The organism is Erysipelatoclostridium sp. DFI.2.3 (assembly GCF_019132535.1).
Classification (GTDB): Bacteria; Bacillota_I; Bacilli_A; order Erysipelotrichales; family Erysipelotrichaceae; genus Clostridium_AQ; species Clostridium_AQ innocuum.
The window spans coordinates 1-57,671 of record NZ_JAHOOJ010000006.1 but is presented as its reverse complement, the minus strand read 5'-3'; the positions used below and the strand labels follow the sequence as shown (position 1 = coordinate 57,671).

Annotated in this window: 54 protein-coding genes, 1 tRNA gene and 1 riboswitch (1 of these 56 running past the window's edge); of the genes, 20 read left to right on the top strand and 35 right to left on the bottom strand. The window is 45.5% G+C overall.

Annotation, left to right across the window (positions count from 1 at the left end; translation table 11 throughout):
• Positions 1-282: the end of a zinc metalloprotease HtpX gene (locus tag KSZ58_RS07775; RefSeq protein WP_254884708.1), read on the top strand. Its footprint begins 462 nt before the window's first position; only the last 282 of its 744 coding nucleotides appear in the window; the start codon falls outside the window, past its left edge; its stop codon occupies positions 280-282.
• 278 nt (positions 283-560) lie between these two features.
• On the opposite strand, the gene KSZ58_RS07770 is transcribed toward KSZ58_RS07775, so the two are convergent.
• The 5 genes from KSZ58_RS07770 to KSZ58_RS22640 all read right to left on the bottom strand — a co-directional run bounded on the left by KSZ58_RS07770 (position 561) and on the right by KSZ58_RS22640 (position 10,312).
• Entirely contained in the window at positions 561-1,973 is a 1,413-nt protein-coding gene (locus KSZ58_RS07770; protein WP_002578945.1) for a relaxase/mobilization nuclease domain-containing protein, read from the bottom strand.
• Positions 1,974-2,035: 62 nt separating this feature from the next.
• Positions 2,036-2,320 (bottom strand): hypothetical protein, encoded by a 285-nt coding sequence (locus KSZ58_RS07765; protein WP_002578946.1) that lies wholly within the window; start codon positions 2,318-2,320, stop codon positions 2,036-2,038.
• A 116-nt stretch (positions 2,321-2,436) separates the two neighbouring features.
• Entirely contained in the window at positions 2,437-2,769 is a 333-nt protein-coding gene (gene mobC / locus KSZ58_RS07760) for a plasmid mobilization relaxosome protein MobC (protein WP_002578947.1), read from the bottom strand.
• A complete protein-coding gene (locus KSZ58_RS07755; protein ID WP_223385287.1) occupies positions 2,769-8,471 on the bottom strand; it encodes an LPD11 domain-containing protein in 5,703 nt (1,900 codons plus the stop codon). The genes mobC and KSZ58_RS07755 overlap by 1 nt, the downstream gene beginning before the upstream one ends.
• A 1,502-nt stretch (positions 8,472-9,973) precedes the next feature.
• Complete coding sequence (locus KSZ58_RS22640) at positions 9,974-10,312, bottom strand: TnpV protein (RefSeq protein ID WP_118199520.1); 339 nt, start codon at positions 10,310-10,312, stop codon at positions 9,974-9,976.
• 43 nt (positions 10,313-10,355) lie between these two features.
• Here KSZ58_RS22640 and KSZ58_RS22635 point away from each other — a divergent pair, with 43 nt between their 5' ends.
• Positions 10,356-11,069, top strand: coding sequence for a hypothetical protein (locus KSZ58_RS22635; RefSeq protein WP_021632746.1), 714 nt, complete (start codon positions 10,356-10,358; stop codon positions 11,067-11,069).
• Positions 11,070-11,117: 48 nt separating this feature from the next.
• On the opposite strand, the gene KSZ58_RS07750 is transcribed toward KSZ58_RS22635, so the two are convergent.
• On the bottom strand, positions 11,118-11,324 hold the full coding sequence (locus tag KSZ58_RS07750; RefSeq protein ID WP_002578948.1) for a transposon-transfer assisting family protein: 207 nt from the start codon (positions 11,322-11,324) through the stop codon (positions 11,118-11,120).
• Between the two features lie 369 nt (positions 11,325-11,693).
• On the opposite strand from KSZ58_RS07750, the gene KSZ58_RS07745 reads away from it, so the two are divergent.
• Positions 11,694-12,920, top strand: a complete 1,227-nt coding sequence (locus KSZ58_RS07745; protein ID WP_027642637.1) for an IS110 family transposase — start codon at positions 11,694-11,696, stop codon at positions 12,918-12,920.
• 144 nt (positions 12,921-13,064) lie between these two features.
• On the opposite strand, the gene KSZ58_RS07740 is transcribed toward KSZ58_RS07745, so the two are convergent.
• The 24 genes from KSZ58_RS07740 to KSZ58_RS07625 form a co-directional block, all read right to left on the bottom strand.
• Positions 13,065-13,661 (bottom strand): YodL domain-containing protein, encoded by a 597-nt coding sequence (locus KSZ58_RS07740; RefSeq protein WP_217752648.1) that lies wholly within the window; start codon positions 13,659-13,661, stop codon positions 13,065-13,067.
• A 13-nt stretch (positions 13,662-13,674) separates the two neighbouring features.
• The gene (locus KSZ58_RS07735; RefSeq protein ID WP_002304387.1) at positions 13,675-14,520 is read right to left on the bottom strand and encodes an LPD16 domain-containing protein; all 846 of its coding nucleotides are present in this window, start codon (positions 14,518-14,520) and stop codon (positions 13,675-13,677) included.
• Positions 14,517-16,592, bottom strand: coding sequence for a DNA topoisomerase 3 (locus KSZ58_RS07730; protein ID WP_002578949.1), 2,076 nt, complete (start codon positions 16,590-16,592; stop codon positions 14,517-14,519). Before KSZ58_RS07730 ends, KSZ58_RS07735 begins: the two co-directional genes overlap by 4 nt.
• A 177-nt stretch (positions 16,593-16,769) precedes the next feature.
• Complete coding sequence (locus tag KSZ58_RS07725) at positions 16,770-18,002, bottom strand: ATP-binding protein (RefSeq protein ID WP_002304383.1); 1,233 nt, start codon at positions 18,000-18,002, stop codon at positions 16,770-16,772.
• A gap of 151 nt (positions 18,003-18,153) precedes the next feature.
• A complete protein-coding gene (locus KSZ58_RS07720) occupies positions 18,154-18,837 on the bottom strand; it encodes a DUF4366 domain-containing protein (protein ID WP_002578950.1) in 684 nt (227 codons plus the stop codon).
• Positions 18,827-19,084, bottom strand: coding sequence for a DUF4315 family protein (locus KSZ58_RS07715; RefSeq protein ID WP_002304378.1), 258 nt, complete (start codon positions 19,082-19,084; stop codon positions 18,827-18,829). The genes KSZ58_RS07720 and KSZ58_RS07715 overlap by 11 nt, the downstream gene beginning before the upstream one ends.
• Positions 19,085-19,098: 14 nt before the next feature.
• The gene (locus KSZ58_RS07710) at positions 19,099-20,835 is read right to left on the bottom strand and encodes a C40 family peptidase (protein ID WP_002304377.1); all 1,737 of its coding nucleotides are present in this window, start codon (positions 20,833-20,835) and stop codon (positions 19,099-19,101) included.
• A gap of 3 nt (positions 20,836-20,838) precedes the next feature.
• The gene (locus KSZ58_RS07705) at positions 20,839-23,226 is read right to left on the bottom strand and encodes a VirB4-like conjugal transfer ATPase, CD1110 family (protein WP_217752658.1); all 2,388 of its coding nucleotides are present in this window, start codon (positions 23,224-23,226) and stop codon (positions 20,839-20,841) included.
• On the bottom strand, positions 23,186-23,620 hold the full coding sequence (locus KSZ58_RS07700) for a PrgI family protein (protein ID WP_002304375.1): 435 nt from the start codon (positions 23,618-23,620) through the stop codon (positions 23,186-23,188). The genes KSZ58_RS07705 and KSZ58_RS07700 overlap by 41 nt, the downstream gene beginning before the upstream one ends.
• Before the next feature lie 17 nt (positions 23,621-23,637).
• Positions 23,638-24,504, bottom strand: a complete 867-nt coding sequence (locus tag KSZ58_RS07695) for a VirB6/TrbL-like conjugal transfer protein, CD1112 family (protein ID WP_002304374.1) — start codon at positions 24,502-24,504, stop codon at positions 23,638-23,640.
• Positions 24,505-24,529: 25 nt separating this feature from the next.
• A complete protein-coding gene (locus tag KSZ58_RS07690) occupies positions 24,530-24,745 on the bottom strand; it encodes a Maff2 family mobile element protein (protein WP_002576404.1) in 216 nt (71 codons plus the stop codon).
• A gap of 83 nt (positions 24,746-24,828) precedes the next feature.
• Entirely contained in the window at positions 24,829-25,221 is a 393-nt protein-coding gene (locus tag KSZ58_RS07685; RefSeq protein ID WP_002304334.1) for a helix-turn-helix domain-containing protein, read from the bottom strand.
• A 5-nt stretch (positions 25,222-25,226) separates the two neighbouring features.
• Entirely contained in the window at positions 25,227-25,547 is a 321-nt protein-coding gene (locus tag KSZ58_RS07680) for a hypothetical protein (RefSeq protein ID WP_002304332.1), read from the bottom strand.
• 12 nt (positions 25,548-25,559) lie between these two features.
• Positions 25,560-27,311 carry a VirD4-like conjugal transfer protein, CD1115 family gene (locus KSZ58_RS07675; protein ID WP_002588968.1) on the bottom strand — a complete coding sequence of 584 codons (1,752 nt, stop codon included), beginning with the start codon at positions 27,309-27,311 and terminating at the stop codon, positions 25,560-25,562.
• Positions 27,311-27,793 carry a PcfB family protein gene (locus KSZ58_RS07670; protein WP_002304320.1) on the bottom strand — a complete coding sequence of 161 codons (483 nt, stop codon included), beginning with the start codon at positions 27,791-27,793 and terminating at the stop codon, positions 27,311-27,313. The genes KSZ58_RS07675 and KSZ58_RS07670 overlap by 1 nt, the downstream gene beginning before the upstream one ends.
• A 36-nt stretch (positions 27,794-27,829) precedes the next feature.
• The gene (locus KSZ58_RS07665) at positions 27,830-28,141 is read right to left on the bottom strand and encodes a DUF5720 family protein (RefSeq protein ID WP_002304317.1); all 312 of its coding nucleotides are present in this window, start codon (positions 28,139-28,141) and stop codon (positions 27,830-27,832) included.
• Positions 28,142-28,151: 10 nt separating this feature from the next.
• Positions 28,152-28,778 carry a DUF3846 domain-containing protein gene (locus KSZ58_RS07660; protein WP_233104383.1) on the bottom strand — a complete coding sequence of 209 codons (627 nt, stop codon included), beginning with the start codon at positions 28,776-28,778 and terminating at the stop codon, positions 28,152-28,154.
• A gap of 69 nt (positions 28,779-28,847) precedes the next feature.
• Positions 28,848-29,375 carry a hypothetical protein gene (locus KSZ58_RS07655; protein ID WP_002304315.1) on the bottom strand — a complete coding sequence of 176 codons (528 nt, stop codon included), beginning with the start codon at positions 29,373-29,375 and terminating at the stop codon, positions 28,848-28,850.
• Positions 29,376-29,383: 8 nt separating this feature from the next.
• Positions 29,384-30,310: a ParB/RepB/Spo0J family partition protein gene (locus tag KSZ58_RS07650; protein WP_002304314.1), complete on the bottom strand. Its 927-nt coding sequence runs from the start codon at positions 30,308-30,310 to the stop codon at positions 29,384-29,386.
• Positions 30,267-31,094, bottom strand: coding sequence for a ParA family protein (locus KSZ58_RS07645; protein WP_002304313.1), 828 nt, complete (start codon positions 31,092-31,094; stop codon positions 30,267-30,269). Before KSZ58_RS07645 ends, KSZ58_RS07650 begins: the two co-directional genes overlap by 44 nt.
• Positions 31,095-31,100: 6 nt before the next feature.
• Positions 31,101-32,030, bottom strand: coding sequence for a DUF6017 domain-containing protein (locus tag KSZ58_RS23370; protein WP_002304312.1), 930 nt, complete (start codon positions 32,028-32,030; stop codon positions 31,101-31,103).
• Positions 32,027-32,230: a hypothetical protein gene (locus KSZ58_RS07635; protein WP_223385014.1), complete on the bottom strand. Its 204-nt coding sequence runs from the start codon at positions 32,228-32,230 to the stop codon at positions 32,027-32,029. The genes KSZ58_RS23370 and KSZ58_RS07635 overlap by 4 nt, the downstream gene beginning before the upstream one ends.
• A 569-nt stretch (positions 32,231-32,799) precedes the next feature.
• Positions 32,800-32,876, bottom strand: a tRNA-Arg gene (locus KSZ58_RS07630).
• A gap of 459 nt (positions 32,877-33,335) precedes the next feature.
• Entirely contained in the window at positions 33,336-35,690 is a 2,355-nt protein-coding gene (locus KSZ58_RS07625; RefSeq protein ID WP_008819566.1) for an HAD-IC family P-type ATPase, read from the bottom strand.
• Positions 35,691-35,891: 201 nt separating this feature from the next.
• Here KSZ58_RS07625 and KSZ58_RS07620 point away from each other — a divergent pair, with 201 nt between their 5' ends.
• Positions 35,892-36,677: a DeoR/GlpR family DNA-binding transcription regulator gene (locus KSZ58_RS07620; RefSeq protein WP_008819567.1), complete on the top strand. Its 786-nt coding sequence runs from the start codon at positions 35,892-35,894 to the stop codon at positions 36,675-36,677.
• Between the two features lie 146 nt (positions 36,678-36,823).
• Here KSZ58_RS07620 and KSZ58_RS07615 read toward each other — a convergent pair whose 3' ends face one another.
• Positions 36,824-37,114, bottom strand: coding sequence for a Dabb family protein (locus KSZ58_RS07615; protein ID WP_002607895.1), 291 nt, complete (start codon positions 37,112-37,114; stop codon positions 36,824-36,826).
• 16 nt (positions 37,115-37,130) lie between these two features.
• Positions 37,131-37,751, bottom strand: coding sequence for a DUF4230 domain-containing protein (locus tag KSZ58_RS07610; protein WP_002607896.1), 621 nt, complete (start codon positions 37,749-37,751; stop codon positions 37,131-37,133).
• Positions 37,752-37,960: 209 nt separating this feature from the next.
• Here KSZ58_RS07610 and KSZ58_RS07605 point away from each other — a divergent pair, with 209 nt between their 5' ends.
• The 11 genes from KSZ58_RS07605 to KSZ58_RS07555 all read left to right on the top strand — a co-directional run bounded on the left by KSZ58_RS07605 (position 37,961) and on the right by KSZ58_RS07555 (position 48,393).
• The gene (locus KSZ58_RS07605) at positions 37,961-38,524 is read left to right on the top strand and encodes a hypothetical protein (RefSeq protein WP_008819568.1); all 564 of its coding nucleotides are present in this window, start codon (positions 37,961-37,963) and stop codon (positions 38,522-38,524) included.
• 229 nt (positions 38,525-38,753) lie between these two features.
• Positions 38,754-38,981: a hypothetical protein gene (locus tag KSZ58_RS07600; protein WP_008819569.1), complete on the top strand. Its 228-nt coding sequence runs from the start codon at positions 38,754-38,756 to the stop codon at positions 38,979-38,981.
• 102 nt (positions 38,982-39,083) lie between these two features.
• Positions 39,084-39,198, top strand: a riboswitch (FMN riboswitch).
• Between the two features lie 136 nt (positions 39,199-39,334).
• Positions 39,335-40,435, top strand: coding sequence for a bifunctional diaminohydroxyphosphoribosylaminopyrimidine deaminase/5-amino-6-(5-phosphoribosylamino)uracil reductase RibD (ribD, locus tag KSZ58_RS07595; protein WP_008690020.1), 1,101 nt, complete (start codon positions 39,335-39,337; stop codon positions 40,433-40,435).
• A complete protein-coding gene (gene ribE / locus KSZ58_RS07590; protein WP_008394622.1) occupies positions 40,420-41,055 on the top strand; it encodes a riboflavin synthase in 636 nt (211 codons plus the stop codon). Before ribD ends, ribE (KSZ58_RS07590) begins: the two co-directional genes overlap by 16 nt.
• A 19-nt stretch (positions 41,056-41,074) precedes the next feature.
• The gene (locus KSZ58_RS07585) at positions 41,075-42,280 is read left to right on the top strand and encodes a bifunctional 3,4-dihydroxy-2-butanone-4-phosphate synthase/GTP cyclohydrolase II (protein WP_217752647.1); all 1,206 of its coding nucleotides are present in this window, start codon (positions 41,075-41,077) and stop codon (positions 42,278-42,280) included.
• Positions 42,281-42,748 carry a 6,7-dimethyl-8-ribityllumazine synthase gene (ribE, locus tag KSZ58_RS07580; protein ID WP_008394619.1) on the top strand — a complete coding sequence of 156 codons (468 nt, stop codon included), beginning with the start codon at positions 42,281-42,283 and terminating at the stop codon, positions 42,746-42,748.
• Between the two features lie 408 nt (positions 42,749-43,156).
• Positions 43,157-44,371, top strand: coding sequence for a replication initiation factor domain-containing protein (locus KSZ58_RS07575; protein WP_008394618.1), 1,215 nt, complete (start codon positions 43,157-43,159; stop codon positions 44,369-44,371).
• Between the two features lie 784 nt (positions 44,372-45,155).
• Positions 45,156-45,365: a hypothetical protein gene (locus tag KSZ58_RS07570; protein ID WP_008394616.1), complete on the top strand. Its 210-nt coding sequence runs from the start codon at positions 45,156-45,158 to the stop codon at positions 45,363-45,365.
• A gap of 111 nt (positions 45,366-45,476) precedes the next feature.
• Positions 45,477-47,090, top strand: coding sequence for a recombinase family protein (locus KSZ58_RS07565; protein WP_008394611.1), 1,614 nt, complete (start codon positions 45,477-45,479; stop codon positions 47,088-47,090).
• 50 nt (positions 47,091-47,140) lie between these two features.
• Positions 47,141-47,407, top strand: coding sequence for a hypothetical protein (locus KSZ58_RS07560; protein WP_008819571.1), 267 nt, complete (start codon positions 47,141-47,143; stop codon positions 47,405-47,407).
• 386 nt (positions 47,408-47,793) lie between these two features.
• Positions 47,794-48,393, top strand: coding sequence for a polymer-forming cytoskeletal protein (locus KSZ58_RS07555; protein WP_009269667.1), 600 nt, complete (start codon positions 47,794-47,796; stop codon positions 48,391-48,393).
• Positions 48,394-48,873: 480 nt separating this feature from the next.
• Here KSZ58_RS07555 and KSZ58_RS07550 read toward each other — a convergent pair whose 3' ends face one another.
• The gene (locus KSZ58_RS07550) at positions 48,874-50,058 is read right to left on the bottom strand and encodes a collagen-like protein (RefSeq protein ID WP_009269666.1); all 1,185 of its coding nucleotides are present in this window, start codon (positions 50,056-50,058) and stop codon (positions 48,874-48,876) included.
• A 422-nt stretch (positions 50,059-50,480) separates the two neighbouring features.
• Positions 50,481-50,846, bottom strand: coding sequence for a MerR family transcriptional regulator (locus KSZ58_RS07545; RefSeq protein ID WP_009269665.1), 366 nt, complete (start codon positions 50,844-50,846; stop codon positions 50,481-50,483).
• Between the two features lie 312 nt (positions 50,847-51,158).
• Here KSZ58_RS07545 and KSZ58_RS07540 point away from each other — a divergent pair, with 312 nt between their 5' ends.
• From KSZ58_RS07540 to KSZ58_RS07520, 5 genes are all read left to right on the top strand, one after another.
• Positions 51,159-51,908: an N-acetylmannosamine-6-phosphate 2-epimerase gene (locus KSZ58_RS07540; protein WP_002607903.1), complete on the top strand. Its 750-nt coding sequence runs from the start codon at positions 51,159-51,161 to the stop codon at positions 51,906-51,908.
• Between the two features lie 32 nt (positions 51,909-51,940).
• Positions 51,941-54,211 (top strand): pyruvate formate lyase family protein, encoded by a 2,271-nt coding sequence (locus KSZ58_RS07535; RefSeq protein ID WP_217752646.1) that lies wholly within the window; start codon positions 51,941-51,943, stop codon positions 54,209-54,211.
• Entirely contained in the window at positions 54,204-55,100 is an 897-nt protein-coding gene (locus tag KSZ58_RS07530; RefSeq protein WP_009588061.1) for a glycyl-radical enzyme activating protein, read from the top strand. The genes KSZ58_RS07535 and KSZ58_RS07530 overlap by 8 nt, the downstream gene beginning before the upstream one ends.
• 165 nt (positions 55,101-55,265) lie before the next feature.
• Entirely contained in the window at positions 55,266-55,685 is a 420-nt protein-coding gene (locus KSZ58_RS07525; protein WP_008819577.1) for a C-GCAxxG-C-C family (seleno)protein, read from the top strand.
• Positions 55,686-55,896: 211 nt separating this feature from the next.
• Complete coding sequence (locus KSZ58_RS07520) at positions 55,897-56,100, top strand: hypothetical protein (RefSeq protein WP_008819578.1); 204 nt, start codon at positions 55,897-55,899, stop codon at positions 56,098-56,100.
• A 335-nt stretch (positions 56,101-56,435) separates the two neighbouring features.
• Here the strand turns inward: KSZ58_RS07520 and KSZ58_RS07515 are convergent, their stop codons facing one another.
• Positions 56,436-56,846: an HTH domain-containing protein gene (locus KSZ58_RS07515; protein WP_008819579.1), complete on the bottom strand. Its 411-nt coding sequence runs from the start codon at positions 56,844-56,846 to the stop codon at positions 56,436-56,438.
• Positions 56,847-57,671: the final 825 nt, after the last annotated feature.

Genomic DNA, 57,671 nt, shown 5'->3' with positions numbered 1-57,671 from the left:
ATAATTACCGCAGTTTTCGCAGGAATATCAACAGCACTTTCTTGGTTATGGGTAAAGTTCTGTATGCTTTTTCTGATGTGGTCTATGAGACAAAATGAGTATCTGGCTGATGAATTTGCTTATAAAATTGGTTTTGGTCTTGAATTAGCGACGGTATTAGACCAACATATCTCAGATGTTCCGCATGATGGTTTTCTCAGTGCAATATACTCAACTCATCCATGCAACGATGATAGGGTTGCAGCATTGCAAAATTTAGGTGTACCCTATTCTCGATACTAAATTCATAATCTCACAAATTGGCAAGCAGTGTAAACCTGTACAGGTTCACTCATTTTCTCGATTTTCCCTTCGGTGCAATCTTCGCAAATTTGCTTGTTGGGGAAGCATCCCCAATCCCCTTTGAACATCATCTGCCGATGATGGCTACACGATTTTCAATCGTTTCTCAAAGAACAGTAGAATAAAAATTTGCCCATGGTTGAAAGCACCGAAATCGAAAAGCAAAAAAGCAGCCACGATCCGCACCCTTTGGGGAGTGCAGACCGTGGCTTTTTGCTTTAACGGAAGTTCTTCTTTTCCTCTTTCTCTTTCTCTTTTTCCTGCTCTTTCTGCCTGTCGATATTCAAAATCGTTTCAACCGTCCGTTTGGCAATCAGCAGTTCTTCTTTCTCTTTTCTGATCTGACGGTACTCAGCGTAGTCCTGCTTTTTCTGGACTGCCAGCTGATGAAACTCCTCATACAATGATTGCATGGACGGGAGCTTTGTAATCTGCAATTCATCAAAGGCTTGCTTCGCCGCTTTATGAATTGTGATTTCCTGACGGTGTTCTTCAAAGAATTTTTTGCTATATCCAGACTTGCGGTACTCGATATAAATTTGCCTTGTGTTGCGATAATTTTTGATGTGCTGCTGCAACGCCTGAACCTCAACCATACGTTTCTCTGCGACCTTGATAGAATCAGAAAGCGCATCGAACCGGGCAGACAGATTTTCAATATGAGCAGTCAGATCGTCGTAGTTGCCCAAGCCTTTTTCTTTCAGTAGGATTACCGTTCGGGCAGCTTCTTTTCGGTTGAACTTCTTCGCCCACTTTTCATAACCGACCGTCTTGCCCTCGGCCATCTTTGCCTGAATATCAATCAGCATCTGGAACTGCTTCGGGGCAGGAGCCTTGGCAGAGCCGCCTTTTGATTTGTGCAGGTTCTTGCCGGAGATAACCGCTTGAATTTCCTCTTTGCTATATCCTTCGCCCAGGGAACGCAGCCGAATGAAACGCTTCTGATTCTCGCCCTTGAACGCAGGCTGCTTTCCATCCTTGAACTCAAATCCCATGTCAGCCAGAGCCTGAACAAAGCCATCAAAGCTCTTTGGTTTCTGCTTCAGCACCGCATCAATCGCATCACATAATTCGTCACGCTGGGTACGCTTCTTGGGATAAACAGTTCTTTTCTGGCGCTCCCGATACGGCTTCGGTGTAATAATGGACAGCCCGTGTTCCAGGCAAACCATATCACTAAGTCTTTGCACCGCCAGACCGGAAAGAAAGAAGTTTTTGAATTTCCGTGTGGCATCCAGCGAGGTCGAATTATAAATGATATGATTGTGAATGTGGGATTTGTCGATGTGGGTCGCAACGATGAAAGCGTGTTTTCCCTTTGTCCATCGCATCGCTGTTTCATAGCCGACTTGGTTCGCTTCTTCCGGGGTGATTTCTCCCGGCTTAAAGGACTGGCGTATCTGGTATGCGATGATATTGTTCTTCTGCTGTCTGCCGGTAATATGCTGATACTGCCGTTTGGAAAGCAGAAATTCCTCATCTGCTGTCTTTGGATCACACTCATAGGAACTGATAAATTCGCCATCATTGGTTTTTGCGGCATTTTGTGAGTAGTCGGTTCTGTCTGCCAAACATTGAGCGACCGTCTTTCCCTTATTCACATGGAGTGCAATCAATCTTGTCGCTGCCATTCCCATCACTTCCTTCCCAAAAAGAAAAAGCCACCGGTCGGTGACTTTTCTCTGATATTATCTTATGACCTGATAAATGCTCCCAGACTTTCTCCAATATTCTCGACTTTCATAACAGCCCAGACGAGCAAGAACACCGCTGCTATTGTCGCAATTCCAAGAACCACAAGAATAAGCAGGGACTGCCACAAAGCCTTTACAATGCAGTAAATCGCAGATCCGCCAATGACCAAGAGCAATAAACCAATTACATAGGACACAACATTTGTAAGCAGATTTCCAAGAATGCAAATCACTTTTACAACGAACAGCACCGGCAGTGCCAATATCTTCAATACCAGCTTCATAGGCTCAACCCCTTTCTTTTAATTATATTGTACAAGGGTATCTGCCATAACGCAATGATGTCAACCCTTATGTAAAAGCCGCAGCCGAAACTGCGACTTCCCAACAAGTTGTCGGATTACTGGATTGAGGACAGGCGAACAAGAACTTCTCTCATGTCCGTCCAGATCTCCTCCAGCCGTTTTTGCAAATCCTCAATGTCAGCACGATAGATGCTGCCTGTTTCGTTCGCTCGCTTTGCGTACTGGTTCAGGTTGTTGGAGCAGATTCGCAGGAGCGAAACCAGGGCTTTCACATCCTGCAAATCCAGTCTGATACAGTAACCATCCAGAGCCATTTTCCGCAGATAGGCTCCCATGCTGCGGATGCCAAGCTCGTCCATCTTCTCATGGATTCGCTCGACCTCCTCCTTGGATGCAAGGAAATGAACATCCTGATCTCGCTTTGCCATTACAACACCTCCTCACGGGTTTCAGAGTATTTTGCAGGCGGGATATGCTCCGCTTTGGATTTCAGATCAGCCAACACAGAAGGACGCTCTGACTCGCTTCTTTCGTCACGATTTTCCACAGAGTCCTCCATATTCAGGGCTGCATCCAGTTCTGCCAGTCGCTGACTTTTGGCTGTCAGCTCTGCTTCCTGCGGGAACGGTTTTCCAACCTCCGCCTTGGCTGCTTCCTGCTGATTGTAGAGATTATTCAACTGCTCATTGGCTCGTTCTAAGCGCTCAAGGATGCCTGCAAGGGCATTGTCCAGTCGGGTGATATTTCCTCGTGCGTCCGTTCCAAGGGCTACTCTGTGGCTCACAGCGCCCTTCAGGGTCACATCGAACTCGTTCCGGAAACTGTCAAACGAAAGCTCCATCTGAAAGCCACGGTAACTGCCAAGAGGAACCGGATCGGCACTTTTCGTGTCCTTACAAGCCGCAAGGAGGATTTCACCGGCATCTGCCTTTTCGGTGTAGGCTTTGCCCATGATTTCCATGCCGCAAAAGCCATCGGCAATCTGCGGGTGTGCTTCCACGGTTTTAATATCAGCTTCAAAGCCATGAATATAGCCTGTCTGCTTTTCAATCTCAGCCGGGAAGTATTTCAGAAGCTTATCTTCCATACGGTACTGCTGGCTCTGGTGGTCAGCTTTCAGCACCTTCAGCCTTGCCACATCAATGTCCAAGTCCATCTTTTCCTTGATAAGCGGATTGCCGGCACACAGCGCCTTGATCTCCGCATAGGACAGCGCCTGCTCATCCACATCGTCACAGGAGCGAACCGGTGATTTGGAGGTCATAATCTGAGAAATAAACTTCTGCTTGTTTTCCAAGGTCTGATACAGGTAGGCATCGAAGGTTCCCTCGGTCACATACTGATACACCTGAACCTCTTTGTTCCGGTTGCCCTGACGGATGATACGACCGTTTCTCTGGGTCATATCAGACGGACGCCAACCCACATCCAAGTGGTGAACTGCCACCAATTTGTCCTGGACGTTGGTTCCTGCACCCATCTTTTGCGTACTGCCAAGAAGCACTCGCACCTGCCCGGTACGAACCTTGGCAAAGAGGTCTTTTTTCTTTGCCTCGGTATCTGCATCATGGATAAAGGCAACTTCTTCCGCAGGCACACCGTTTGCAATCAGCTTGGTTTTGACATCATCATAGACATTGAAGGTTCCATCATTTTTCGGTGTGCTAAGGTCGCAGAACACCAACTGGGTCAATTTGTCAGCCTGACCGTCCTGCCAGATACGCAGGATATTTCCCACGCAGGCATTGAGCTTGCTGTCAGGGTCATCGGGTAACAGGGTGTTCATTAGCCGCTGATCCAGTCCCAATTTTCGTCCGTCGCTGGTAATCTTGAGCATATTATCGACGGACGGGTCTACAATACCGGCATGAACATCTGCTGCTCTCTCTGAAAGGGAAGCCACCATATCCTTCTGGTACTCAGAGGGCTGAACCACAACCGTTTCAAACTTTGCTTCGGGAACAGGGAGATGCAACTGGTCAGAGGTCTTGATGTCGGCAACCTCCTTGAACATATTCATCAGTTCAGGCAGGTTGAAGAACTTCGCAAATCGGGTTCTGGCACGATAGCCGGTTCCCTCCGGTGCAAGCTCAATCGCAGTTGTTGTTTCTCCGAAGGTCGATGCCCAGGAATCAAAATGGGTCAGGTTCTTTTGCTGGAGCGTACTGTACTGGAGATAGCGCATGACCGTATAAAGCTCGGTCATCGAGTTACTTACTGGAGTACCGGTTGCAAAGATCACACCACGCCCGCCGGTCAGCTCATCCATATAGCGGCACTTCATAAACATATCCGAAGATTTCTGGGCTTCGGAGGTGGACAGACCTGCCACATTTCGCATTTTTGTGTAGAGGAACAAATTCTTGAACGCATGGCTTTCGTCCACAAACAGCCGGTCTACACCCAACTGCTCAAAGGTAATGACATCATCTTTCTTGTCAGCGGCAAGGAGCTTGTCCAGTCTGGCTTCCAATGATTTTCGTGTTTTCTCCATCTGCTTGATCGTGAAGTTTTCGCCACGCTGCCATTTCAGCTCCGCAATCGCACCCTCGATCTCATCAATCTGCTCCCGCAGCTGCCGTTCCTGTCGTTCGGCAGAAAGCGGGATTTTTTCAAACTGGCTGTGACCGATGATGACTGCATCATAGTCACCCGTTGCGATACGAGCGCAGAACTTCTTACGGTTTGCTGTTTCAAAATCCTTCTTGGTGGCAACAAGGAGCTTGGCACTCGGATAGAGGTGCAGGAACTCGTTTGCCCACTGTAAGGTCAAGTGATTCGGCACAACGAACAGGGATTTCTGGCTCAATCCAAGCCGTTTACTCTCCATAGCCGATGCAGCCATCTCGAAGGTCTTGCCCGCACCAACTTCGTGTGCAAGCAGCGTATTTCCACCATATAGCACATGAGCGATAGCATTTCTCTGGTGTTCACGGAGGGTAATATCCGGGTTCATGCCGCCGAAACGGATATGAGAGCCATCATACTCACGAGGTCTGGTGGAGTTAAAAAGTTCGTTGTACTTGGTGGAAAGGGTTTCTCGTCTGTGCGGATCTCTCCAAATCCAATCTCGGAACGCATCCTTGATTGCCTGCTGTTTCTGCTGTGCCAGGGTAGTTTCTTTTTTATTGAGGACACGCTTCTGCTTACCATCTGCATCTTCAATCGTATCATAGATACGAATATCCTTCAGATTCAGCGTTTCCTCCAGAATCCGATATGCGTTGGCTCGCTCTGTACCGTAGGTGACATACGCCGCCACATCGTTGTAGTTGGGAGAACTCTTACCGTTGATGCGCCACTCTGCGGTCAGCTCGGAGAACTTGACCTCAATGGAACGGCGCAAGTAATACGGCGTTTCAAAGGTTTCCTCCATGAACTGCTGAATATAATCGGCATCAATCCATGTTGCACCCAAACGCACATCAATCTCGGACGCATCCAAGTCCTTCGGCTGTGCTTTCTGCAAGGCTTCCACATTGATGTGGAAGGAAGAATCCCTGTCTGCCGCCATCTGTGCGACACGCAGCTTGCTTCTTACATCACCGGAAAGGTAATCATCGGCAGTCTGCCATCCAACTTCCACAGCATCGGGAGCCATCGGGTCTTTGAAGATCACCCCTCGAAGCTCTGCCTGAATCGCATCGTATTCTCCAGGTGTTCCAAGCAGCTGTGCCATAAACGGCAAATCCACCTTGCCACGCTCACCGATAGAGATTGCCAGAGCTTCGGACGGCGTATCCACGCTCGTCACTCTGCGTTCCGGCTTGATGGTTCGCTTGGTGAACATATCCGCCTTGCTTTTCAGATTGCCGTCCTCATCCACATTTTCCAGAGAACACAGGAGATAGTAGGAGGAATCGTCAGCAAATGCCTGACCATTGGCTCGATTATTGATAAGCCCGTTCTTTGCGGCAAACGCATCGTAGGCATCATTCAGTTCTGCCTGTTTCTGAGTAATCATTTCATCCGGGTAATCCTCAAGCTGATATTCGATCAGCTCGTTGACGATACCACGAAGTTCCACCATGCCCATCACACGGTCTTTTGCTTTCTCATTCAGGTCTACACGGCGCATCAGGGAGTTTTCACGGAAGTACACATTGCCATCCACCACGGTATAAGAGAAATTCTTTACATCCGGGGTTGCAGGAATGGTTTCGATTTCCTTACCCTTGTCAGCTTCGGGAAGCTCCACAGCCTGATAGGTTCCTTGGATGTGGGAAACTGCTTCTTTCAGAAGTTCGGACAGTTCCATGCCCTCAATGGGACGCACTGTAATGTCCATGCCGTAGGCGGTACTTTCTTCCACCGTATCGCCCAGAACCATTTCAGGATGAGCGACAAAGTAGCTGTTCATGGTGTGTCCTTCTTCGGTGCGGTCAAGGTTTACCCATTCCGGTACAATGTCAATCGGATGGTCACGCTTTTGCAGGAACAGGATGTCGGACACGACTTCCGTGCCTGCGTTTTTCTTAAAGGCATCGTTTGGCAGACGGATTGCACCAAGCAGTTCCGCCCTCTGCGCCATATATCGCCTTGCGTCAGAGTTCTTGGAATCCATGGTGTAACGGCTTGTCACAAAAGCGACCACACCACCGGGACGAACCTGATCCAAAGCCTTGGCAAAGAAATAGTTGTGAATGGAGAATCCCAGCTTGTCATACGGCTTGTCGGACACTTTGTAGTTGCCGAAAGGGACATTACCCACAGCCAGATCGTAAAAGTCTCGGCGGTCTGTCGTTTCAAAACCGGCTACTTTGATTTCTGCGTTGGGATAGAGCTTCTGAGCAATTCTGCCGGTGATGGAATCCAGTTCCACACCATACAAACGGCTGCTCTGCATTTCAGGAGGGAGCATACCAAAGAAGTTGCCGATACCCATAGCAGGCTCCAGAATATTTCCTGTTTCAAAGCCCATCTGTCCGACCGCATCGTAGATGGAGCGAATGACCGTAGGGCTGGTGTAATGTGCGTTCAGGGTGGAAGCTCTTGCCGCAGCATATTCATCTTCGGAAAGCAGGTTTTTCAGTGTCTGATACTCCTTCGCCCAATTTCCCTTGTCCGGGTCAAAGGCATCTGCCAGACCGCCCCAACCGACATAATTCGACAAAATCTCCTGTTCTTCGGTAGTGGCGTTCCTGTTCTCGCTTTCCAGTTTGAACAGAGTTTCAATGGCTGCGATGTTTCTTGCGAATTTCTGCTTCGGTCCACCTTCACCGATGTTGTCATCCGTGATGTGGAAGTTCACCGCAGGAACAGGTGGGATTTCTCTGGTGGTGATGGACTGCTCAAGCTGAGCGATAATGTCCATGACTTCGGCATTCTGCCATCCGTCCACCTGGGCATAATCCTGAATGATGGTGTCCTTTCCATCTACGCACTGTACGAAGTCCAGACTACCCGGCAGATCTCTGGTATTCATTGCACCCAGGGCTTTTCTCTGCGTGTCAGGAAGTGCATAGTAGGCTCGCAGGGCATCATCAAAGGAACTGTATTCCTTGATGTCCAGCGCACCCCGCTTCTGAATGTCCTCGGCAACATAAAAATGATCGATGAAGTGTTCCGGTTCCTGCTGTTCGGGTTCCGCACTGGCTCTGACCTGTGCGTGTGCCTTTTCGTCAGGGTAGTCCCCATAGATACGGATGCACTTATGCTCCTGCTGATCGTAAACGGCAGCACCATCGTACTTGAATCCGTCATCCTCCATGGTTCCGTCCACATAGCCCTGGGCAGCTTTTTCCGCTTCTTCCAGAGTGTAGTAGTCCAGTTTATCATCGAAGCCGTTTTCAAAGTGATGGTAGGCGGCAACCAGATAGCGGGGAGCCATGCGCTCCTCGTAGCTGTTAATCATCTCAGGTGTCAGCCATTCTGGTTTGTCGGGAATCATTTCATACAGCTCACGCATCTTGGCAATCTGTGCATGGCGGTTGCCTGCCCACAGATGCTTTTCGCTGTGCTGTCCTGCACCAAGGAAGTATTCGCAGTCCATACGCAGACGGTCTAACAGCTGATACTCAGGGGTGTAGTCCCTCGGTTCGGTTTTGCCCAGAAAATCCTCTGTAACGGGCTTTTCTTCGGTTTGGGCATCAACCCTTACCGCATGGTTTCTTTCGTCCTGAGAGAGCATACGCTCGAAATTCTCACGATTCTCGGCACGGAAGATGGGATAAGCAAGCGTAGGGTCACGCAGCTGAACTTCTCTGTCCGTGATCTGCTCCACACGGAAAGCTGTATCGTCCAGATATACCGTGTCACCGACCTGATAATTCCATTTCGGTTCCTCGGAAGCAGATGCTTCCACAACTTCGGCAGGCTCTGCCACAGGCGCTTCTGGCTGAACCGACTCCATCGCAGCTACGGACTGACGAACTTCCTCCAAATAGTCATTGGCAAGCCATTCGTCCGTGAAGTATTCCGTAACGCCTTCCGGGTCTACATAGTAGTCATCGGTCTGATTATCCCAGATCGCATACTCGCCATCCTCGGTATCAATCACTGCGAAACGGTCATAAACATCTTCCAACGGATCAGTTTTAGCTTCTTCGATAGCCTGTCGTTCCGCTTCTTCCTCCGGGCTGAGGTAGCGTCCCTTTCGTATCAGACCGTCGATTCTCTGCACCACCTGCGCCCAGGACATCTGCAATTTATCGCAACCGCTCTTGGTGTAAGCAACACCCTTGGCATCGTGATCCTGACCGCTGTGCGTTGCACCAGAGCAGGCATGGGAATGACCACCGGTTCCGTATTCATGCTTCAGGAAGTCCATCTTTTCCTTGGCAGAATGATTCTCCTGCCAGTAGTTATAAATACGGGCTTTACCACCGGAAAAGCCGCTTCCACGGGTCAAGTCTGCATTGACTTCATCATCCGTAATGAACTGGCGGACAAGGGGCATCTGCATCATATCGGTCTGATACTCACGCAAAGGCATATTCAACTCATACAGCTGTTTCTGAATGAGATTCAGCTTGTGATAGTGAAAACGAAGCAGATCGGGATTTTCCGCAAGGGTTTTTCTAAATTCCGAATACTGCTGTACCAAGGTTGCGTGGAAACGAGGGTCATCCAACTTTTCAGCCAAGTCTGCGGTTTCGTCAGGGAAACCACGAAACGGTTCCTGATGAAGAATTGCCAGATAGTTGCTGGAACGGGCTTCTTCACTCAAATCGTGATAAAGATGCCACAGGGATTCTGCCAACTTCTGACGCTCATATCCGGATGCTTCTACCAGTTCCACATTAGTTGCGAACCGACCATTTTCAAGCAGTTCTCCAATGCGCTCGGCAACCGTTTCCCAAGAAACGATCTGCGCTCTGGGGCTGTCAATGGCAGAGGAACCTTTGGCAAGGTGGATACCGTCCTCGGCATACCACGCACAGATATTCCCGCTATCTTCTTTCAGACCATAGCCGCCGTGATAGACCTGCTTTAAGGTCTGAACGATTTCTTCCAACGGCTTCTGCTTCATATATTCCAGCGCTACGACTTTTCGGGCTTCATCGGTATTGCTACCAAGCAGAAGGAAGTGGTCGATTTCTTCCTGGGCAAAAGAAAAAGCAGAGGGCGTAAAGCTCTCTGCTCGGTCGATAAAACTGATTTGTTCATTTTCGGAGAGGAAAAGGTTCAGACTCAGCTGTTGATAAGCTCCGTCATCACGACTTCCTCCGCCTGTGCTTTCAGGCTGTTCATGTGCTGCACCCACGCCATCTGCTGCGTTTCCTTGTCCGGTGCGGGGCTGTCCTTCAGGTACTGCTCCATCAGAAACTCCACTCTGGCTTTCGCTGTTTCCTCGATCTCCCACAGGTGCGGGAACAGGCTCTCCGTCAGAATCATGTCGTTCAGGAGCATCGGATTGTTCTGTTCCAAAAATGCTCGACGCATCCTGCCGTACTTGCCCAGAGGTTTCTCTCCCTCGTTCTCCAACTGAAGGTTCGGAATCTGATAATCTCCGGCCTGTCTGTAAGTCATCTCGCTCATAATCTGTACTCCTTTCGGTAGCTTTAATCTGCTCATGTTCTCCAATCGCTTTTTCGATTTCCTGAAACATCCTTGTGCTGATGGCATTCACCGCAGTACCAAGGGCATTTACCGTCTGTCTGGTGTTAAAATCAAACACCTTCTGGAAATCCTCATGCTCGAAGTAGTTGTCGGGACTTTCCACGAACCGGCAATACATCGTATAGGATACGCTGTTTGCCACCGCATTTTTGAAAGCTACTTCGATGTTGAGTTCATCATACTCCTCAAGGAAGCTGTTGGCAACGATGTCGAGGAACTGCTTTTTGTAATCGTCCCAATACTCAGCCGCCAGTGCGGATGCAATATCTTCAAGCTGTGCTTCCAGTACCCCGTCAGCGGCAACACCGAAGGTACGCTCCATCGCTTCCATGACATAGGAGCGGTTTTCAGGCGTCACCTCCCACGGTTTCAGTTCCGGGGAAGAACGGCGAACGCCGGTATCCGCCACATCAAACACATAGCGCAGATACGGTTTATCCCTGTTCATCACAAACAGAGCAATGCCGGTAGAGCCACGCTTTACATATCTGCGGTAATTTTCAGCGTTCCAGTCCTCATAGGGCTTGCAAAAGGTCGCATTGGGGCGCTGAGCATAAATCATCACCTGTTCCGGATAGGTGAACTCATAGTTGCGGGACATCGTTCTCAAAAACGAAGTCCAGTTATCTGTGTTCGAGGTGATTTTCCCAATCGTTTCTTTTGCTAATCCGGAATAAAATCGCTCTTTTGCGTTCATTGTATCCCTCCAATCCTATCAATCCGGATAAAGGTTCAGCTTCTCAAAGGCGGCATCGTCCATGGCTGAAACTTTACGGAGAACCGAGTCTGCCAAAGCAAAAAGCTCTGACTCGTCCTCCGAAAGCTGTTCCTTCATCAGTGTCAGTGCTTCACACAGCCCTGACCTTGTGCCAGGGCTGTAAAGCATCATCATGTTCCGCTCATCCTGTGTGAAATCCATCATTCAATCTCCCTCGTATAATATGATTTGCAGACCGTTTTGTAAGTGTGTCTGCTTAGTCCACTTGTTAGATTAGATATCAGCAGGCTTAGAGATGCCCATGATACAATAGCTGTAGGACAGCAGGGTCAAGTTCTGAAATCTCCCGTTGAACCGAAAGGTTGCTTCACGGAAAGTCCGTTCCCCTGAGCCGGAAGTTAGCTGCAAACTCATTGGCTGTTTGCCCGAGTGTAGGCCGCCCTTTCAGCAGTGAGGGATATCGCATCGGCCTGCTCTGGAATGATTCTGATAGGCGAGGTTGCGGATGCTCCGGTTATCATGGGTATCTCAAAGCCTGCTGGCCTGAAATCTCCATGCGGGGAGGTGAAAATTATGAACCCATTATTCGTTGGTATTGATGTGAGCAGCAGGAACAATGTGGCCTACCTGATGAAACCAGACGGCAGCAAGTACTCCAGTTTTTCTGTGCAGAACAACCTTGGCGGGGCTAAACTGTTGTCAGAAAGAATCGTATCGGCACTCGGCTCCATGCAGCTCAGTGATGTTGTGATCGGTCTGGAGGCCACCTCTATCTACGGGGACAGCCTTGTCTACGCTCTCCGAGAAGATGGCAGACTGGGGCAGTTCCAGCGAAAGATTCATGTTCTTAACCCCAAGCAGGTGCGGAAATTCAAGGAAGCCTATCCTGACCTGCCTAAGAACGACTGGGTGGACGCCTTTGTGATTGCCGACCATCTGCGTTTTGGCAGAATCGCCAGGGAGGTCTACATGGATGATTACCGTTACAAAGCACTCCAAACCCTGACGCGGGCCAGATTTGAGGTCATTCAAAATCTGACTCGTGAAAAACAGCGGTTTGCCAACTACCTGTTTCTCAAATGCTCCGGCATGGCCCAAGATAAGGATATTGCTAATTCCAGCTCCACCACGATTGCTCTCATGGAGCGCTTTGAAACAGTGGATGATCTGGCAAACTCTGATCTGGAAGAACTGACCGCCTTCGTTACAGAAACAGGACGTGGAAGATTTGCAGATCCAGCTGCCACAGCCAAAGCGGTGCGAGCTGCTGCCAAGGGCTCCTATCGTCTGCCCAAAACGGTAAATGACACCGTGAATCAGGCCATGTCTGTCTCCATTGCCTCTATGCGGGCCTTGAAAGAGCAAGTCAAGGTTTTGGACAAGGCCATTGAGCAGCAGTTTGAAATCATCCCCAATACCCTGACTTCCATTCCTGGCATTGGCAAGGTTTACTCCGCCGGCATCATCGCTGAAATCGGCGACATTCACCGGTTTGATTCTCAAGCCTCCGTTGCCAAGTTTGCCGGCCTTGTCTGGCACAAAAATCAGTCCGGTGAATTTGAAGCGGAGCATTCCCGAATGATTAAATCCGGCAACCGCTATCTCCGCTACTATCTGCTGGAAGCCGCGAACTCTGTGAGAAGATGCGACTCCGAGTTCCGGCGCTACTACGACCTCAAATTCAAAGAGGTCAACAAGTACCAGCATAAACGCGCACTCGCTTTAACTGCCAGAAAACTGGTTCGGTTGGTCTTTCGGCTGCTGAAGGACAACCGCCTGTATATCCCGCCGGAGAGCTGAGTACACCACTCGCAGCTCTGGCGCTCCCGCCCTGTTTCAAAAAACCTTAGGGGGCAGGGCTTAGGTTGGTGTTGCCTTTTTTCTGCTTACGCAACTGTTTTCCTGCATTTATTCTCGATTTTTCCTGCCATCACCCTCTTGACTTCATACCATTAGACTTTCCGGGTGGCTCTTGGGCGGCTTATGGGAAACATCCGGCACGGGCTTTTCCTTTAACTGCTCCAACACCGAAGGACGTTCCTCTAATCCGGACGCTTTTCCGTTATTGATGATACCGTCAATCATCCCATAATCATCTTCCATTGCCATCTCTGCGTTTTTCAGGTAGTTTTCGGACTTCATAAAGTTTTCCAGCTTCTGAAACCCAACAGAATCTACATAGTGAAAGGATACCTCACCGACTACCTTTAAGGCTACGATGTCGCTGACCGACATACTGTGACCACGGAAATCATCCGGGTGGTCAATATTGAACTTTACATACAAATCTTCCAGCTGCCGATTCACATCCTCGGACATAGAAATGGAGCCATGATAGACCACCTCGTAACGGTCAATCTCAGGCTCCATTTCTTTCTTCTGAAGGTAGCTGTAATTTGCAAACATGAGCGGGATATTATCGTCTACATCTTCCCGCAGCTGAAGAATCGCATAGGAATCCGTGGGGCTTTCCAGAAAAGCAACCATTCTGTCATCCGGGGTGGTATTTCCGTGAACATCATCCCATTTTTCGTTTTTCATATCCGTGTCCTCCTTATCGTTCAGGCTCTTTGCGTTTGGGAGAGGGACTGGCAGGCGCAGCTTTTTCTGCGGCCTGTGCCAGTTTTTCCATGACCGACTCACGCTTCGGAGAGTCGAGCTTATCCAGCTGACTTTTCAGCACTTTGGCAACCTCAACCGCAGTTTCCTCACGGGCTTCTTCAATGGCTGTATTCAGGAACTCACGATACGGAGCCGTATTACCAGCGGCAAGATCTGCCTTGATTTCTTGGATATGCGCCTGCACATCATCGACCTGATCCATATATTCATAGGGGTCGAAGTTCTCTGCAAAACGGTCGAGCTTAAAAGCAAGCTCAGCGATAGGGTCATTGACCACCACCGCCTGTCTGCCGACTTCAAAAGCCTGCTCCATGACATCCTCATAGAACATTGCCCGCAGTTCCCGGCGCTCCAGCCCGAAGGATTCCAGAATATCCCGGCGGACTTCGAGCATGGACAGTTCAGGGTTATCAACCTGACCGCCATCAATCTCGTTGTAGTTTTCATCCAACAGGGTGTAGTCGTAACCATCTTCGCAGGTCTGCACCGCAAGGATTCTATCCTTTCCGACCTTCCATGCGGCTTCATCGCCCATAATCTCAGGCTCCGGCATATAGCTTGCGCCGTTGCGCTCCATAATTTCTGCAAACTGGCAGATATGAAACACATTGTATCCGATCTGCGTATGATACTCGTCAATGAAGGTGCAGGGCTTCACAACCATTTCATCCGGGTAGTGAATCTGCACACAGCTGCCATCGGGGATATGAAACAAATCCTTATAATGGCTGTCGATAAATCGGATTTCCTTACCATCCGGGTTGTACTCATTTGTCATTTGCGCTTTCCTCCATTTTCAAATTCCATACTGAACTTCGTTTTGCCATCATCTGATACCTCCATAAAGACGGTGGCATCAAAGGTGTTGCCCGTTCTTTCGGACTTGCAATTCTTGAGCTTTACCTTGCCGGAACCAAGCAATTTCTGCGCCGTGGCAGAAGTCATGCTCTTGCCGATGCTCGCAAAGTAGCGATTGTTTTTCCAGAGGGCAAATTTGCAAGCTCTGTTGGAACAGAAAAATGCCTTGGCTTTGTCCTCTACAGCACTGCCGCAGAGCGGGCATTTGCCGATAGAATTGGCTTCTTTCGACATCATAACCTCGGAATCACGGATTACTTCATAGTTCTGAATCAGACCGGCAATCACATCTTTGATCTCGTCCATAAAGTCCTCGCTGGCATATTCGCCTTTCTCAATGAGCAACAATTTTTCTTCCCAATCCGCCGTCATGGATGGGGACTGAATCTGTTCCGGCATGACTGTTACCAGAGCCGTACCCTTGTGGGTCGGAATCAGGTGTTTGGTTTTCTTATCACCCTTACGCTCCAGAAAACCGATGCGAACCAGCTTCTCAATGATACCGGCACGGGTCGCAGGCGTTCCCAAACCTTTGCGCTCCACCTCATCAGGCATTTCGTCCGCACCGGCAGTTTCCATAGCAGAAAGCAGAGTATCCTCGGTAAAGTGTTTAGGGGGAGATGTTTTCCCTTCCTTGATTTCCGTGCCGCTGACGGTCATTTCGTCACCAACGGAAACAGAAGGGAGTGTCTGCACGTTTTCGTCGGATTTTGTCGAATCATTTTTCTGAACCAGAGCTTTCCATCCATCCTGCACAACAGTTTTGCCTTTGGTGGAAAACACGGTACCGCCACAGTCCAGCTCAATAACTGTCTCTGCGTATCGGTGCGGATCGCCAACAGCTACGCACAACCGATTCGAGATCAGTTGCAAAATTGCAAGTTCACCCTTGGGAAGTTCGCTCAGATTGCATTTCTGCAATTCTCTGGTCGGAATGATGGCATGGTGATCTGTGACCTTTTTGTTATTCACAACCTGCTCTGCATGAACTGGTATGTTATCCACATCCTCCACGGGGAATGTGTGGAAAGCCAGCTTTACGAGGTCGGTCAGGCTATGTGCCATATCTTCCGTCAGAAACCTGCTGTCGGTACGGGGATAAGTGACCAGTTTCTTTTCATAGAGGTTCTGCGTGTAGTCCAAGGTCTGCTGTGCCGTGTAGCCAAGCACACGGTTGGCTTCTCTCTGTAAACTGGTCAGGTCATAGAGCGCAGGCGGCTTTTCTGTTTTCTCCTTACATTCAGCTTTCTGAACGATTGCCACCGAACAGCTTTGTTTGACAGCTTCGGCTGCTGCCTTGGTTTTGAAGCGTTCGCTTGCAGCCGTAAAACCATCCAATCCAATCTGAACTGTGTAGAACAGTTCAGGCTTGAATGCGGAAATGGCAGCTTCTCGCATAACAGCCATAGCAAGGGTAGGGGTCATAACACGACCAACATTCAGGGTCTGCCCGTAAAGGGTCGAAAAAAGTCGAGTAGCGTTAATACCAACAATCCAGTCGGCTCGTTCTCGACACAGTGCTGCTTCATACAAAGCATCATATTCCGTTCCAGACCTGAGATTTTCAAAGCCCTCCTTGATTGCTACATCTTCCATCGAGGAAATCCAAAGCCGCTCAAACGGCTTTCTGCACCCGGCTTTGTGGTACACCAACCGAAAGATCAGCTCGCCCTCACGACCGGCATCTGTTGCACACACAAGACTCGCAACATCTTCTCTGGCCATGAGCTTTTTCAGAATCCCAAACTGTTTTTTCGTACCGGCAGAAACCTCATACTGCCAGTCCATCGGGAAGATAGGAAGGTCTGCATAAGCCCATTTGCTGTACTTCGCATCATAGACTTCCGGCTGTGCCAGCTCCACCAAATGCCCTACACACCAGCTGACCACATATCCGTTTCCCTCTAAGTAGCCATCCTCACGCTTGGCAGCACCTAACACTTTGGCAATACTCTGTGCAACCGAAGGCTTTTCAGCCAAAACTAATTTCATTTGCATCTGCTCCTTTCACAAAAAAATAAGCAGCCACACACCGTAGTGCATGACTGCTATGTAAAAAGTTCGGAAAGGATTTTTGCAACCTGATACAATTTTCTGTTCTACAATCTCCGTCATAATAAAAATATCTCCATCATTTCAAAAGAGAATGACGGAGATATTTCACCTTGCTTATTCTTGTAGCAACCAATCGGCTATATCGTGAATTTCGATTCCTTCATAGCTATATTGGGGATGTTTGGTTCTGGCAATAATCATTTTCGGATAAGCGTCTCGAATCTGAAGCAGAGGAGAGCATTCTCTCTCAAATGTTTCCTGCCCGGAAATGTTGTCGCTGACCTGAATATAAATCTTTTCGCTACCTCTCTGAGCAACAAAGTCGATTTCCTTTTGATAGAGCTTGCCGACATAGACATCATATCCACGGCGAAGAAGCTCGATACAAACAACGTTTTCATATACTCTGCCATAGTCTATATTTCTGCTTCCCAGTATTGCATATCGAATACCGCTGTCACACAAATAGAACTTTTCAGAGCTTTCAAGGTATTTCTTACCTCGGATGTCATATCTCTTAATATCATAAAATACAAAAGCATTGCACAAATACTTAATGTACTTGCCGACGGTTACATGATTGGTTGGAGTCTCATTTGCTGTCAGTAGCTGACTGACCTTATTCGGAGAAGTCAGGTTGCTGATATTATCCATAAGGAACTCGCTCAGACGTTGTAAAACCAAAGTGTCCGGGAGAGTATATTTCTGTACCAAATCCCTTGTAACAATCGTTTCGTAGACCTCTTTGATATAGTTTGTTCTGTCTTTTTCGGTTCTATAAGCATAGGAACCTGCTAAACCGCCCTTGATAGCGTACTCATCAAAGAGCTTATCTTTGTCACTAATATCATCATAATACTGGCAATATTCCTGGAAGCTGAAAGGAAACACATGAATTTCAATATAGCGTCCGGTAAACAGAGTTGCCAGATCTGCACTCAACAGGAAAGCATTAGAGCCTGTTACATAGATGTCGTATTTTCCCTTAGAGTACAGGCTATTGATTGCCAACTCAAACTTGGGACACATCTGAACCTCGTCTACAAACAGGTAGTTCGTTTTTCCTTCCTGATAATGTTCTTCCACATAGGCGTGTAAGGCATGGTATTCCTTGATTTCTTCATACGCCAAATCCATGAAGTCGATGAAGATAATATTGATGTTTTCAAAATTGCTTTTCAGATACGCAATATACGCCTGCATCAATTTGGACTTACCAGATCGACGAATGCCCGTGATGATCTTGATGTCAGGAGTACCATTCAGTTCAATGATTCTATCGAGATATTTTGCTCTCGTGATTGTTTTCATATAGTCACCCGCTTTCAAAAATTGAAGTTTTTTCATTTCTCGAAACCGCTTCGCTGTACTTATTATACTGTCTGCTAATAGTATATGCAAGATGTCACTTTCAAAAACGCAAATTTTTTTATTTTTTGAAAGCGGAAACTATGTAAAGGCAACCCGAAGGCTGCCCCAGGCATCAAGCCTATCCTGTTTACACAGGTTCATTATCATCTTCATCGACGGAGCTATCTTCATCGTCGTCCTCAAACTCCGGATCGTACCCATAGTCCTCGTCATCGTCCACATAATCAGCATCTGGGTCAGGCTTTGCCGCTTCCTGTGCCTTCTTCTTTTCCTGGACTTTCTTAAATACGAAGAATCCACCACCACAGGCAAGCACAATCAGAGTAAGAATCGCCGGGAGCATATTTGTGGATTTCGGCTTTTCCTCCGGTGTCGGTTCTGTAATTTCAGGAACTGTTTCAACTACTTCCGGCTTTGTTTCCTCAACCGGCTTGGTGAACTCTGCAACTTCTTCCTCGTCCATCAGCTTGAGCAGGTCGGCTTCATCCACCTGATTCAGAAAATGCACGGTTTCCTCGCCCTTATCATCACGGTCAATGATGATATAGAAGTAGTTTCCGTTTTTGGTTACAGCGGTAATGAACTGCTTTCCGCTTTTCGTAGGCGAGCCAGCGTCATCAACCAAAGTCAGATTGCCGTCGGGAGTAAGCGGTAGCATCGGCTCCTCCGGCTCTGTTTCGGGAACTTTTTCTTCGACCGCAGGTTCTTCAGTCGCTACGCTTTCATCTACATAGGCAAATGCCGTTGTAGAAAACACGCCAAAACACATTGCACACGCCAGCAATGCGGCTCCAATTTTCTTAAATCTCATTCTGCGTTTCCTCCTCATTCATAGTATTGATCGTATCAGGCTTCGGAGCCATATCCGCAGCAAACATACGGAGCAGCTCGGAAAGCTGTTCGGGATTCAGGTTCGCAGCATGAACCATCTCATGGATTTCGGAATTTTCCTCCTCACGGTATCTGCGTTCCAGGTCTTTCACCTTAGCATCCCATTCTGCCCGTTTCTTACGGGCTTTTTCAAGGTCTGCACCTATTCTGTCTAACTTGGCACTCAATCGCCATCCCTCCTTTAGTTTCTGATTCTGCCGAAGCAGTAAAAATGCTGTTGCCAGTAATTCGATTCGATAGAAGCGTAGGAAATGGGGTTTCCGCAGTGGATCATCATACCATTGCCAACATAGATACCAACGTGTGATGCACCGGAGGTATCATAAGTGCCTTGGAAGAAAATCAAATCTCCCGGTTTGGCAGAGCTTTTCGGGATAATGTCGCATACGCCCATCAAACCGTTTGCGGTCAAACGACCAACACTCCAACCGTTTCCGCAGTGATTGATTACATAGGAAACAAATCCGGAGCAGTCAAAGGAGGTAGACGGGCTGCTGCCGCCCCACACATACGGGTATCCCAGATATTTTTCAGCTTCCCGAATCATATTGGCAAATCTTGTGTCTGTCAGCGCTTCGCCCGGAATATCATAATCGGTGTACTCGCCGCCAGGGGTGGCGTAAATGTCATTTCCGAAAATATCCGGTCTGTTGCCCCTTGTCTGAAGCAAAATTCTATATCGCTCCATATCATCTTCCGACAAGCCGGAATTTGAAATCACACTGTTCAAGCCCTTATTTCTGAGCTTCACATTCAGAATATAATATTCGTAATCTTCTTCCTCTGTTGTTGTCTCTCCCGTTTCGGGATCAGTAGAAGATGTTGTTCGTGTACGAATCTCTACTACTTCCGTCAGGGTCAGCTCATATTGTTGCTCAAATAGCCATTGCAGGGTAGCCTGCACCTCATCTCTGGTGTAATCCTCAAACTTCACCGTCAAATACGCCGCCAGCTCATAAGGATTGTGGTTGATTTCATCAAGGTCATACCGGTACTCGTCATATCCGCTATGAGTACGCTCGATATTATTGATTTTATTGCGGAGCGCAGCTTCCAAAGCCTTGTAATCATTGTCCGCACCAATAATATCTTCCTCTTTTGCAGTAAAAGAAGTTCCCAGAATGATCTGTGTGCCGCCTTGGAACATAGCCGAACAAGACGAGAACATCCCTGAGAGTATCATAAAAAGCAGTCCGGCAATCAAAACAAACAGAATCGTTTTAGAGTGTGTGGTGCAGAACTCCGTTACTCTTTCTGTGATGTTCTTGGCTCCCTGAGCTGCTTTGCCCGTTGCCTTGCCTGCACCCTTAGATGCAGAAGCCGTTGTCGAAGCGGTATTCTTACCGGCTTTGGCGGCAGCATATTCTTTCTTGATTGCCCTTTTCTGTTGCCAACGGGAAAAGGGATTGGAACCGGCATCGGGGTTGTCCTTTTTGAACTTCTCATACAGGGCATTTACATTTGCTTTATCTGACTTCTCAACCAGCTTTTCCGCCTTGTCGTAGGCTTTCAGCTTGTGACTGTAAACGGCATGATCGACGGTATAGACAGTGGATTCAACAGCCTTGGTCGTTTCCTGCACAGCCTGAACGCCGATATTATCATCCTCATATTCTGACACCGCCCGATGTGCTTTGGATGTGAGCGTGACTGCGGCACCACGGCTTGCCATGTGCTTTGCCACAGATGGGCGCTCGATTTCCGTAAACTCCGCTTTTTCAAAACGGAGCTTTGCTTTACGGGAACCGGCTGCATCTGTTTCCAGCTTTAGCTTCGGCTTTGCCTTTTTAGAAGCCAATTTGTCTGCCGCTTTTTCAGCCCTATCAACCGCCTTATCTGCACGGTCGGCAGCTTTCTTCACATGAGAATCTGCAAGGTCATCTTCGGTAAAACGGAGTCGTGTAGGTCTTTTCGCCATACATTACGCCTCCTTTTCCTGTGCCACCTCGTTTAACTTCGTGGTCATAATGCGATACAGTTCCAGATCTGTCGGGAATCGGTCAATGAACGGCAGAATCACATTGCCATAGAACAGAAGTCCTTCGCCCTCACCGGAGTTGGTTACATAGGACAGCTGATGCGGCGAAATGTTCAACCGCTGTGCCAGAATACTTCGGTCATCGCTTGCCTGATTCAGCATATAGATGAAATCAGAGTTTTCGAGGATGTTGGCAATCTCCGGGGAACGAAGCAGGTCTTTGACATTCTGAGTAATACCGGTCGGCAAGCCGCCCCATTTACGGAATCGCTTCCAGATTTCTACGGAATAGGTTGCCGTCTGTTCTTCCTTCAGAAGCAGATGGAACTCGTCAATATAATATCTGGTCGATTTACCGGCAGAACGGTTGGCAGTTACACGCCCCCAGACCTGATCCTGAACGATCAGCATACCGATTTTTTTCAGCTGATTGCCCAGCTCCTTAATGTCGAAGCACACCAGACGATTCTGAATATCCACATTGGTTCTGTTGTTAAACAGTTTCAGAGAACCCTTAACATAGATTTCCAAGGCGGTCGCTACATGGTGGGCTTCCTTTTCGTCCTGTTTCAGAAGGGCATCATACAAATCCTCAAGGATCGGCATATTCTCAGGGGCAGGATTGTCGAAATATCTCTGGTAAATCTGATACACACAACGGTCGATAACCGTCTTTTCGATAGGCTGCAAGCCATCCTTACTGCCCATAATCAACTCACAGAGGGACAGGATAAAATCAGCTTTCAGTGCTACCGGGTTGTCATCCTCAGAGTAGTTCAGGTTGATGTCCATAGGGTTGATATAGTTGGTACTGGAGGAGCTGATTTTTACCACCTGACCATTGAACTTGTGAACCAGAGCCGCATATTCCGCTTCGGGGTCGCAGATGATAATATCGTCATCCGTAACCAGGAACGCATTGGTGATTTCACGCTTTGCGGAAAAGGATTTACCGGAACCGGGAGTACCCAGAATCAGTCCGTTGGGGTTCTTGAGCTTCTTTCTGTCCACCATGATAAGGTTGTTCGACAGAGCATTCAGCCCGTAATAGAGCGTTTCTCCACCATTCTGGAACAGCTCCTGCGTGGTGAAAGGCACAAAAATAGCCGTGGAACTGGTAGTCAGGCCACGACGAATCTCAATCAGGTTTTGTGCCAAAGGCAGGCTGCTCATCAGTCCGGATTCCTGCTGAAAATCCAAACGACGCAGATTGCAGTTATGCTTCTGGGCGATGCTCTGTGCCTGGAACACATTGTTCTCCAGTTCCTGCTCGGTGCGCCCGGTGTTCAGCACCAGAAATGTCACCATGAACATTCGCTCATTCTGGCTCTGCAATTCTTTCAGAAGTGACTTCGCATCTTTACCATAGGTAGCAAGGTCAGATGGGATAATGTCCATGTCATAGCCAGAACGCACAGCCTTTTTCTGTTCCTCGATTTTGGAACGGTCAAGCTCGGTGATGATTCTCTTGATGGTCTTAATCGCCGCAGTCTGGTCAACCGACTGGATGTGCATGGTCACGATCTGCGTGGATTCCATATCCAGAAAATCCGCCAGCATACGATCAGACAGGTCTGATGCCGTAATTGCCAGATAAGACATCGAACCGAAGATACTGCCCATCTGGAAGGTGCGGTTGGTCTTAAAGGCAAACGCCGTCGGAGCAATGAAGTCCTTTACGGACAGCCCGGATTCCACAAGATACTTCCAATCGAAGAAGAACTTATCATTATCACCCATGTGGAACATAGAGTGCATCAGATGCAGCCGCTCTTTGCCGTTCATGGTAGTGGCAATGACACCCAAACGCCGAAAGTTATTGAGCAGATCGTTTTCGATATGGTTGAGTCTCGGCTTTGCCTGCCGCATGGATTCGGCTTCAATGCCGAATGTCAGGTACTTGGTTTTGGTCAAGCCGTTGTTGCCCTGCGCCAACTGCTTTTTCAGCATCTGGCTATACTCGGCACGGACGGGATTGAAGCTGTCCTTCTTGAACGGGATACGGATACTCTTTTCAAAGCTTTCAGCATCGGTACTCAGGTTCATAAAGGAAAGCTCAAAGTGAATGGAGCTGTCAAAGAAATTCAGGAAACTGCACCACTCATCGAAGATGGCAGTCTTATCTTCCTGCTGTGCCAGCTGATAGTTGATGTCCTGAAACTGAATGGTCTTGGTGTAATAACTGTCAGTGACACGGCAGATGCCATCCGGGAACATTCTCTGAAAGGGAATGGACTGCTGTGCAGTCTGCGGAATACCGTTGTCCTTCTTTGCCCGTTCCACAACAGCTTTAATTTCTCGCTGCTGCTTCCGATTCAGATTTGCAGGCATTTTGATGTTTCTTGCCTGTGGCTTCTTTTTGAAAAACAATTCGTTCAACCTCCTTTTCCAGTTTGTACTGACGCATCAAAGCGTCATAATAGTTGTCCGTCTGATAAGGGCGAACCTTGGGACGAACGAATTTGGTCTGAATGAAGTGTTCTACAACCACTTCCAACGGCTGACTATCCTTTTCATACATTGCCAGAAAGAACAACGGTAACATGACGATCATCATGGACAGTGCTGCAAGGCTCACATTTCCGGTTGCTTTGACCAGAAAGAAAATCGGCACTCCGATGAGCGCCGCCGCACCAAAGCAAAGTAACTGCCGTTTCGTCAGATTGAAGAACACTTTTGTTTTTACCCTCGTCAGGTCACGAGGTACGGGAATATACGCTGCCAAACAATTTCCTCCTTCCCTTAGTGAGCGCTGAATACACCCTTCGCAAGCGAACCAGTCTTAAACAGGGTGAAGCACAAAAGGACGGTGTAGCCCATAACACCCCAGATAGAACCGATGATGTCATCACTGAATGCGATAGACTGAATCAGCACCGCATAAATGCCCACGCAGATCATAATCAGGAATCCCTGGAATCCGATTGCAAACAGCGAACGCAGATAATTCTGTCCGATATTGCTCTGTTCTCTGTTTCCAAAAGTGGAAAGCGGAATCGGGGCAAGGCTGACCATCAGATAAATTTCAATCATTCGACCGTAGACGATCACAAAGATGATGATTGCCAAAGCGGACATCGTGACCTGCACGATAAAGGATTGCAGGAACAAGCCGAGCAAAGGACCCAAATCCATTGCCATCAGCGTTTCTTCCATTGTTTCCAATGCCGAAGCATCTATGGCAGTATTTCCGGATATGATACCGGCGCTTGCGTTTATAACGTGCTGTGTCACATCAAACACAGCCATCGTGATATTGAATGTGTTTGTGATTAACATGACCGCAACAAAAGTCTTGAACACCCATTTGAAGAAGATCCAGGTTTCAAAATTTGCCAGATTGTTGTGGTCAATAATCATCTGAATTAGCTCATAACAGGCAATGAAGGTCAGAATCAAGCCTGCGATTGGGATAATCACTGACTCGGAGATGTTTCGTACCATGGCAAAGACACCCGGCGAAAAATTCGCCGGGGTCATGCCAACGGAGGTTGCTATCTCGCCAACCTGGTTGTTGACGGACTCAAACATCCCCGACAGATTTCCCATAATAGCTGAAACGAGCATTTCTTTCAGCCAGTCTGTGATCTGTTGGAGTATGCTGTCCAAAGGCGATTACCTCCTTGTTTTGTGATTAACCGAACAGTCCGGAGAGCAGAGGTACAAGGGTGGTGCCGATGAGGGCAACACCGCCGCCAGCCATGAGCTGCTTCATGCCCTGGGACTTTGCGCCGGGGTTATCGTTGCCGTAGCCCTCAAGCAGATTGATTGCACCCCAGATGCCAAGACCTGCGCCCAGAGCGATAACGAGAGTCTGAAGAACGGTTACTGCGCTATTGAAAAATGCCATAATATTTTCCTCCTAAAATTTGAAATTGTTTTGAGAATAGAAAAAGCCCTCCGTACTACCGGCATCAAAACCGGACGGAAGGCTTAGTTTACGAGAATCTTTTCAAGGAACTCCTCGACGGTTATCACGCCAAGTTTCTGTTCCATTCTGCTTCTTGCATATTCAGTTTCACAATCATATATATCACCACCACCTTTCATAAGAAACAGCCAATACATTGACTGCAACAAATCTTCACGAGAAGCACAGATTGTCGGTGAAAAAACGACAGGTGAAACCTTCAGAACCTCTGCGAGTTTCGCTGTGGTTTCTGCATTAGGGGTTCGAGCGTTTTTCTCATACTGAGCAATACGGACATCCGCTGTTTTCTCGGAATACCCCATCAGGAGTCCAAGCTCTTTCTGGGTAAGGCGGCGAAATCGTCTAACGAACTTCAATCGCTGCCCAATAGAGGTATCCGTGATCCACCAAGTCATTTTTTTTACACCTCGCTTTCTGCAAATTCTCGATATACAACCTCATTTTTTGCTCTGCGCTTGCCTACGGCTTCACTGGGAGCAAGGTCAGGGTAGGTTGCCTGCACTTTCTGTCTGCTTCTGCGGACAGTTTCAAACCCCGGAAAGCTGCGTCTATCCAGTTCCTTCAAAAACACAGGAACCGTCATGGCATGAATGTCGATGCCACGCAGACCGGAATAGTGTTCCAGTACCATCAGGTACAAATGATTGTCGGTATTTCTTGCCTTGTGGTCGTGTTCCAAGATGTTCTTAACCAGGGCAGATACCGTTTTCAGATTTTCCAAACAGAAACCTCCTTAATCCGCATCGACTACCACAAACTCATCACCTGCCTTGAGCTTCAACCTTCGACTCAGAAACTGCTCAATGTTGAACTCATTTCTCTTATCAAAGTCTGATGTGTACTTATAATTGGGGTGCTGCGTCAGATCGTACTTGTCAGAAAGAAACGGTCTGACACCACGCAACTGCAAAATACACTTGCTGCCATCCAGAACCGCAAGCTCATCTACGCTCGCAAGGTCTTTGCCTAACTTCTGATAATTCAAGCCGTAAGACGGGCTGTTACCTCTGGTGTTGGAGGTGTTGTAGGTGTCGATAGTTTCTTTTCCCAATGCCTGATTCAGTTCTTTGAGCGTGGTTGGCTCAGAACCACCCAGGAAAATTCGGGAATCCATGTTGCCGATGATGGTATCGGCATTGTCTTTATAAATGGCTTTCAGCTGTGATTGTGCCTGGAGAACAAGGCAAGCCGATATTTCACGGCTTCGGATTGTCGCTACCAGTTTTTCCAGATTGGGAATCTGACCGATGTTTGCCATCTCATCAATCAAGCAGCGCACATGAACCGGCAGTCTGCCGCCGTACACATCATCTGCTTTCTCGCACAACAAGTTGAACAGCTGTGTGTAAATCATGGAGATCAAAAAATTAAACGTCGCATCCGTATCTGACATAATCAGAAAGAGCGCCGTTTTCTTATCTCCGAGAGTATCCAACTGCAACTCGTCATAGGCAGTCACATCTCTGACCTCCTGAATATCAAAAGGAGCCAGACGAGCGCCGCAGGAAATCAAAATCGACTTAGCGGTCTTGCCGGCAGCCAGCTTGTATTTTTTATACTGACGGACTGCAAAGTGATTCGGCTTTTTCTTTTCCAGGGCTTCAAACATCAGATCCACCGGGTTCTGGAACTCCTCATCATCTTCCCGCACCTCCATTGCGTTCAGGAACTCAATCAGGGTGGAGAAATTCTGTTCCTCAACCGGAGCTTCATAGTGGATATATCCGATCAAGGCACAGTAGAGCAGCGTTTCCGCCTTCGTCCAGAACTCATCACCGGCTTTTCCATCACCCTTTGTGTTGGCAATCAGCGTTGTCACCAGTTTCAGAATGTCTTTTTCTGAATGGATATAGGCAAATGGGTTATAGTGCATCGACTTCTGAAAGTTGATGGTGTTGAAAATCTTGATGGTGTAGCCATGCTTCAAAAGGGCGTTGCCGCACTCAATCACGATGCTGCCTTTCGGGTCAGTGACCACATAGGAACTGTGCATCTGGAGAAGGTTTGGCTTCAACCAAAAGCGAGTTTTACCGGAACCCGAACCGCCGATAATCAGAACATTCTTATTTCGGGCATTGGCAGGATTCTTCGGGCGATTGCTCATCATCAGCCGCTCCGTTTTCGTCAGGATCACATTGTCCTCGAACTTTGGTGCAATAAACGGCTCAATATCTTTTGCCGTTCCCCAACGAGCAGAACCGTACTCAACATTGTGTCGGTACTTCTTTGCGTTTTTGCCTTTTAGATAGACAGCCAGCCGAAGTCCTGCGCCGCAGAGAATACCAATCAGCAAATCCAACGGGTGAAAGCTGGGAAACGGATTGTTCAGGGCTATCGGAAGGGCATGAAAAAAGCTGAGGATTTTCGCAGATGAATCTGCCCCCTCAGCCAATCTCCATGCTTCTCCTAAATTCGTAGCGAACAACCCTACCAGAAAATACGGTAAATTCAGAATCAGGAGCTTTTTCATTTTTCTCTTATCCATCACAGATCACGCTCCTGTTTCTTCTCTCGAACCTTCTTCGGAATCGCTGCGACAATTTCCTTGAACTTCTTCAGCTGCGCCAGAACGCTCGGCTTTTCATTCTTGGTTAATGCCCTTGCCTGATGTTCCTTGCAGATTGCATCCAAAGCATCTGCATCTTTAGAACGGACAAAAACAAGAAACCGGGGAGGATCAACGGACTTATCTTTTCTTACGGCAAAGTCCACGCCATACTTCTTGGCGAGCTTTTCAAAATCACGGATACTCTCTTTGTCGATCTCAACATTCGTAGCACCCTGATTCTGTCCCAAAAGCTGTTTCACGGATTGCTTTCCATGAACGGCAGGGTCTCGTGCCTTTTTCATCTTCACTTTTTCCCGGTGCTGCAAATACTTGCGGATACCGGCAATGATAGTGCGCCCCGTCAGCTTGGTTGTGCTGATCGCCAGGTTTACTGTTCTGTTTTCAACTTCTTCCTGCATGATTCATCACCTCCTGCAAGCAGTAGAGTGAACAGATTATCGTGCCATATCTCTGTGGTCGTAATACAGATTGCCCTTGGCAACTGCGGCATGGCTGATAATCTTGATATTGCCAGCTTTCTGGTTATCCAGAGCCTTCTGATAACCCACATCGCTCAAATACAGGCGATTTCTTTCGCCTTTCCAACCGACAGGCGATTCATCGGTCAGCACATCGAAAATAATCATGTGCTTGGTGGCGTCATCAAATCGTGCCAAGTCCATATAGGTATGTCCCTGGTACTCCTTGGCACCATCCTGAATCCGCTTTCGCTCCATCAGCTCTCCAATCGTCGAATTTCTTTGCATAAGAACCTCCTTACAGAACATCTCGGTCAGGGTTACTTTTGTGGGGAACCGAATCAGCTTTGACAGGTGCATCTTCTTTCTTCACCATGTCATCCGGCAGGGGAAGCGCCATAATGCTGCGCCCCATGCGTACAAAAGTCTCAGGCTGATGAAAGTGTTCCTCAAACTGCTTCATCAGTTCCGGGGACAGAGAACAAAAATCATCCTCGCCCAATCCCACAACCAGAAAATCACCGGCGATAATGTCATAAATATCGCCGTCATCATCACGCAGCGCACGGTTCAGTTCTTTGCCTACGAGTTTACCTTCGTCGTGCATCACCAGTGCAACCGGCTCATTGAACGGATAAGTTGCCTCAATATCGCCACCTACGGCTTTCTGCAAATCCTCCAGCTCACAGCCGATCTGCACAGCCTGCGGATACATGAACGGCTTTACCAGCAACACATTCATGGTATCTGCCTGTTCTTTCTGAACCTCCCGTTCCTCGGTCGTGCCGAACGCAACACCGGTAAAGTTTTCGGAGTCCAGAATGTACTCCGAATTGTAATAAGCGGCTCTAACCTGTTCCTCTGCCGCATCGTGAGATTCTGCTTGCACCGTAACCGTTTTCTCCAAGGTTTCGGTGATCTTCACATCGTATTCTTTCAAGTTTCGATACCTCCGTTTCTTTGGAAATAAGAAAAGCGACCATCCATGAACCTGTTACAGTTCATAAATAGTCGCATCCACATCGGCTAAAAGCTCGAACAAGCAAATATCGTCCAGTTCGCAAATCAGGGAACCCATGTCGAAGAAAATATCGTCCTCGCATTCCACCGTAGTAACCACGCTGCGGTGTTCGTTAAGACAAATGGCTTCTTCCTTGTCCATCGTGATCGTAGACATACAGGACACCACATAGAATGTCATATCTTCTGCTAACCACAGCTCCTTGCTCTGAATCGTGCGAACTTTTTCATCGCCGCTCATATCTTCTACATAGGACAGAAGCCGCACGGCTCTGCTGTTCAGAAGTACCTTTCCCTGATAGTCGATACCCTCACCAGCAGAGGACAATACTCGATACTCGCTAATCATCTCGGCATTTTTCTGAAACGACTTTGCCAGAAGCGCAGGAGAAATATCATCGAACTCCTCACTGTAGTTTACGAGCATATCTACCATATAATCAGGATCGCAAAGGTCGTAGAGTTCTTCCAAAGCGCCCTGAATGTTTTTGGGTGTAAACATTTTTTACCTTACCTTTCCATTGATTTTTCTCTTTTTTTCTGCCATTGCTCCAAAAGCTGAATGATTTTATCCTCCATCTGCTTGTTGGTATAGGACTTCGGGAAGTATTTTCGCAACGAATCCGTTTTGAAGGTTACTCTGTCCAGCTCTCCCTTCTTGATTTCATTCATAATCTCGCACATCGCATCCAGCGTACACTCGCCCTCCTGTGCGAGCTTTTTAATTCGCTGTGCTTGCGAAAGGGAAGGAGCTGCTTGAGCATAATCCATTGCAGAAAGAAAATCCTTCTGTTCTTCACTTGCCAGATAGGAAAGCTCCACCGCAGGATTGAATTTGATCTGACCCGTATCTACCATATCCAGCAGTTCCGGAATCAGTTCGGTCAGACGGATATAACGGTGTACCTGATTTCTGCTTTCTCCTGCCTCCTGACCGACTATATCCATTGCCTGCAACTTCATCCCAACTTGGGATGAAGTTAAATCGGTGCGTTGACCTTGATGTTTAATCGCATCCAGCTTCATCTTATAAGCAAATGCTCTTTCACTCGGCAGGATACTCTCCCTCTGCAAATTCGCATCAACCATCAAAATAATGGCTGCATCATCGTCCAGGTCACGAACAATCGCAGGCATGGTTTCCTTACCCGCAAGCTCCGATGCCCGGTGCCGCCTGTGACCAGAAACGATTTCATAACCACCGTCGGGGTCAGGACGGACAATCGCAGGAGTGAGAACTCCGAAATCTCGGACGCTCTCTGCCGTTTTCATCATTTCTTCATCATCAACCACACGGAAGGGGTGTCCCTCAAAGGGGTGTAGCTCAGAAAGCGGAATTTCCTGCACACGCTCCTGCTGGGCTTCAGCTCTGGATTGATCGGTGGAGAAAATATCATCGTACCCCTTCAAGCTGATGTTTGCGCCTTTTTTCTGCATTGTTTAACACCTCCTTCGTCAGAATTTTATAGGCTTCGGCAACTTTGCCTTTGGGATCATGCTTGAAGATACTGGTTCCCTCTGCGCTGATTTCCTCTGCACGGACAGAGCGGGGAATGTCGGTCTTGTAAACCTTCAGCTTTCCGCCGTAGCTCTCCCGAATCAGATTGCTGATGTCTTTGGAGTAGTTGGTGCGGCTGTCCACCATCGTCAGAAGAATCCCTTCAATCCTCAGTTTCGGGTTGATTTGCCTCTTGACCTTGTTGATGGTTCCAAGCAGCTGTTCCAGACCCTTTGCAGGAAGGTATGCTGCCTGAACCGGTATCAGCACATTGTCGGCAGCTGCCAACGCATTGACGGTCAGCATACCCAAAGACGGCATACAGTCAAGAAGAATGTAATCATAATTCTGTTTGACTGTATCCAGGTATTGCCGGAGAATGGTTTCCCGGCTCATGGCATTGACCAGTGCTACCTCCATACCTGAGAGTTCGATGTTGGACGGCACCAAATCAACGCCCTCCGGATGATGAAGAATCCCTTCATCGGGAGTAATAGGGTTTTCCATCATAATCTTTCCCATCAGATCGGAAAGTGTCGGAGACAGATCATCCGGGCAGGGATTGCCCAAACTGACCGTCAGGGAAGCCTGGGGATCGGTGTCTACCAGAAGCACCTTTTTTCCTTCAAGAGCCAAGCCAACGCCCAGATTCTCGGTGGTGGTGGTCTTTCCAGTGCCTCCTTTCTGATTGACCACCGCAATGATGGTTGCTTTTTTCGACATTTATCGTCACTCTCCTTCCTCTCGCTTCATTTTCAATTTCTTAAATCCTCCTTCCAAATATCCGTGTGACATATCGTGCCGAACAAGAGCATCGTAGTAGGTGTCTATTGTCGTCGGCGCATTGTATATCGTAGTCAGCATATACTGACGGATATTTCTAATCTTTGTGGTGTTCTCCTTGAAGCAGTCCATAACATATCGAATGTGTTCGGCATTCAGTTTCATAAACCGACTGCGGACAATTTCTGCCGGACGCTCCTCTGCACCAATGCGAATCAACGGTCGCTTCGTGCAAACTGTTTCAACGATCAACTCCAGAATGTTATCCAGCATTTCGGAATCGTAAGGGTAATCCTTCTTCAACAAATCCATACTAAGCTGATCCGAGAAATAATCAAAGTATTCTTGATACCGGTCATTCTCGTCCATCATTCCACCATTTCCGGAAGGAAAGATAGAATCAGTATCACTAAATTCAGTATTTTTAATATCAGTATTATTACATTGTGATTTCGGAAGTTCTTGAGTTGTGATTTCCATTGTTCCAGAATTGTGATTTTCACAATTCAAGAGTTGTGAATCCACAGCAGAGATAAAGTTCTTCACATAGATCAGGTTGGGCTTTCCCAAACCCTGGCGCTTACGTTCAATCAATCCTGCTTTCTTCTCAAGTTCACTGAGCAGCTTGATAGCCTTTTGTTCAGCACAGTTCAGAGCCATCTTCGCTTCGTCGATTGTAAAAATGATATACACTCTACCGTTTTTATCTATCCAACCATTCTTGGCAGACAGGCTCATGCGGTCAAGCAAAATGCCATACAGCATCTTGGCATCGGCAGAAATATTCCAGAACCTCTCGTTCGTGAACAACACCTTCGGAACTCGATAGAATGTGAATAGATCGGATTGCTGACCGTAAAAATAATCAAAACTCACACGGCTTCACCACCTTCTTTCTGCGGAAAACTTTCTGTTGTCAGCGGAATGCTGCGGAAAGTCGTATCCGTCTTTTCGTAAGGACATCGGGCAAAATAGTAGAAGCGGTATTCCTGTTCATACACATCCATATCAACGAAGCCCCACTTCACGCATAACCTTCTTCGTACACCAACCAATGCACGGGTGATCTCGCCCATAGGGACAGCCATCACATTCCGACTTGGGTTTCGGCGGCAAAGAGATTAAGTAGTAGCAATTATTTCTACCCAGACGGCAGCCCTTTCTGCCATTCGTCCAGAAGTAGCAGTAATGACAGTCGCTCGGCTTGTCTGCGGTATAAACAGGCTTGCTCAAATAAAACACCTCCAATCTCTTGTATTTGCCCATGGGTTTGGGCATAAAAAAAGAGCGCCTATCCATCCCCAATGCGGGGCAAATAGACGCTCTATGTACATAACGATATTTAATTTTATCTGCTATAACTGCATGGTATTCAAAACATCCGCCTTTTTTGATTAGCTGGATTTTTGGCACGATTTTGGGGCTGATTAGCAGGAAGGGCATTTTCATTAGCAAGAACAGCCCGTTTTCTGCTAAAAATTAGCTGGCGATTTTGTCTTATAACAACCGTTCGATTCTGGAGGGGTTGTCAAAAATCAAATTTTGGAGTAGAATTTTATCTCATACAGTGAAAGAGCTTTTTCGTAGCTTTTTATATAAGAAAAGCCGAAAACCCTTGAAAACAAAGGCTTTCGGCGTTGTTCACTGGCGTCCATAAGAGGATTTGAACCTCCGACCCCACGCTTAGGAGGCGTGTGCTCTATCCAGCTGAGCTATATGGACGTGTCTGATATATGATTATAGCCCGATCAAAGTCGAACTGCAATCCCTTATTTAGTTTTTTTTGAGGTGGCCGTTGTAACGCAACCTTAGGAGGCGGACCCTCTATCCGGATGAGGTACAGGGACATTTGTGAAATATCTTGGTTTTTGTTTGAAATTGCTAGGAATAAGGCTTAAGGTGAGCGAAGGCTGAAAAGACCTGTAGTATATCCTTTTAACTGCAAGGATAACTGTAAAATATCCCGTATCCAATCAGAAACGTAATTTCTACTTGTTTCTGGCTTGTATACAATCTTATTATGGGATAAAAATAAATGCCGTCTTTAGTATTATACCATAATCTTTTATAATGAAAAGATGATAAACGCAAAAATTAAACGGATATAATTCGAAATAATCAGCTTCTGCATGAGAAAAGCAGAACAGTAAGAGTATACACCGTTCTGCCTGTTTTTAAACATCAGGATAGGGAATGCTGTCTCGCATTGTTTGGCTGAGGACGAAGGCCGGGAATCCATGGAAGTAAAAGCATTAGGATTTGACGTACGAGAATAGCGGATAGCGCCAGTATTGCGGTCAGGATAAGGAGTCGAAAGGATAGTAACGTGATATGAAGCAGATTATGAAATAATAGAATGGCTAATATGAATCCTGCAGTCATGCAAATGCAGATCAGCGTCCGCAAACGATTCAAGGGACGTGAGGAATGGTATACAGCCAGCATGGAAATAACTGCAACACATACATACATCATTGTAACCGCCTCATCATAGCGGATGGAAAAGCCGTCACTCATGAACTCAATAGCCAAAAAGCTGTACACAATGGCAATCGCGTTGGGTAGCGCATTGCGGAGTACGGTGGAAAGAAAATCACCATTCACTTTCCTGTGATCCGGTTCCAGCATGGTAAGGAAGGATGGAAAGGCTTCTATTGCAAGATCAATCAGGGTTATCTGAATCGGGATGAATGGAAAAGGAAGATTCATAACAATACAGAGGACTGATAGCAGGATGGAATATATGGTCTTAATAAAGAACACACCGGCAACTCTTGTCGCGTTATTCACCACGCGACGTCCTTCCTTCAGAATCATCGGCAAAGCTGAGAAATCGGAATCCAGCAATACAATTTGTGACATCTGCTTAACAGCATCACTACCCTGTGCGATTGCAATACTGCAATCCGCTTCCTTCAATGCAAGCATATCATTTACACCATCACCACTCATTGCGACTGCGTGACCCTTTTTCTGCAATGCCTGTACAAGCAGCTTTTTCTGTAACGGAGTTACCCTGCCGAATACAGCATACTGTTCAGCAAGCTGCTCAATAACGAATGGATCATCACCGATTCCACTCATATCCAGACAGGCATTCCAGTTATGAAGTCCTGCCTGCCTGGCGATAGCGGAAACCGCAGTTATATGATCACCGGATATGATTTTGATATTCACATCCTCCTCCCGAAAAAACTGCAGCGTTTTTTCTACATGCGGACGTATGGTATCGGTAAAGATGACAGCATACAAGGGTTGGATGATTGGGAGTGGTGCATCCTTGTCAATCACCTGAGCACATCTGCCGATCACAACCATTCGCTTACCTTCTTCCATAATAGCAGAAAAGGAAGTATCCAGCTTCTCCAGCAGCTTTTCCGGCGCTCCCATAACCAGAGAGCCATAGCCTTCAAAATATGCGCTGCTCCATTTGCGAAGCGAGGAAAATGGAATCCTCGCTTTCGGCTCATGTACCGCACAGGGACTGATCTGCGCACAAAGCGCCTGATAGGTTGCATTGTTATCGTCGCTGTAGTGTAAAAAGGAGCGAATATATTCCATATCTGTTTCCGCTTCATCGCAAAGGGGAAGCAGCGCTTCCACCTTTAAATCTCCGGTGGTGATGGTTCCTGTCTTATCCAGACACAATGTGTCGACATTGGCCAGTGTTTCCAGTGAATACAGATCCTGTATAAGAACCTTATGCTTTGCCATGCGGCTTACTCCCGCCGCCAGGGATACACTGATCAAAAGAACAAGACCCTTGGGAAGCATTCCCAGCAATGCAGCGGAGCTTGTGATAACACTTTCCTGTATGGAATCTCCCCGAAATCCCCAGGCCTCCAGAAACAACAAAATACCTAAGGGAATAATTGCATAACCACTCAATCTTGTAATACGCTTCATGGCATTTAACAGCCGGGAATTAACTGCACGGACTTCCTTTACCTCACTGGCGATACGATTTGCGTAATTCTCCTCACCGACATGGATAATCCGTGCATAACATTTTCCGGATATTATGGAGCTTCCGGATAAAAGCTGATCCTTTTTGCGTTTATGAATGGGATCGGATTCACCACTTAATAAGGCTTCATTAACTTCAGCCTCTCCCTGTATAAGGACGGCATCACAGACAATCTGTTCACCGCTGGACAGAACCATGATATCATCCACAACGAGATCCTGAACATCCACACTGCATACTACACCATCCCGCATGACGGAAACCTTTTGCCGCATAAGCAGGGAAAGGTCATCTACCAGTTTCTTCGCATGCAGCTCCTGCAGAATGCCAATTACGATATTGCAGATAATCACAGCTAGAAAAAATAAATTCGACCAGGCATTTACCAGCACCAGTCCCAGTGCAATCAATATATTAAGCAGATTAAATAGGGTGCATATGTTTTCTTTGAAAATCTGCCCGTGAGTCTTCGTAATAGAATGCGATACGCTGTTTCTCTGATGATTTCTTATGCGTTCTTCTACCTGCTTCTGTGTAAGTCCTTTGATGGCTGTGTTCGTAACTTCCATTTCATCACCTAAACTTTCTTTATTGTCTATTATGGCCAATAATCGTTAAGATTCTTTTCGTATCTTCTTAAGAATGTATAAACTTTTTGTTATGTGAGAGGAAATTTGTTGTTTTCTTAAAAAAAACAAAAATTAAAGTGCATAAACACAAAGTCTTTGGCAATTCTGTTATAATAAACTTGTATATATGAGGTGAGTGGAATGAATAATGATAAGAAAGCAAGGCGTCGGCATCAGAGAATCTGTGAAGTGCTCCAGGAGCAGGAGCATATGCAGGTTCTTGAGCTGTGTGAGCTGTTTCATGTCTCACCGGCAACTATTCGAAACGACCTGACAGTACTAGAAAAAAAGCAGCTGCTGAAACGTATTCCCGGTGGTGCGGTAAGTATTGGAAGAATGCCGCAAAATACTATTTTTTCTGCCAGAGAATCGCTCCATATGGATCTGAAGGATAAGATGGCCGACTACGCCGTTGCGCATCTGATCAAAGAAGGGATGAATGTGGCATTGGATGCCGGTACCACCTGCTGTGCTATTGCAAAGAAGCTGGCAGACGCATCCTGCCGCTGTACGGTTATCACCTATTCTCTTCCTGTAGCCAATGCCCTTGTTCATTGTGAGCATATAGAGGTGTTTTTAATGGCCGGACGGCTGGATAAGAAGCACGAATCGTTCCATGATGATGTGGCAGTTGAGGCAATGAAGCGAATGAACAGTGATGTATTTTTTCTTTCACCCAACGGAATCGATCCGATTGCCGGAATCACCAGCTCTGCAACCGATGAAAATATAATGAAGCGCATGATGCATGAGCATGCAGAGGAAACAATAGTTTGTGCAGATCACAGCAAGTTTCTCAAAAAGGCATTTAAAACGATCTGTCAGCTGTCAGATATCAAGGGGATTTTGAGTGACAGTGAGCTGAGCGGGGAGATACAGCAGAAATACAGTGCTATGGGAGTACGCTTGTATCTGGCAGAGAAATAAGACCGATATGAAGCTGTGGCTTCTGATGAAATGAACTGTTTCAGGAAAACAAAAAGGGAATCCGCCAATTGTATTAAACAATAGAATACGGATTCCCTTTTTCATACATTCTTAAATGAGAAAGCAGCCGCAAACGTTTGCATTCCTCAGTATTCATAATCAACAGTTGCACTGCCACTTCGCACGGCATGAATATAAGGCTTTACCTTTTCTACATGGTAGGTGTTTTTCTGATAGTCCTCCAATGCCTGCCGATCATCCACCACAAGCTCCAGAACGACATCATAAGAACGCTGTGAATGCAGATAGTCAATTCCGACCTGCACCTCCCGCAGAAATGGAATCTGCTCCTTCATGGATAAGAACAATGCCTTCACTTTCTCACATTGCTCGATGGAATTATCCTTCATTTTCACAAACAGTATGTGCTTTACCATAACTTCCTTTTCCTCCTTATGATTTGAATTTTACTTCGATGCTGTACTGCTCTTTGATTTCCGGTATCATATTGAAGAATTTACGGATTGCGGATTGCGATTTTGTCGCCGCCTCACTGAGCAGCCCGTTTTCCACTGCTTCATCCGCTACCTTATCCTTCTGCTGAGTTGCAAATGCCGTATAGTCCTCAATGCTGATCGGATTGAAAATATTCTTTGTTTCATCATATACCTCTATGCTCTTCTCATCGATGATATTACTCAGAATTTCAACCTCCGGCAGTAAAACGGTTATCGTTTTTCCTTTTACATCAACCTCGGCCTGATCCATTCTCACACCGGCCTTCAGCTGTCCTGCATACGTAAGCAGAAAGCTTTTTTTTGTCAACGGGATATTCCATCCGTTTAAGGTCAGTGAATTCTCAAATTTTCCCACCTTCGTATAATTATATTCCATGACGGCAAGGTCATTGACCTCCTGCAGCTGCTGTGTCAGTGCTGTTGATGTGATTTTCGGTTCACTTTGTTTTCCTCCGAAAACGGTTCCTGCAAAGAAGATGACCGCAGCCAGTATACAGATGGCCACAACGCCGCCGATAGCTTTCTTTGTTTTCCCAAGGGTATCCAGTATTTTCATTCTCTACCTCCCGCTATAGGTAAAATTATATCATATTTGACAGATGAAGCCTATATGCGATATTCTTACATTTTTCTTTCTGCCGAACCTGTGTTTAGCCCGCAGCTTCATTATGAATGCCGGTGAAAATTTCTTATGTCTTTTTTGCAGTACAAGCTTTCTTTTCCTATCTGTTCGTGATACCATAGGGATACGCATGGAGGGATCGTATGCTTTTTTCTATTAAATATGTACATAGACTAAAATGGAATGGTCTGTATCAATCATTGATGTGGAGCTGCTTTGGTATAATGTTTATGCTTCTGTATCCGGTTAGTCCTGATTTGATGACGTTTATCGGAGGCGTTATGCTGCTGTTTCAGGGTGTACCGCAGCTTATTTTATTTCTGGAGGAGGACGAGCGTTTTCTGATTTCACTACTATCCCTGGTAGAGTGTCTGCTGGTCAGCTTTCTGGGGGTGTGGATGCTGACGAATCCGGAGGAGGTTTATGACACACTGCCGGCTGTTCTGGCCTTTGTCACCTTTCTGCATGCTTTCAGCAATTTGATTATTACAGGTAGAATACGGCATCTGCAATATTCAAAATGGTGGATTGCTGCGCTTGTTACGGCTGCGAAGATGACAGCTACAGCTGCACTTGCCGTACAATTTCATTTACATAGTGAATTTATGGTTGTGGGAACCGGAATTTGTATGCTTCTGGATGCTGCTAGTGATATTTGGATGTGGAAAAAGCTGGAGGCATTGATCATTCAGGATATGGGAATATAATGTGCGGAGATTCCGCACTTTTTTTGAATCATTTTCAGAGCGTTAACAACTTCAAATTGTTCAATGCCTTTGTAATGCTGTATTCTAAACGTTTTAGAAACCCCTTTTTTAGGGGTATTTTTCGTATCTCCACTAATCTTTAAATGTGATAATATGTAGAAGTAAAGGGAAGGACAGTGACAAAACAGGCAGAAGCTGGAGGAAGAAGAGAAGTAAGGAGAGCTGAGTCATGTGTGTAAGAAGATATGAGGATAACTGGGGAGAACTGAAGGGGAAGCTGATGGAGCGGGATGTGCTGGAGGTGCTGTCGTTCAGTGCATTTGCACAGGATGAAAGCGACCTGGAGGAGAAGCTGCGCTACTGTGGAGAAAAGGATATCCACATACAGGTGAAGGATGCACGGATAACACCGGATGTGTATCTGGAGTTTCCCAAACAAAAGGATATTAAGAAATAACCTGTGTTTACCTGCTTGCAAATTATTGTATTTGGATAAACGAGAAAAAAACTTTTTATTGACAGATATAATATCAGATATTATAATTGTCCGTAATTGAATAACTATCTTCAGGGCAGGGTGTAATTCCCTACCGGTGGTATAGCCCACGAGCCGAAAGGCATGATTTGGTGAAATTCCAAAGCCGACAGTATAGTCTGGATGAAAGAAGATGAAAGTAAGTTTATGCTTTTTTTGCGTGCTCTGGAATGATTTTATATTGTTTCAGAGCATTTTCTTTAATCGCATAAATCCTCTTTTGCATGTCTTGGATAGATTTTATTCAAGGCATGTATTTTTTTGGAGGTGTAAAAATGAGCGATACAGAATACATGAAATTAGCAATAAAACTGGCAAAAAAAGGTGCTGGCTATGTCAATCCTAATCCTATGGTTGGGGCAGTAATTGTAAAAGATAATCGAATTATAGGACAGGGATACCATGAAATCTTTGGTGGATTGCATGCAGAGAGAAATGCATTAAAAAATTGTAGGGAGTCACCTGTAGGAGCAACACTTTATGTAACACTTGAACCATGCTGTCACTATGGTAAGACACCACCTTGCACAGAAGCAATTATTAAAAGTGGCATTACAAGAGTAGTCGTCGGAACTTTAGACTGTAATCCTATTGTGTCTGGAAAAGGTGTAAAGGTACTTGAGGAAAACAACATTCAAGTTGTGATAGGAATTTTAGAAATGGAGTGTCAACAGTTAATCAAAGTTTTTAGAAAATATGTTACAAGGCATATTCCTTATGTTTTTATGAAATATGCAATGACAATGGACGGGAAAATAGCAACTTATACAAATCAATCAAAATGGATAAGTGGCGAAAAAGCGAGAAAACAAGTACATCAATTCAGGCATAAGGTTACTGCGATCATGGTAGGAGTGAATACCGTTATTCAAGATGACCCTTTACTGACATGCCGATTAGAAAACGGGGAAAATCCTATTCGTATCGTATGTGATACAGATTTAAGAACACCCATTACATCAAAAATTATCAAAACAGCGAATGACATTAAAACATATATCGCTACTTCTTCTATTGATGAAAGTAAGATTGCTCTTTACAGAAAATGTGGTTGTGAAATTATTTATACGAAGAAAAAAGGTAATCATATTGACTTAATGAATTTAATGCAATGTTTAGGAAATATGCAGATAGACAGTCTACTTTTAGAGGGTGGAAGTGCAATGAATTGGAGTGCTCTTGAGCAACAGATTGTTGATGAGGTGCAAATTTATATAGCACCTAAAATATTTGGTGGGAGTGCAAAAAGCCCTGTAAGTGGTCAAGGTGTTGCTTTTCCTAATGACGCCATTATGCTTAAACCATATGCTTTTTCTCAAGTGGGAAATGATTATTTCATAGAAAGCGAAGTGATTTATCCATGTTTACAGGAATAATAGAAGAAATCGGTAAAGTAGAAAGAATACAGAAAGATACTTGTAACTGTAAACTATCCATTAAAGCTTCAAAAATATTAGAGGATATACATTTAGGCGACAGCATAGCAGTCAATGGTATCTGCCTTACAGTTACTTGTTTCACTCGACAATCTTTTACAGTTGATGTGATGAATGAAACATGGAACAGAACGGCTCTTAGCCTGTTAAGACATGGAAGCCTTGTGAATTTAGAAAGAGCTATGCCTATGAATGGCAGGTTGGGCGGTCACATTGTTACGGGGCATATTGATGGGACAGGCAGAATATCGTCTGTGCGTAGAGACAAAAATGCGGTGTGGTATCAAATCAATACGCAAAGAGAAATCTTAAATCTAATTGTTGAAAAAGGTTCGATTGCTATTGACGGTATTAGTCTTACTGTCGCAAAAGTATCGAAAGCAGATTTTTCGGTATCCGTTATCCCTCATACTTTGGAGCAAACAATTCTCAAGAATAAACAAGTCGGGGATATGGTAAACCTTGAAAATGATATATTAGGGAAATATGTGCAGAAACTCATAGACAACAGCAATGAAACAGAGTTGTCGAAAGAGTTGTTATGCCGATACGGATTTTAGCAGAAAGGATAAAGGAATTATGAAATATCAAAAAATAAAAGAGGCATTGCAGGCGTTACAAGAGGGAAAACTTGTTTTGGTTATGGACGATAAAGAGAGAGAAAATGAGGGGGATTTAATTTGTTCGGCACAATTTGCGACAACAGAAAATGTTAATTTTATGGCGACTTATGCAAAAGGCTTAATCTGTATGCCTATGAGTGAAAGTCTGGCTAACAGGCTCATGCTTTCCCCTATGGTTGAAGATAATACAGATAACCATGAAACTGCCTTTACAGTTTCTATTGATTATAAGGATACTACAACAGGTATTTCTGCCGAAGAAAGAGGATTAACGGCTCGTATGTGTGTGACTGAGAATGTAAATCCCTTTGACTTTCGTAGACCGGGGCACATGTTTCCTCTGATTGCAAAGAACGGAGGTGCTTTGGAAAGAAATGGACATACAGAAGCAACGGTTGACCTATTGAGGTTGGCTGGCTTAAAAGAATGTGGCTTATGTTGCGAAATTATGAATGAAAACGGGAAAATGATGAGAACACCTGATTTAATTCAGTTTTCTCAAACACACCATATACCTACCCTCACAATTAAAGAATTACAGGAATACAGAAAAGTATATGATTTGCTTGTAGAATGTGTTTCGGTTGTAGAAATGCCTACAAAATATGGGGATTTCAAAGCACATTGTTATATCAATAAATTGAATGGAGAACATCATGTTGCATTGGTTATGGGAGATTTGAATAATGGAAACGATGTGCTATGTCGTGTCCACTCAGAGTGCTTAACAGGAGATGCCTTTGGCTCTTTACGCTGTGATTGTGGACAGCAGTTAGATAAAGCAATGAAAATGATTGCAGAAAATGGTTCTGGTGTATTGCTTTATATGCGACAAGAGGGACGAGGTATCGGGCTTGTCAATAAACTAAAAGCCTATCATTTACAGGATAACGGTATGGATACACTTGACGCCAACCTTGCATTAGGATTTCAAGGCGATTTAAGAGAATATTATATCGGTGCACAGATTTTAAGAGATTTGGGAATAAAATCATTGCATTTACTTACAAATAATCCTGATAAAGTTTATCAGTTAGAAGATTATGGAATGAAAATTTCAAGCAGAGTACCGATTGAAATAGAAGCAAATCCTTATGATAGTTTTTATCTAAAGACAAAGAAAGACCGAATGGGACACATTTTGAATATGGAGGAAAAATAAATGAACACTTTTGAAGGAAATTTAGTAGCAGAAAATATAAAAATCGGTATTGTTGTAGCAAGATTTAATGAGTTTATAACTTCTAAGCTATTAGCAGGTGCATTAGATAATTTGAAAAGAGAAAATGTTGGTGAAAAGGACATAGAGGTAGCTTGGGTTCCGGGAGCATTTGAAATACCTTTGATAGCGTCTAAAATGGCAAAAAGTAAAAAATATGATGCGATTATTTGTTTGGGAGCAGTTATTCGAGGTAGTACAAGCCATTATGATTATGTGTGTAGTGAGGTATCAAAAGGAATTGCTCAAATCAGTTTAAATACCGAAACACCAGTTATGTTTGGTGTTCTTACGACAGATACGATTGAACAGGCGATAGAACGAGCTGGTAGCAAAGCAGGAAATAAAGGCTCTGAATGTGCACAGGGAGCTATTGAAATGGTAAATCTAATTCGTGCATTAGAGGTATAATATGATTGGGGATTAAAAGGTAAAGCGAAAAAGCATAATAGGCGGAGTGATCCAGACACGGCGGTGGGAAAATCTCTTAGATTTTTCCACCGTTTTTAGTGGCTGGTTCACTCCGGCAGTTGAGCGAGCTTGCGAGCGAACAGTAAGCCCCCGTTATCTAACAAGGGGGGCACAAAAAACAAGAAACAATATACACTACTAAGCGGAAAACGCTGTATTTACAAGGTAAAATCGCTTTTAATAGGGTGTTAACTAAAAAGCACTCATTTAATACATAAAAATTGAATAAGACATAGGAAAGACAGTTGATTTCAAACGAGAAATTGATTGTCTTTTCTTTTGCGGAAATTTAAGTATAGGCAATTATCAAATATGGTAGTTGCCTTTTTTGATTGGAGGAATTGAAGAATGAATGATAAAAACTTTATAGAAGAATTAAGACAAAAGCGTGAAGAATATGGAGTAACACAAAGAAAACTTGCTGTTGCCTGTGGTATCAGTCGTACATATTTTAACCAGATAGAGAATGGGACTGTTGTTCCCTCTGCTGAACTAAAACAAACGATAGAAAAACAGATTGAGCGTTTCAATCCGCAAGAACCACTATTTCTGTTGATTGATTACTTCCGTGTCCGCTTTCCTACGACAGACGCATTAAAGATTATTCGTGAAGTATTACAACTAAAAGCCGATTATATGCTTTATGAAGATTTTGGAAAATACGGATATGAAAGCAAATATGTTTTAGGCGACATCAACATCATGTGTTCCATGCAAGAGCATTTAGGTGTTTTATTAGAACTAAAAGGCAGAGGGTGTCGGCAAATGGAAAGTTATCTATTGGCACAGGAACGCTCATGGTATGACTTTATGCTGGATTGTTTAACGGCAGGTGGTAAGATGAAACGACTTGACTTGGCAATCAATGATAAAGCAGGAATATTAGATATTCCAAAGTTAAAGGAAAAATACAAGGCTGGCGAATGTATCTCCTACTTTCGTATGCAGAAAGATTACAGCGGTACGGAAAAATGTGGTAGCGATTTACCAAAGAATACAGGAGAAACCTTATATCTCGGTTCAACCAGTAGTGAGTTATATATGTGTGCCTATCAGAAAAATTACGAGCAGTATGTCAAAAATGGCATAGAAGTTGAAGATACAGAAATCAAGAACCGTTTTGAAATACGCATGAAGAATGAACGAGCCTATTATGCGGTTGTAGATTTACTGACCTATCGGGACGCTGAACGCACCGCTTTTTCTATCATCAATCATTATGTCCGCTTTGTTGATAGAGAAGATGATAAACCGAAAAGTCAATGGAAAACAAATGATGATTGGGCATGGTTTATAGGGGAAAATAGAGAGCCGATACGATTAACGACTAAACCAGAACCTTATACTTTACAAAAGGCATTACATTGGTTACAAAGACAGGTTGCACCAACCATAAAAATGGTACAAGCATTAGACAGAGAAAATCATACAACGATACTGAAAGATATGATTGAGCAGGCAGAACTCAAAGATAAGCATAAACACTTATTACAATTAGAAAAATCAACCATAGAAGAACGCATAGATACCGCTGTCCCACAAGAGAATGACGGTATTTTTTAATTTCTTCAAAATATCTGCAACAAAACATCAACTTGTGTACAGATATGGTACGAGAAAAGGAAATCTAACTTTTTTTGAAAATAGGTCATCAAATCAAGGTTTCCATTCCCTATATGGAGTGAAAGAAGAAAAGTTTTGAAAAAATGTCGGAAATTCAAGATGAGTGGACAGTGTTATGTGAAAGAAGACAAAGTATCTTCAATTTGTATTCAAACAGGTATTAGCAGTTGAGTGTTGATGTGAAAAGAAGAAAATATTTTCATTCTCAACTTAACATTTGGTAGTTGTCGTTCCCTATATGGAGCAAACAAAATCTTTCATTTCATAGTTGGCAGTAACGGTATTGCATAGGTAGTTAGGGTGTGAAAAGAAATCTTTTCATCATCAACTTAGCAGAATGACAATTTCTTTCCCTATATGGTACAAGAAAAGAAAAAAGTTTTGAATATTGGTTACGCTTTTACTCTTTTCCAACGCGATATATAGGAAAGATGATTTTCTTCTTTCAATCGCTCTTTGACAACTGAATAAAGCAATTCAATACCTTTGACAGACAGCGAGCCGTTGAAACAGATACGCCATGACCTTTCTCCTGCAAAAGTGAGCGACAACCTATCTGTGTTCTTGTAAAAGATTTGTCCTCTTTTATCGCCATGACCTGTGCTGTCAGATAATGATACTCCCGTACAGCCACAGCTTGAGCGTTAAAAGCGTCGCACGCAATGGGTACGGCTACATAAGAACTATGCAGAGGTGGAAGTCCTGTGGGCTATGACAAAAGCCGTTGAATTGCTTAGAAAGATTTTACAGAAAGGGGGTATGTGTTATTGATAATGCTGTAAAAACAATTCAAAAGAAAAATAACAAGTGTGGCATTGGCAACAGAGGAAAGACAAAGATTGTTGTAAAAGAGCATTTCTCCGAAAAGGGAAAGACAATGGAAGAACTTCTAACTGATGTCATGTTGGAAAAAGCAAAGCAGACAATCGCATAAAATCGGTGCAGTTGTAAGAAATAGATTGAATGACAAAAAGTACCCGTGTTATACTTTACTTGCAAGCAGGTATTGTAAACACGGGTTAGTTATAAAGGAGGATAACTGACAATGAAACAACAGATTTACAATACTGCACTTTATCTTAGGTTAAGCCGAGATGATGAATTACAGGGCGAAAGTTCCAGCATTACCACACAAAGAAGTATGTTGCGTCTATATGCAAAAGAACATCATTTGAATGTGATTGATGAATATATTGATGACGGCTGGTCGGGAACAAATTTTGACAGACCGAGTTTTCAAAGAATGATTGAGGATATAGAGGCAGGAAAAATCAACTGTGTTGTAACAAAAGACTTATCACGACTTGGTAGAAATTATATTATGACAGGACAATATACAGAATTGTATTTTCCCAGCCATAATGTCCGTTACATAGCGATTGACGACGGTGTGGACAGCGAAAAAGGCGAAAGTGAGATTGCACCATTTAAGAACATCATCAATGAATGGGTGGCAAGAGATACGAGCCGTAAAGTGAAATCAGCCTTTAAGACGAAATTTGCAGAGGGTGCGTATTATGGGGCTTATGCTCCGTTAGGATATAAGAAACACCCCGACATCAAAGGGAAACTGTTGGTTGATGAGGAAACAAAATGGATTGTTGAAAAAATCTTCTCTCTAGCCTATCAAGGTTACGGTAGTGCCAAAATCACAAAAATACTGCGAGAAGAAAAAGTCCCGACAGCGTCTTGGTTGAATTTTACAAGGTACGGTACTTTTGCTCATATCTTTGAGGGAAAGCCCGAAAGCAAGCGTTATGAGTGGACGATTGCTCATGTAAAGGCGATATTGAAAAGTGAAGTCTATATCGGAAACAGCGTTCATAATCGACAATCAACCGTTTCTTTCAAAAGCAAGAAGAAAGTACGAAAGCCCGAAAGCGAATGGTTTCGAGTAGAAAACACGCACGAACCGATTATTGACAAGGAAGTGTTCTATCGTGTGCAGGAGCAGATAAAATCAAGGCGTAGACAGACAAAGGAAAAGGCAACGCCGATATTTGCAGGGCTTGTCAAGTGTGCGGATTGTGGCTGGTCTATGAGGTTTGCGACAAATAAGGCAAATAAAACACCGTATAGTTATTATTCTTGTAGTTTCTACGGACAGTTTGGCAAAGGTTATTGTTCTATGCACTATATCCGCTATGATGTGCTGTATCAAGCTGTATTGGAACGATTGCAGTATTGGGCTAAGGCAGTACAGCAGGACGAAGAAAAGGTATTGAACAAAATACAGAAAGTCGGCAATGCAGAGCGAATACGGGAAAAGAAGAAAAAGGCAAGTGCCTTGAAGAAAGCCGAGAACCGACAAAATGAGATTGACCGTTTATTTGCAAAAATGTATGAAGATAGAGCCTGTGAGAAGATAACGGAACGAAACTTCATCATGCTGTCGGGGAAATATCAAAAAGAGCAGATAGAACTTGAACAGCAGATAACCAACCTAAGAGAAGAATTAAGTAAAATGGAACAGGATATGATAGGTGCTGAAAAGTGGATTGAGTTAATCAAGGAGTATTCCGTACCAAAGGAACTGACAGCACCGTTATTAAATGCAATGATAGAAAAAATCCTTATTCACGAAGCAACAACGAATGAGGAGAACGAAAGAATACAGGAAATAGAGATATACTACCGATTTATTGGAAAAGTAGACTGATAAAGAGGGTTCATATCTTTAACTAAGGGAAACTGGACATCCTGTATCTGATGAAGCGGGAGGAGAAAAAGAAGCGGGAAGAGCTGAAGAAGGCGCAGTATGAGGGGATCGTGAAGGCGCTGGAAAAGAAGAAAGAGGGAGCGGGGAGCTATGGAAGACCGCGTGCAAGCCTGCCTGAGGATTTCCGGGAACAGGTGGAATACTGTCAGAAGAACCATATCCCGCTGGAGACCTACCGCAGAAGGACCTCACTGAAAAAGGCCACCTTTTATAAATATGTAAAGGTGCTGCAGAGCGAGCACGAACATACCTTTTAGCATCATAAGAAATAGAATAACAGTCGATTTACAGAAACGTATGCAATCCTGTAAACCGGCTTTTCATTTTAGCCGCTGCACTGAAAAAGAACACAGGCAGTTTCGATGCTTGAAGGAAAACCTCTGTCATACAGCTTATTTCTATAAATATAGAGATAAATATAAAGGTGAAGACACGGATGCGATCCTTTGATGCATCATCTTTTATAAAATCAACATGATGTTAAAATATACAGATTATACAAATGTCAAGTTTTGTGATACAAAAGTGAAATTAACCGATAAATAAAGCGTTTTTTTGCCTTTTTTGTATTTTAATTATTATGCCAAAATGATATATTTATACATATATCAGAAGACTGTAATTCCTTGAAAGGGGGATGCTTATGGGCTGGTATCAGAAACAGAAAAGAATATATGAATCCAGACAGCAGAATCATGAACATGATCTGCCAGAGGATGAAGTGGTTCATTCAGAAGCCAAGAAGGAGGATATGACTAAAATGGAAGAAAACAAAGATGCGCAGCAACCTGTAAAGCCGCAGGAAAGTGCTTCTCTGATTGGAGAACATACAGAAGTAACAGGTGATGTCAGTACGGATGATGACCTGACAATTTACGGTCGTGTAAAGGGGAATATCAAATGCAGCAAGCGTATTCAGATATATGGGAGTGTGGAAGGCGATATCCTCTGTCAGGATGCCTCTGTTATACAGGCTGAAATACATGGTAATATTGAATGCAAAGAAACACTGAAGATATCACAGGAAAGCACAGTGGAAGGAAATATCACAACGACTGCATTGGAAAACGTCGGAGCTGTTCGCGGAGATATTCATGCGGGAGGGCATATTCGCCTGAGTGAAAAATCACAGGTGAGCGGTGATATCACAGCCGCATCCATTAGTGTTGATCAGGGGGCAGTTATACAGGGCTGTGTTATGATTGGCATCCAGGATACAAACGGCGCACAAAAGGAAGCGTAAAAGAAGCCTGTTCCTGACAAGACGGTTCTTTCCTGCATTATGATGTTAGTAAAAAGGAGAATACAGGTTCTATTGATGCATGCAATAGTATTGAATTCTCCATACCTTCCACGTATCCACAATCGAGTAAGAACCTGACGGGGCTGTCAGGTTTTTTTGTTGCTTCAAAGCATTCCAAAACCAAGCATGTATCTGTGAAGCAGCATATCTGTACGTTTTGACGATTTCCTGTGAGAAATGCAATGATTAAAAAAATATAAGATATGTATCAAGTTACGCTGAAAAGCTTATCGTTGGACAGAATTTTCTGTAAAATATGGTTATGTGATGATCCATCCCCAAGATGATCACATGTATCGGAAAGGAAGAGACTGCGATGCAGTCCCCAACGAAAAAAGACGGCATCAGTAAATGTCCGCCTTTTTTTATATTTCATAATTTATCACAGAAAGCCTGCATCGATACCTGACTGGTGTCTATTTAACGCTCCAGCTTCACGATGACCAGTGTCAGCTGACCGTCCGTATTTGCTACATTGGAATTGTAATTGACGGTAAACGAGGTTGCCTGTGTCACCTCGATTATGAAATGACTGCTGCCTTCAGCTGTGTTCTGTGGGGAACCTGTTCGTGAATAAATACCAAATTCAATATGCGGTGCTCCGTTGTAGGCCGGGGTTATCTGCATATAGCCGGCTGTAGACAGTATTGTGCTGACCTCCAGTGAGATCTGATAGAAGCCCGGCTGCAGCAGCAGGGAAGTCGTGGAGGTTGATGTGATATTGCCGGTTGTATCCGCAATGCTTTGGTATAACGGCATTGGCTGAGCATTTTCAAAGGCTCTTGCAAAATCAGCAAAGCTGGCAAAGGACTGTGTTTCAATACCGCGTGGTCCGGTTGCTCCGGTAGCCCCAATCGGACCTGTGCTTCCGGTTGGTCCTGTTGGACCGATTGCTCCATCCGCACCGGTTGGCCCTGTTGCACCTCTTAATCCGGTAGGTCCCGTCGGTCCCTGCAATCCTCTAAGTCCCTGTGGCCCGGTCGCCCCGGTTGTTCCTGTCGCTCCGGTTGCACCATCTGCCCCTGTATTTCCGGTAGCCCCGCGTGGTCCGGTCGCCCCTGTTGCTCCGGTCATGCCGGTTGCTCCGGTCGCCCCCGTCGGTCCATCTCTTCCATCTAAGCCGGTTGGTCCGATGTTTCCCGTCGGTCCTGTGACACCGGGGGTTCCGGTAGGTCCCGTTGGTCCGATCAATCCCTGTGGTCCAGGACTTCCGGCAGGTCCTGTTGCCCCCGTCGGTCCGGTAGCGCCATTTTCACCTGTTGCCCCTGTTGCCCCTGTGATGCCGGAGGCTCCGGTATTTCCTGTAGCACCTGTTGCTCCCCGCGGCCCGGTTGGCCCCGTAGCCCCATCTGCACCGGTATTTCCCGTAGCTCCGGTAGGCCCTGTCGGTCCGGTTACTCCAATGCCCGGCCCTGTCGGTCCCATAGGTCCTGTCGGACCTGCAGGCCCGCGAAAGCCCCTTGGACCTCTCGGCCCCGGACAACATGTATGGGGATAGGGTTCACAGCAGGTATCTGTTGGAATGTCCTCTTGCAGAGCATGCTCATCCTCACACACTGCATAGTTGTCTGTATAATCGTCATAATATTCATCCTGATATGTCATCTTTTCACCTCATCCTGTCGGATTTCAAATACTTCCTTATCCGTTTTATCCTATGTGTGCAGGGACATTCTGCACATGGCAAATGCCCAGCAGTGAAGACGGTACCAGGAAAAGTGCGGATAAAAGCTGTATGGCAATACACTTTCACCGGATATGACCTGCTGTTGTGACAGATACCCCATGTCCGATATCCCACACCGCAGAATCAAAGCACAGAGCACCCCTTCTGTTTCGTGGGGAACAAAATGGAAAAAGACACAATACGCTGCTTATAATACAATTCCAGCAAAATATATTCTGAAAGGAAATGAATGAGAAAGCGTATAAAAGGCAGGTGAGGAAGATCGAACCGGCACCTGCCCTCTATGTATATACGCTGCTTGTAACGCTTGCGCTCACTTGGGGAGATATCACGTCCTCAGCTATTTCTCCGCTCTTGCAAGCTCGTCCTCATAGCCTTCGATTTTCGTATCCAGCCGAATCAGGGTAGCCTGCATTTCCAGCACCCTTTTTTTCAGCAGGGTACGCTGTTCCTTCAAAATATCCAGCCGTGCCTGTATGGAGGCATCTCCCTGCTGAAACAGCTCCACGTATTCAATCAAAGCTTCAATTTGCAGTCCCGCACTACGCATATATTTTATGAACGCAATCCATCCCAAATCCTTTTTACCGTAATCACGGATGCCGCCGCAAGTCCGCGGAACAGCAAGAAGCAGTCCGATTATTTCATAATAGCGAAGCGTATCTGCGGAAATTTCAAACATACGGCTTACTTCGGCAATTGTCATGATTGTACCTCCTCTATAAAGTATGTATCTGTTAACATATCACACGAAGAACCAGTGACTAGCAATACCATGGTAATGAATAACCATCAGCTTCACTAAATCACTTGGAGCACGCTTTAAGTCAATATAATTATTGCGGTATTGCGAAAACTGCTAAAGAATAAAGAGTTTCATAATATAAATTTTAAAAATATCACAGATTATGAATCAATATGAATCAAAATAAATTAAAATGATATAAAAAGATTGATATCCTTTCTACATACTTCTATAATAAAATTGTAAGAAGGACACAGAAAAGGAGAACATGGAATGAAAACTACTGATCCTAAGAAAAGAGCACTGCTGGACGGTCTGAAAGACGGTCTGATCGTATCCTGTCAGGTACAGAAGGATGACCCTATCTATACCGATGACATCGTAGTAAAAATGGCGGAGGCAGCCAAATGGGCAGGAGCTGTGGCAATCCGCGCGAATTCTCCGGAACAGATCAAGGCAATTAAGGATAAGGTTGATTTGCCGATGATCGGTTTATGGAAAATCTGGCATGACGATACGGATGTTTTTATCACACCGACGATGGATGCCGCAAGAGCTGTGTGGGAGGCAGGAGCGGAAATCATCGCTCTGGACTGTACATCACAGATTACACATGAAAACACACAGGCATGGGATTTGATCAAAACCGTGAAACAGGAAATTCCGGAAGCTATTATCTTTGCGGATGTTTCCAACATGGAGGAAGCAGCACGCGCTGTGGAAAACGGTGCGGATATCGTTGCACCGACGCTGTACGGCTATACAAAGGAAACAGAGCATATCGAGGGTGCGGATTACCGTATGTTTGCGGAGATGTGCCGTACCTTCCGCGATGAAGCATTCGTCATGATGGAGGGACATATCTATACGCCGGAGGATGCGATGAAGTGCATTTATCTGGGGGCGCATTCTGTTGTCGTAGGAAGTGCCATCACCCGTCCGCATCTGACTGCAAAGCGTTTTGTCGATCTGCTTGGCGGCTATCAGGATAACTGGAGAGATGCAGAAAAGGCAAAGCACTGATCTCATGATATAAGAAAGGAAGGCACAGGAGTATGAAAAAGAAAATCAGTATTGACGGCGCGCAGAATGTTGAGGTATCCAAACCGATTCCGTGCGAAAAATCACCACAGGAACAGCTTGCCATCATGGAGGCCTATACACAGGCTCACAGGGATAGTGCCGCTCTGGATAAGGCAGAACGTGAACTTCGCTGCCTGCGTACTATTTTTCCTGCTCTGTTTCGAAGCATAGAGGATGATGATCTGCTGGCCGGACGTCTGGATTTTCTGCCGATTGGCTTTGGCAGTGTGACCAGCATCGGCGGTGTTTCCCATTACTGTGTTTTCCATAAGCTGCGCTCGTTTAAGGAACAGCTCGACAGCGAGGAAGATAAGGCCAGAGTGGATGCTCTGTATGCCTATTGGGAGGAGCATGACACCAAGGCGATATATTGTGCAGATGTTTTGAATGAGTCCACCATCGGCCGCTTTATCGATTGCTCCTATCCGCTGATGGCAACTGCACGCTTATCCGGTATGATGCTGAATTACAAAAAGCTCATGGCATATGGACTGGAGGGGCTGAAAACGCTGATCCGTTCACAGAAGCCCAATACCTTTTTAAACAGCTGTGTGGAAAGCTTAACGCTGCTGCAGGAGGTTATCGACCGTCAGATTGAGCTGGTGCGGGAAGCAAAGCTGGATGCTGCGCGCAGCCGATTGCAGGACCTGGAGCTGATGGAACGCGATCTTGCGGTTATCCGCACACAGAAGCCTGCAACCTTTCATCAGGCGCTGCAGCTGTTCTGGATCTATGCCTTAGTGGCAGGGGTTATCAATTACGGTCGCATGGATGATGTGCTGGGGCCGTATCTGCAGCGTGATCTGGAGGACGGCCTGATTACGGAGGAGGAAGCGTACCGGTATCTGAAGTCTCTGTGGAAAATGATTGAGAACCGCCGTACAACGGTAAATGGACGTATCATCGTCGGCGGAGAAGGAAGAGAGCATCCAGAGGAAGGCGATACCTTTGCGCGTATCTGCCTGCGTGTCTGTCGGGATACCCGCTACGTGGAGCCGCAGTTTACCCTGCGCTTCAGTAAAAATACCCCGGCGGATATCATGGATATGGCATATGACTGCATCGGATCCGGTGCAACCTATCCGACGCTGTACAATGATGATGTCAATATTGAGGCAGTCATGTACGGCATGCGTGTATCCCGTGAGATAGCGGAGCAGTATGTTCCCTTCGGCTGTGGAGAATTCGTGATTCAGGGAAAAAGCGTCGGTACACCGAATACCCTTTTAAACCTGTTGAAGCTTCTCAATATCACCTTAAATGCAGGGATTGATCCAATGGATGGCAAGGCGAAAAACGGTCCGGTTTCCATACCGGAGTGCAGTGCGTTTACCACCTTTGATGAACTGTATGATACCTATAAGGAGCTGCTGGATTATTATTTTGACCTCAGTGTGGAGGCACAGAAGCATTCCTATGAGGTGATGAATCAGGAGGCAAGCTTTCTGTTTACCTCAATCCTGATGGATGACTGTATCACCCGTGGAAGGGCATTGCTTGACGGTGGTGTACAGATTCTGGGCGGTACCAATGAAACCTATGGAAACATCAATGCCAGTGATGCTCTGTATGCGATCCGTAAGCTGGTATATGAGGATAAGGTATACACACTACAACAGCTGCATGAGGCACAGCTCGCAGATTTTGAAGGCTATGAGCAGCTGCGAAAAGACCTGCTGCATGCAGATAAATATGGAAATGACAAGCCGGAATGCGATGCACTTGCCAATGATTTATACGAGTTTGTCGCTAAGGGAATACGGCAGCGGGGCATTGACGCGGGTCTTGGCTATTATCTGATCGTTATTTCCAATAATCAAACGAATACAGACTGGGGTCATCAGACCTTCGCCAGTCTGGATGGACGGAAAACGGGTGTCTTTATGAATCCTGCGAATAATCCGCAGGGCGGTGCCGCAAAGAGCGGACCAACAGCCTGTTTGAATTCCCTAAGCAGATTTCAGGCAAAATATCATGGCGGCAGTGTGCAGAATATCAAATTCACACCGCGCATGTTCAATGAGGATCGGGATAAAATCCGAATCCTGTTTGATACGTATTTTAAGAAGGTCGGCTGCCAGCTGATGGTGACCGTTGTGGATCACGGCGTATTGGAGGATGCGCAGAAGCATCCGGAAAAGTATCCGGATCTGATTGTGCGAGTAGCCGGCTACAGTGCTGTCTTCGTGAATCTTACCAGAGATATTCAGGATGAGCTGCTGAGCAGGATGCTGTATGATTAACGTCACGAATATTGAGCGCTTTGCGACTCATGACGGTCCGGGTATTCGCACAACACTCTTTCTGAAGGGATGTCCACTGTTTTGTCCATGGTGCGCCAATCCGGAGACACAGAGTGTGAAAAGCACAATGTTTCACAATGCCGTGCGCTGTGTTGGCTGCCGGTTGTGTGAGCGGGCATGTCCGCATCAGGCCATCACGTTTGCGCAGGGAAACTTCACGTACAGGGAAGACCGCTGTCAGCGCTGCGGTGCCTGTGAACGGGTGTGTCTGCAGGATGCCATAGCATTTCAGGGAAAGGAAATGACGCTGGAAGCGATTATGGCGGAGCTGTGCAGGGATCGGGACTATTATGAAAACTCCGGCGGCGGTATCACCTTCAGCGGTGGTGAACCGTTTGTTCAGCAGGAAGCATTATGGGAGCTGCTTCGTGCCTGCAAGCAGGAGGGCTTTCATACTGCCGTGGAAACGACCGGTAACTACTCCAGAGATTTGCTGATACGCATGATGCCGCTGATTGATCTTTTTCTATTTGACTTCAAGCATCCGGATGATGCCATTCTGCGTACGGTTACCGGTGCGGATGGAGCTTTGATTAAGGAAAATCTGCGTTATCTTCTCAAGGTGGATCCACAGAAGGTAATTGTACGCATTCCCGTCATACCGGGGTTCAATTATGAAAAAGACACACTGGAATCCGCATTGCGATATCTGAAATCCATTGGTGTCTGCGAGGTGAATCTTCTCCCGTACCATACACTGGGAAAGGTGAAATACGAAAAGATGGGAAAACCGTATACCTTATCGAATAAAATGCTGCAGAAAGAGGATCTGATGTGTTATCTGGAATATGCCCGACAGCTCGGTATGCAGGCGAATATCGGCGGATAGGGGTGCAGTTCTGCAAAAGCACACGGCACATCATGATGCAACGCGAATACTGCCGGAGCAATCCGGCAGTTTTTCACAGAAGAATGTGACAGAAGATAAATTCATGGTTTTCTTCAAAAGAAACTTTTGGTATACTGAATACGTGAAAGAGAAAGAGGGTACGATATGTTAGCAGAAACAGCAGTGAAATATTATCATATGGGATACAACTGTGCGGAAAGCATCATTCGCGCAGGCAATGAGGTATATGGTCTTGACCTGCATGACAGGGATATGAAGATGACAGCAGCCTTTGGCGGTGGCTTTCAGATTGGAGATGTATGCGGTGCCCTGTGCGGCGCAGCCTGTGTAGTTTCCGCACGCTATGTGGAAACAAAGGCACACGACTGTTCTTTTCTTCGAACACTGACGCAGAAGCTGGTCATAGCATTTCAAAATAAAATGGGTTCTCGTCTTTGTGCGAAGATTAAACCGGTGTATCACAGCAAGGAAAAGAAATGTGAGCATACGGTGGAAACTGCCGCAGCCATTCTGGAGGAGGTCATCCGGGAATGGGATGAGGAAAGAAAAGGCATACAGGGATAGTAAGGTGTCTTTTCCGCTTTAAGGTATCCTCATAAAATCCGCTTAATCAAAAGAATCAGGCGCATCGGCTGATCAATGTGCTTGATCTTTTACTGTTTCTAAGTATGCAGTCCTCTTCCTTTGAACAGGAATCGGATGAAGGAGAAGCTGTTTGCATTTTCCTTGTCTTTTTTTAATATTGCGCATATCCTGAATATAGGAGATGATGCTTATGAAGGAAGGAACTCTGGTATATTACCTGGATGAGGGGCAGATTCATGATGGACATGTAATTGATGTGGAAACCAAACAAAACGGTTTCGTGTTCAGCATTGACAGCTATGGAGAATGCGGTGGTTTCTGCCGTATTGATTCTGCACAGATCAACCACACGGTGTTTGAGGATGTTGAGGAAGCGAAAAAGCACGTAAGATAACATGCAGCTGTTGTACAGCCTGTCACAGACTATAGAGGGATACATACGCAGTAATGGAAACGCTGTGAGGTGGTGTTGACCTCCTATGATATCCATATACCTGTCTCAGCTGCTTCCTATGGGGTTGTTCCGGCTAGTCTGATTGAAAAATTCTTGTCGTATGCGGAAAGTCTACAGCTGTGCCATGTTTTCCATGTCCGCAGTGCGGTATCATAAAGAAAAGCATACCGACGGATGGATACTTTCTCACACTTAGGACAGCATAAAAAAATCAACCTGTGTATATTCCTTGCGGTTGATTTTTTTTGGTTCATCCTTTGCAGTAGGGAAAACAGCTATTTCCTGCCTGTCTGCTTCAATGCTTGCATGGTTTCATCAAAGGGACAGATCATATTACTCAGTCTGCTGATTTGCGCGGCCAGTGTGTATTTTGTGGAAAGGGGAATCTCCCCGCCCTTTTGAAATGATGCAAGCTGCTCCTTTTGCACTCCTGCCGCCGCAGCTACAAAGGATAGCGGCAGCTTATATTTTTCTACCAGAACATTCAGCAGTGCCTTCACAATATCGTCATTATCCACCCTCCATGCAGGAAGGGTGATGAAATTGGATACAAACGAACAGATCAGTGCCTGTTCCTGCTCTGTATGCTCCTTTACGTTTACACTGATTCCCATTGCCTGCAAAACAGCTTTCATATCAATGCCGCTTACCTCTTCCGCAGTTTGCAGGATGTCAAATAATTCCATATTATAAGCCTCGCTTTCGTAATGCTTCCGTATGCAAGTATGTGCAGGATAAACAGATATATCCGGCAGCATACCTCTGAACGCAGTTATCTACAGTTTAGCGCAATAGACAATAAAAATGAAGTAAAAAATACCATCGGTTTCTTAAGGTATGTTAATCGGTGACAGGAAGTATACGGCGGTTTAAACCAGACTTTAGAAGGACTTACAAAAACGGCATTGCAGAGAGATGAGGAAGACTGTACACAATTGCCGCATCCCTGCATTTATATCTGCCGGTAAGGCGTTGAAAGCATATAGCTTTCAATGAAAAATACCGGGCTAATAATCTGCCAGTCCATATCTAATATATCACAAAGGAGGCTGTTTGATCATATCCGCTTCATTTGTAAAATTGTGTTTTGTGATGAGTGCCACGATAATCAAAATCGAACTTATAGCGAATATAGCCTGATAAACATCGGTATCAAATGCTTCAAATACAATCCCGTAGCTGATGATAGTTTCTACGATATGTTGCTTTTGCGTGCGCTTTGTGAAGGGTTGTAGCTCTTCACCGACTATGGATACCTGTGAAGGGGAAAACCGTATAGCAGATCGACAGGGGAATGCTTTAAAGACAATGCGAATATGATAAAATCCCTTTTAACGTGAAAAATAGAAAAAGTTATCAAAGATTTGCGGATTTTTTAGGAATTTGACAGATTCCATACGTATAGAAGGGGGTAAGGAGCCCTTACAGAATGGAGGACATAAAAATGTCAAATGCAAGGAATCAACTCAACTACAGTAACGATCTATTTTTTAAGTACACCCTTTCCCGTG

Bases quoted from the DNA above. Each gene is read 5' to 3' on its own strand.
- KSZ58_RS07770 (WP_002578945.1), bottom strand. From the start codon at position 1,973: ATGGCAGCGACAAGATTGATTGCACTCCATGTGAATAAGGGAAAGACG.
- KSZ58_RS07765 (WP_002578946.1), bottom strand. From the start codon at position 2,320: ATGAAGCTGGTATTGAAGATATTGGCACTGCCGGTGCTGTTCGTTGTA.
- mobC (WP_002578947.1), bottom strand. From the start codon at position 2,769: ATGGCAAAGCGAGATCAGGATGTTCATTTCCTTGCATCCAAGGAGGAG.
- KSZ58_RS07755 (WP_223385287.1), bottom strand. From the start codon at position 8,471: ATGCTCTCTCAGGACGAAAGAAACCATGCGGTAAGGGTTGATGCCCAA.
- KSZ58_RS22640 (WP_118199520.1), bottom strand. From the start codon at position 10,312: ATGACTTACAGACAGGCCGGAGATTATCAGATTCCGAACCTTCAGTTG.
- KSZ58_RS22635 (WP_021632746.1), top strand. From the start codon at position 10,356: ATGTTCTCCAATCGCTTTTTCGATTTCCTGAAACATCCTTGTGCTGAT.
- KSZ58_RS07750 (WP_002578948.1), bottom strand. From the start codon at position 11,324: ATGATGGATTTCACACAGGATGAGCGGAACATGATGATGCTTTACAGC.
- KSZ58_RS07745 (WP_027642637.1), top strand. From the start codon at position 11,694: ATGAACCCATTATTCGTTGGTATTGATGTGAGCAGCAGGAACAATGTG.
- KSZ58_RS07740 (WP_217752648.1), bottom strand. From the start codon at position 13,661: ATGAAAAACGAAAAATGGGATGATGTTCACGGAAATACCACCCCGGAT.
- KSZ58_RS07735 (WP_002304387.1), bottom strand. From the start codon at position 14,520: ATGACAAATGAGTACAACCCGGATGGTAAGGAAATCCGATTTATCGAC.
- KSZ58_RS07730 (WP_002578949.1), bottom strand. From the start codon at position 16,592: ATGAAATTAGTTTTGGCTGAAAAGCCTTCGGTTGCACAGAGTATTGCC.
- KSZ58_RS07725 (WP_002304383.1), bottom strand. From the start codon at position 18,002: ATGAAAAAACTTCAATTTTTGAAAGCGGGTGACTATATGAAAACAATC.
- KSZ58_RS07720 (WP_002578950.1), bottom strand. From the start codon at position 18,837: ATGAGATTTAAGAAAATTGGAGCCGCATTGCTGGCGTGTGCAATGTGT.
- KSZ58_RS07710 (WP_002304377.1), bottom strand. From the start codon at position 20,835: ATGGCGAAAAGACCTACACGACTCCGTTTTACCGAAGATGACCTTGCA.
- KSZ58_RS07705 (WP_217752658.1), bottom strand. From the start codon at position 23,226: ATGCCTGCAAATCTGAATCGGAAGCAGCAGCGAGAAATTAAAGCTGTT.
- KSZ58_RS07690 (WP_002576404.1), bottom strand. From the start codon at position 24,745: ATGGCATTTTTCAATAGCGCAGTAACCGTTCTTCAGACTCTCGTTATC.
- KSZ58_RS07685 (WP_002304334.1), bottom strand. From the start codon at position 25,221: ATGACTTGGTGGATCACGGATACCTCTATTGGGCAGCGATTGAAGTTC.
- KSZ58_RS07675 (WP_002588968.1), bottom strand. From the start codon at position 27,311: ATGGATAAGAGAAAAATGAAAAAGCTCCTGATTCTGAATTTACCGTAT.
- KSZ58_RS07670 (WP_002304320.1), bottom strand. From the start codon at position 27,793: ATGCAGGAAGAAGTTGAAAACAGAACAGTAAACCTGGCGATCAGCACA.
- KSZ58_RS07665 (WP_002304317.1), bottom strand. From the start codon at position 28,141: ATGCAAAGAAATTCGACGATTGGAGAGCTGATGGAGCGAAAGCGGATT.
- KSZ58_RS07655 (WP_002304315.1), bottom strand. From the start codon at position 29,375: ATGTTTACACCCAAAAACATTCAGGGCGCTTTGGAAGAACTCTACGAC.
- KSZ58_RS07650 (WP_002304314.1), bottom strand. From the start codon at position 30,310: ATGCAGAAAAAAGGCGCAAACATCAGCTTGAAGGGGTACGATGATATT.
- KSZ58_RS07645 (WP_002304313.1), bottom strand. From the start codon at position 31,094: ATGTCGAAAAAAGCAACCATCATTGCGGTGGTCAATCAGAAAGGAGGC.
- KSZ58_RS07635 (WP_223385014.1), bottom strand. From the start codon at position 32,230: ATGGGCGAGATCACCCGTGCATTGGTTGGTGTACGAAGAAGGTTATGC.
- KSZ58_RS07625 (WP_008819566.1), bottom strand. From the start codon at position 35,690: ATGGAAGTTACGAACACAGCCATCAAAGGACTTACACAGAAGCAGGTA.
- KSZ58_RS07620 (WP_008819567.1), top strand. From the start codon at position 35,892: ATGAATAATGATAAGAAAGCAAGGCGTCGGCATCAGAGAATCTGTGAA.
- KSZ58_RS07615 (WP_002607895.1), bottom strand. From the start codon at position 37,114: ATGGTAAAGCACATACTGTTTGTGAAAATGAAGGATAATTCCATCGAG.
- KSZ58_RS07610 (WP_002607896.1), bottom strand. From the start codon at position 37,751: ATGAAAATACTGGATACCCTTGGGAAAACAAAGAAAGCTATCGGCGGC.
- KSZ58_RS07605 (WP_008819568.1), top strand. From the start codon at position 37,961: ATGCTTTTTTCTATTAAATATGTACATAGACTAAAATGGAATGGTCTG.
- KSZ58_RS07600 (WP_008819569.1), top strand. From the start codon at position 38,754: ATGTGTGTAAGAAGATATGAGGATAACTGGGGAGAACTGAAGGGGAAG.
- ribD (WP_008690020.1), top strand. From the start codon at position 39,335: ATGAGCGATACAGAATACATGAAATTAGCAATAAAACTGGCAAAAAAA.
- ribE (WP_008394622.1), top strand. From the start codon at position 40,420: ATGTTTACAGGAATAATAGAAGAAATCGGTAAAGTAGAAAGAATACAG.
- KSZ58_RS07585 (WP_217752647.1), top strand. From the start codon at position 41,075: ATGAAATATCAAAAAATAAAAGAGGCATTGCAGGCGTTACAAGAGGGA.
- ribE (WP_008394619.1), top strand. From the start codon at position 42,281: ATGAACACTTTTGAAGGAAATTTAGTAGCAGAAAATATAAAAATCGGT.
- KSZ58_RS07575 (WP_008394618.1), top strand. From the start codon at position 43,157: ATGAATGATAAAAACTTTATAGAAGAATTAAGACAAAAGCGTGAAGAA.
- KSZ58_RS07565 (WP_008394611.1), top strand. From the start codon at position 45,477: ATGAAACAACAGATTTACAATACTGCACTTTATCTTAGGTTAAGCCGA.
- KSZ58_RS07560 (WP_008819571.1), top strand. From the start codon at position 47,141: ATGAAGCGGGAGGAGAAAAAGAAGCGGGAAGAGCTGAAGAAGGCGCAG.
- KSZ58_RS07555 (WP_009269667.1), top strand. From the start codon at position 47,794: ATGGGCTGGTATCAGAAACAGAAAAGAATATATGAATCCAGACAGCAG.
- KSZ58_RS07550 (WP_009269666.1), bottom strand. From the start codon at position 50,058: ATGACATATCAGGATGAATATTATGACGATTATACAGACAACTATGCA.
- KSZ58_RS07545 (WP_009269665.1), bottom strand. From the start codon at position 50,846: ATGACAATTGCCGAAGTAAGCCGTATGTTTGAAATTTCCGCAGATACG.
- KSZ58_RS07540 (WP_002607903.1), top strand. From the start codon at position 51,159: ATGAAAACTACTGATCCTAAGAAAAGAGCACTGCTGGACGGTCTGAAA.
- KSZ58_RS07535 (WP_217752646.1), top strand. From the start codon at position 51,941: ATGAAAAAGAAAATCAGTATTGACGGCGCGCAGAATGTTGAGGTATCC.
- KSZ58_RS07530 (WP_009588061.1), top strand. From the start codon at position 54,204: ATGATTAACGTCACGAATATTGAGCGCTTTGCGACTCATGACGGTCCG.
- KSZ58_RS07525 (WP_008819577.1), top strand. From the start codon at position 55,266: ATGTTAGCAGAAACAGCAGTGAAATATTATCATATGGGATACAACTGT.
- KSZ58_RS07520 (WP_008819578.1), top strand. From the start codon at position 55,897: ATGAAGGAAGGAACTCTGGTATATTACCTGGATGAGGGGCAGATTCAT.
- KSZ58_RS07515 (WP_008819579.1), bottom strand. From the start codon at position 56,846: ATGGAATTATTTGACATCCTGCAAACTGCGGAAGAGGTAAGCGGCATT.